Raw genomic sequence first — 57,671 nt, 5'->3', positions numbered from 1 at the left:
GGCCGGCGGCGGACTCGTCGTCAACCTGCGCGACGGCATCGGCCTGTACGACCCCGACGGCGCCTTCCGCTGGCTGGTCCACGACCCGGTGCCCGGTCGGCGCGGCAACGACGCGGCGATCGCCCCGGACGGCTCGCTGTGGGCGGGCACCATGCGGTACGACGGGGCAGAGGGCGGGGGCGGCCTCGCCCGTTTCGCGGCCGACGGCGCGGTGACGCCGGTGCCGACCCCCGTGTCCTGCGGCAACGGCATCGGCTGGAGCCCCGACGGACGGTCGATGTACTTCGTCGACACGCCCACCCGCCGTATCGACGTCTTCGACTTCGACGGCGAACACGCCGTGAACCGGCGCCCGTTCACCACCGTGGAGGAAGGCGCCGGGTTTCCCGACGGGCTGACGGTCGACGCCGAGGGGGCCGTCTGGGTCGCCCTGTGGGACGGCGCCGCGGTGCGCCGCTACACGCCCGACGGCGCCCTGGACCGGGTCGTCGAACTGCCGGTGCGGCGCCCCACGGCCTGCGCCTTCGGCGGCACGGAGCTGCGCGACCTCTACATCTCCACGGCCCGCACGGGCCTCGTCGCCCCGCACCCGCTGTCCGGTTCGCTGCTGGTGCTGCCGGACGCGGGCCGGGGCATGCCCGGCACGGCCTTCGCCGGCTGACCCGGCCGCCCCGCGTCCGATTTCCCCCGCCCGCCGCACCGCCGACGGGCGCCGTCGGGCGAACCCCCGTATAAAGGCCCTGGGGCGGGACGGCGCGACAGGGCGACGGGCGGCGGCGAAGGAGTCCCGGATGGCGCGGCAGCAGACCGGACGGGCGGGGCGCGGGCGCCGGGGCGGCGACCCCCGGACCGTACGGGAGGACCGGGGGCCCGTCCGCTACGGGCCGCCCGCCCACGACCCGGGACTCCCGGTCCTGCCCGAGCTGGCCGAGGTGCTCGCCGCGGCGGCGGGCCGCACCGGGCCCGAACCGGCCGGTGGCGGCGACGCCCTGCGCGAGGCCGCCCTCGGGTACTGGCAGCGGCGCGGGCTGCGCGGCGGCCCGGAACACGTCGCCGCGGCCCCGGGCGCCCCGGCCCTGCTGCTCGCGCTGCTCGCGGCGCACGGCGGCGACGTGCTCATGCCGCGCCCCTGCACGGCCACCTGGATCCCGCAGGCCCGGCTGCTGGGCCGACCCGCCTACCACGTGCCGACCCCGGCGGAATGCGGCGGCGTGCCCGACCCGTACGCGCTGCTGGAGACCGTGCGCAGGGTGCGCGCCGAGGGCGGCAGGCCCCGGCTGCTGCTGATCTCCGTCGTCGACGACCCCACCGCCACCGTCGCCCCGCCGGAGCTGGTCCGCGAGGCGTGCGAGGCGGCGGTCGCCGAGGGGCTGCACGTCGTCAGCGACGAGACCTGGCGCGACACCCTGCACCGGCCGCACGACACGGTCCTGCTCAGCCCGGCCGAGATGTGCCCCGACGACGTCACGGTCGTCTGCGACCTGGCCGGCGCGCTGACCCCGTCCGCCTGGCCGGTCGCGATCGCGCGGTTCCCGGACACCGAACGGGCCGCGGTGCGCCACGCCCGTACGCTCGACGTCCTCACCGCGCTCGGCGCGCTCGTCGCGGGGCCGGTCGCCGTGGCCGCCGCCCACGCGCTGCGCGAACCGGAAGCCGTCACGGACCGGATCCGCCGGGCCGCCGCCCTCCAGTCGCAGATCGCCGCGGCGGCCCACCGGGCGGTCCTCGCGTCGGGCGCGCTGGCCAGACCCCCGCAGGCGGGCCGCCACCTCTACGCGGACCTCGGGCCGCTCAGGTCCCGGCTGGCCGACCGCGGCGTCACCGACTCGCTGGAGCTGGAGGAGTACCTGACGGAACGCCTGGGCACGCCGACGCCGGGCGGGCACCGGTTCGGCGACGAACTGGGGGCGCTGCGCGTGCGGCTGGGCACCGGGACGCTGCTGGGCGCGACCCCGGAGCAGCAGACGGAGTCCCTCACCGCTGTGGCGCCCCTGGAATTGCCGCACGTGGCCCGAGCCCTGAGCATTTTCGCAGCGGCCCTCGACGAACTGCGATGAACGCACTGCGAAGACGGGAGTCCCTCGATGGCGGAACAGACCGGGCGCACCCTCCCCGTAACCGGGCACCCGCGGCCGGTGCGCGGCGAGATCGTCGGACCGCGCCCGCTCGGCGAGGTCCGGGACTGGCCCAGAAGTTTCGCCGACCGGCTCACCGCCCCCCTTCCTGGTGTCATGCATATGTCGCGATTGGCGCGTGAGCGCGCCCTGCGGCCCAACGCGGAGGGGCTGCGCGGCGTCCAGCGGCTCCCGTACGCCCCCGAGCCCCTGCCGGCCGTCCCGCCGGGAACCACGTCCGTCACCTGGGCCGGCCACGCCAGCTGGGTCGTCCGCACCGGCGGCCTCACCGTGCTCACCGACCCCGTCTGGTCCCGGCGCATCCTCGGCACCCCGGCCAGGATCACCCCGGTCGGCGTCCGCTGGGACGATCTGCCGCCCGTGGACGCCGTCGTCATCAGCCACAACCACTACGACCACCTCGACGCCCCCACCCTGCGCAGACTTCCCAAGGACACCCCGCTCCTCGTCCCCGCCGGGCTCGGCCGCTGGTGCCGCCGTCGCCACTTCACCTGCGTCACCGAACTCGACTGGTGGGAATCGACCGAGCTGAACGGCGTCCGCTTCGACTTCGTCCCCGCCCACCACTGGTCCAAGCGCACCCTCACCGACACCTGCCGCTCCCTGTGGGGCGGCTGGATCATCGACGCCCCCGGCCCCGACGGACAGCGGATCCACTTCGCCGGGGACACCGGCTACGGCCACTGGTTCGGCGAGATCGGCAGCCGCTACCCCGGCATCGACCTGACCCTGCTGCCGATCGGGGCGTACGAACCGCGCTGGTGGCTCGGCGACGTGCACACCGACCCGGAGGAGGCCGTCCAGGCGTACGAGGACCTCGGCGCCCGCGCGATGGCACCGATGCACTGGGCCACCTTCCTGCTCTCCGCGGAACCCGTGCTCGAACCGCTGACCCGGCTGCGCACCGCCTGGCAACGGGCCGGACACCCCCGGGACCGGCTCTGGGACCTGCCGATCGGCGGCTCCCGGCTGCTGGAACCGGCACCCCGCACGATCAGTGGCTGAACCGCGTCCGCACCTTGCGCCACACCGCGGGCGCCCCGCTGACCAGCAGCGTCAGCCCCACCGCCACGACCACGCCCTGCCACGGCTCGGGGAAGAGCGAACCGCCCAGAATCCCGATCAGCTGGTACGTCGCCGCCCACGCCAGGCACGCCGGCGCGTCGCCGCGCGCGAACCGGCGCAACGGCATCCGCCCCAGCAGACAGGCCAGCATCACCGGAATCCGCCCCGCGGGCACCAGCCGGGACAGCAGCAGCACCGTCCCGCCGTGCTCGTCCAGCTTCTGCCGCGCCTGCGCCAGCCGCTCCGGAGCGGCCCGGTCGCTGATCGCCCGGAGCCACTTCGAACCGTTCTGCGACCGCACCCCGCGCTGCCCGAGCCAGTACAGACAGATGTCGCCGAGGAACGCCCCGGCCGACGCCACCACGAAGACGATCAGCAACGCGAACGGCGACGACTGGTGCAGCGCCACCACCGCGGCCGAACTCACCAGCGCCCCCGTCGGTACCACCGGCACCAGCGAGCCCACTGCCACCAGCAGGAACAGGGAGGGATAGCCGACCGCCTGCTGCGTCGACTCCGGGGGCAGCTGCCCCACCACGGCGTGGATCACCCGGCGGCCTCCGGGCGCACCCGCTCGCCGTGGGCCGGCCGGTGCACGGCCACCTCCGGCGCCAGCAGCGCCGCCTTGCGGACGAACTCGTCACCCGGCGCATGGAACTCGTGCGGCCTGACCCCGTCCATGCCGATCGGCCAGTACGTGCCGTAGTGCACCGGAACGGCCGAGCGCGGCGCCAGCCGGGTCAGCGCCTGCGCCGCCCGGCCCGCGTCCAGATGGCCGTGGCCCAGGTACGGGCCCCAGCCGCCCACCGGCAGCAGCGCCACGTCCACCGGACCGACCGCCTCCGCCATCTCGTCGAAGAGCCCCGTGTCACCCGCGAAATACGTCCGGGCCGTCCCCTCGACCACATAGCCGAGCGCGGGGGAGCGGTGCGGCCCCACGGGCAGCCGCCTGCCGTCGTGCAGGGCCGGGACCGCCCGCACCCGCACCGCGCCGACACGGACCTCGTCGCCCGCGGCCACCTCGGTGAGCAGCAGCCCGCGCTCCGAGCGCAGCGCCCGCAGCCCCGGCACGGAGCGCGATGCGCCCACCGGAACCACCAGCCGGGTGCCGGGGGCGAGCCGGGCCAGGGACGGCAGGTGCAGATGGTCGGAGTGCAGGTGCGAGACGAGCACGACATCGGCGACCGCGGCCTCGGCACCGGGCAGCTCGCCGCGCCGGCGGCGCAGATGCGCCAGGCGCCGCACGAAGAGGGGGTCGGTCAGCACCCGGATCCCGGAGTCCTCGATCGTGCAGGTGGCATGACCCCACCAGGTGACTTCCACCGGCACGTGCCACCTCCTCGTTCCCAAGCTTCTCGTCCCGGCTCCGGCGTCGAGCCTAAGCGCTCTTCGTCCGGACCGGGGCGGTCCGGCGGAGCGAGGGGGGCGCACGCGCGTTCGCTCCTCTCACTCCTCCGAGCGCGGCGCGCGCCTTTTTGTACGCGGGCACGGAGGGTAAGGTCGCCGGTACGCCCGGACAGGGGCCGATGGACACCGCCCGGTGCGCGGGCGGACGGCGGCAGCTCGAGGACACGGCCCGACACGAGGGAACGGCCATGGGGGACGTGAAGGACGTACGGGTGGCGGCCATCGCCAGTCTCACACCGCTCGAGGAGCTCGACGACGACCCGTTCCTCGTGGACACCCGCAGCCAGCAGGACATGTGCGCCCGCTGGGCCGCCGACAAGGGATACGTCGTCACCCGGCAGCTGCGTCTCTACGGGCTGCGCCCCGATCACCACGCCCTGTGGACCGACGTAGAGAACGGCGACGTCGAACTGTTCGTCGCCGCCAACGACCGGGTGCTGGCCCGCGCCCTCACCTCCGTGCCCGAGTTCGCCGCCGAGTGCGAGCGCCGCGGCGTGCGCCTGGAGGTCGCGGACCTCGCCGAGCCGCCGTACACCGCCCGCACGAAGGCGAGCGTGCACCGCAGGCTCTCCATGCCGACCGCCGGTTACGACGGCTGCTGACCGTCGGCCCCCGCGCCCCGCTGTGAAAGGCTGGGGGCCGAGGCCCGGAAAGGCGGGGGCCGGACGTGAGGTGGGAACGGCGTGGGCGACGGGCGATGGCGAACGGTCGGCAGCGCCCTGATGCGCGTGGTGCTGGTGTGGGCGGTGTCGACGCTCACGATGCTGGTTCTCGCCGGAATTCTGCCGGACTTCCAGCTCCAGTCGGACGACGGCGACAGCATCACCAAGATCGCGTTCACCGCGGCCTGGGGCGCCGGCGCGTTCGGTCTGCTCTCCGCCCTGGTCTGGCCGGTCCTGGTACGGGCGCTGCTCGTCGTGCCCGCACTCGTCCTCGGGCTGCTCGTCTTCTTCCTGAACGGTTCACTGCTGCTGCTCGCCCTGCGGCTCATCCCGGACGGGCGCGGCGCCGCGGACCCGAAGACGGCGGTCGTCGTCGCGGCCGTGATGTCCGCCGTCGCCTCGGCGACCTCCACCGCGCTCGCCGTCCGCGACGACAACGCCTACCGGCGCCGGCTCTCCCGGCTCGCCGTCCGCCGCCGACGGCGCAGCGGCGCGGACGACGGGCGCAGCGGCCCCCCGGGCACCGTCTTCGTCCAGCTCGACGGCGTCGGCCACGACGCGCTCGCCCGCGCCGCCGAACAGGGCCTGATGCCGACCGTCGCGCGTTGGCTGGCGGACGAGGAGGGGCACCGGCTCACCCCGTGGCGCACCGACTGGTCCAGCCAGACCGGGGCCAGCCAGCTCGGCATCCTGCACGGCAGCAACCACGACGTCCCCGCCTTCCGCTGGTACGAGAAGGAGACCGGCGAGGTCATGGTCTCCAGCAGACCCGCGAGCGCCCTCGAACTCCAGCGCAGGGCCGTCGCGCGCACCCGCGACGGCGGGCTGCTCACGGCGGACGGGGCCAGCCGCGGCAACCTCTTCAGCGGCGGCGCCGAACAGCTGGCGCTGGTCCTGTCCATGGCGGCCCGGCGCGGCAAGGGCCGCCGTTCCAGGGCCGGGTACTTCGCCTACTTCTCCGATCCGGCCAACGCCGTCCGCACCGCGCTGTCGTTCGTCGCCGAGGTCTGCCGCGAGATCGGGCAGTCGATCGCGGCCCGGCTCCGGAAGGACACGCCCCGGATCAAGCGCGGCGGGCTCTACCCCTTCATCCGGGCCTTCGCCACCGTCGTCGAACGCGACGTGGTGGTCTCCGCCGTCATCGGCGACATGTTCGCCGGACGCACCGCCGTCTACGCCGACCTGGTCGCCTACGACGAGGTGGCGCACCACTCCGGACCCGACAGCCGCGACGCGGAGAAGGTCCTCGCCCGCCTGGACCGGTCGCTCGCCCTGATCGTCAAGGTCGCCGAACACACCCCGCGCACCTACCGGATCGTGCTCCTCTCCGACCACGGACAGAGCCCCGGGGAGACCTTCGCCGGGGCGTACGGGCTGACGCTCAAGGACCTGGTGCGGGCGGGCTGCGGACTGCCCGTCTCCCGCCGGGCGCAGCGCACCCGCAGCGGCTCGGAGGCCCGCGACGCGGTACGGATCGCCCTGCACCGGCGGCCCGTCGAGGAGGGCGACGCGGAGCACCGCACGAAACCGTCCGACCCGGTCGTCCTCGCCTCCGGCAACCTCGGGCTCGTCTCCTTCCCCGACATCGAGGGGCGCGCCTCGCGCGAACGGCTCGACCGCGACCGGCCCGCCCTGCTGGGCACCCTCGCCAACCACCCGGGCATCGGCTTCCTGCTGGTGCGCAGCGAGCGTCACGGATCGGTGGTGCTGGGCCGGGGCGGGGAGGAGGTCCCGGTGGCGGAACTGGAGGACGGCAGGGGGCCGCTGGCGCCGTTCGGCCCCGGCGCGGCGGACGCGGTGCGCCGCACCGACACCTTCCCGCACGTCGCCGACATCATGGTCAACTCGATGTACGACGGCGCCACGGGGCGGGTGCACGCCTTCGAGGAGCAGATCGGTTCGCACGGCGGCCTGGGCGGCGAGCAGTCCCGGCCCTTCCTGCTGTGGCCCGCGGAGCTGTCCGCCCCGGTCGCGGAGGGCGAGGAACTGGTGGGGGCCGAGCAGGTGCACGAGGTGCTGCGGCGCTGGCTGCGGGAGTGTCCCGGGCCGCAGGTCCCGATCGAGCGACCGGGCACGACGGGCGGCGGGCACGAGGCGCACGACACGATCGAGGAGGCCGGCTGACGGCCACGGGCCGGCCCGCGGCACCCGGAGGACGGGCCGCGGGACGGCGTTGTCAGTGGTGGACGGCAGGATGGGGGCCATGACGAACTCAGCTGTTGTGCTCGCCGATGCCGCCGCCTACGCCGCCGCGGTCGAAGAGGCCTCGCAGGCCGCCGCCGCGTACTACGCCACGGGCGAGAGCACGCTCGACGACGACGCCTACGACCGGCTGGTGCGGGGGATCGCCGGGTACGAGGAGGAGCACCCGCAGGAGGTGCTGGCGGACTCGCCGACCGGCAAGGTGGCGGGCGGCGCCGCGACCGGGGACGTGCCGCACACGGTGCCGATGCTGTCCCTGGACAACGTCTTCTCGGCCGAGCAGTTCGTCACGTGGACGGCGTCGCTGGAGCGCCGGATCGGCCGGCCCGTCGCCGCGTGGAGCGTGGAGCCGAAGCTCGACGGCCTGGCGGTCGCCGCCCGTTACCGCGCGGGCCGGCTGGAGCGGCTGATCACCCGGGGCGACGGCACCGCGGGCGAGGACGTGTCGCATGCGATCGGCACCGTGGTCGGCCTCCCCGGGGAGCTCGCCGAGCCGGTGACGATCGAGATGCGCGGCGAGATCCTCATGACGAACGACCAGTTCGAGCAGGCCAACACCGTGCGCACCGAGCACGGCGGCGCCCCCTTCGCCAACCCGAGAAACGGCGCGGCCGGCACCCTGCGCGCCAAGGACCGCGCGTACACGGTGGAGATGACGTTCTTCGCCTACGGGGCCCTGCCACTGCCCGACTCCGGCGAGCTGACCGACACCCTCGCCGAACTCCCGCACAGCGAGACCCTGGCGTACGTCGCCGGGCTCGGCGTGCACACCGCCGCGGACACGGACGTGGCGCCGCGCACCGCGACCACCGTCGAGGAGGTGCAGAGCCGGGTCGAGGAAGTCGCCGCGCTGCGCGCCTCGTTGCCGTTCGGCATCGACGGCATCGTGATCAAGGCCGACCTCGCGGCCGACCAGCGCGAGGCCGGTTCCGGGAGCCGGGCGCCGCGCTGGGCCATCGCGTACAAGCTGCCCGCCGTCGAGAAGGTCACCCGGCTCCTCGGCGTCGAGTGGAACGTGGGCCGCACCGGCATCATCGCCCCGCGCGCCGTGCTGGAGCCGGTCGAGATCGACGGCTCGACCGTCAGCTACGCCACGCTGCACAACCCCGCGGACATCACCCGCCGCGATCTGCGCCTGGGCGACCGGGTGATGGTCTACAAGGCGGGCGACATCATCCCCCGGATCGAGGCACCGGTCGCCCATCTGCGGACCGGCGACGAGAAGCCCGTCGAATTCCCCGAGGCATGCCCGCAGTGCGGTTCCGAGATCGACACCAGCGAGCAGCGCTGGCGCTGTGTGCGGGGCCGCAACTGCCGCCTGGTCGCCTCCGTCTCGTACGCGGCGGGCCGCGACCAGCTCGACATCGAGGGCCTCGGCGCGACCCGCGTCGTCCAGCTCGTCGACGCCGGTCTGGTGACCGACTTCGCCGACCTCTTCACTCTCGACCGGGAGCAGCTGCTCGGCCTGGAGCGGATGGGCGAGACCAGTACCGACAACCTCCTGGCCGCCATCGAGACGGCCCGGACCCAGCCGCTCTCCCGGGTCTTCTGCGCGCTGGGCGTGCGCGGCACCGGCCGCTCCATGTCCCGGCGGATCGCCCGGTACTTCGCGGACATGGACCGGATCAGGGCCGCGGACGCGGAGGAGCTCCAGCGGGTCGACGGCATAGGCAAGGAGAAGGCCGCCGGGGTCGTCGCCGAGCTGGTGGAACTGGCCCCGCTGATCGAGAAGCTGGTGGCCGCCGGGGTCAACATGACGGAACCCGGCGCGACGCCCCCGCCCGCGCCGGGCGAGGAGAGCGAGGAGGCGGCGGGCGCCGCCGCGGACGGGGCGGGCACCGGCCTGCCGCTGGACGGCATGACCGTGGTGGTCACCGGCGCCATGACCGGCGCACTGGAGAAGCTCTCCCGGAACGAGATGAACGAGCTGATCGAGCGGGCGGGCGGCAAGTCCTCGTCCAGCGTCTCCAAGCGCACCACGCTCCTGGTCGCCGGTGAGAAGGCCGGGTCCAAGCGCACCAAGGCCGAGGACCTCGGCGTCCGGATCGCCGCGCCGGACGAGTTCGCCGAACTGCTCACCGGGTTCCTGCCTTCGGAGGTGTGACCCGCGACGGGGCAGGGCGTGACGCACGAGGGGGCACGGTGCGACGCGCGACGGAACCGCGGTGTGACGTACGACGGACGGGAAGTGCGACGCATCGCGGGGCCTGCGATGCCCGAGCCCTTTGATTTTGCCCGGGAGTGGCTTTCTTTGCCTCCCTATTGCATAGTGAGGGCTCGGCCATGCCTCGCTATCAGCGGGTCCATGGATGGGTGAACGGCTGTGGCGACGGGCCGGGGGAGGGGCGATGCGTTCTCTGCACGACGGACGTCGGCCCGTCCGGCCCGCCCGCCCCGATTACCGGGGTGTCACCCGCGGCCTCGCCATCGATCTCGGCAGCTCCCGCACCCGGGTCTGGATGCCCGGACACGGCGTCATCACCGACGCCCGCGGCGACTTCGGGACCGGCGCCGGGGCCGGGTACGGCCACCCGGTCCGGCGCGGACGCATCGTCGATTTCGAGTCGTGCGGCCGGATGCTCGGCCGGATCGCCGACATGGCCCTGGGCGAGGACCGCACGGGCACCGTGATCGTCCTCAGCCACCCCGTCCTCGCCGGGGCCGGGCACCGGGCCGCGGCGAAGGAACTGGTCGCCGCGCTCGGGCCGACGGGCGTCATCGCGCTGGACAGTGCGAGGGCCGCCGCGGCGTGCGCCGGACCCGGGGACGGCGGCCCGCTGCTCGTCGTCGACATCGGCGCCGAGCTCACCGAGGCGACCCTCCTCGTCGACGGCCGGGTCCGTGACGCCCGCCAGGCCGAGTCGGGGCTGAACGACCTCGACCCGTCCCAGCCGGCCGCCCCCGTCGTCCGCACCGTCCTGGACATGGTCATGGAGATGTGGAAGCAGGACCGGCACGGCGCCGTCCTCGGCGCCCTGCGCAGGGGCCCGCTGCTCACCGGCGGCGGTGCGGCCCGACGCGACGTCACCGACGCGATAGCGGCCCGCCTCGGGGTACGGGTGCGCCCCGCCGACGACCCGGCGACCACGGTCGTGCGGGGTGCGGGCATGGTCCTCGGCTCCGTGCTCCGCCACGCGGGCGCGGTGCCCGCCCTGCCCGGCCGACCGAGGTGACCCCCCTCCCGGGGCCGCTCCCGGGAAACGCGCACCCGGGGCCGCGTCCGACGGACGTCGCCGCCCGCCCGCAGGACGGTGCGCGCGGTGTACGGTGCGCGCGGCCGCACGACGGAGCACCGTCCTCGTACCCGGACCACCCTGACCGCCCCGGCGGCGCGTCGGGCACCCGCGTCGGACGTCGTGCGCCGGAGGGCACGCGCCGGACCCTGCCGGGCGCCCCGGCACCCGGCGGCACCGCACGGGCCGCCCGGCAGGCGCTGGTCGCCCTGCTGCTCACCGTCCTCGCCGTGGTCGGCGGCGCCCCCGCGTCCGCGCTCCCCGCCCGGCCGTCCGCCGGAGTGCCGCCCTCCGAGGCGTACGCGCCGGGCGGCCACCGCCCCACCCCGCACACCGACCGGACCCCCCGCACGGGCACCGTCGGCGACACCCGCCGCACCCGCGCGGGCACCACCCACGACACCCGCCGGGGCCGCACCGCCACGGCGACCGACCACCACCGGCCCGCACCGGTGACCGGCCCGGAGCCCCGGCCCCGGGCCGCCGCCGACCACGCCCGGCCTCCGCATCACCTTCCGCCGCCGGGCTCCGGCTCCGTGCTGCCCGGCACCCCCGGCGTCCGCGCGCCGGACCGGGCCCGCCCGCGCGCCCCCGAAGCCCCTTCCCCCACCACCGACCGTTTCCGCACCGCGCTTCCCGGCGTGCGCGGGCCTCCGAGGACGGCCGTCCACCGGCCACCGGTCCTGCCACCGGTCCCGTTCCACACGACCGCCGTCCCGTCCTCGCCGAGGTGAGGGCGCCCGGCGTCCCCTCGGAGGAAACCCATGACTCGCGCCACCACGGTGCGAGCGGTTCTGGCTGCGGCCGTCCTGCTCGTCTCCGTGTTCATCACGCTGACCATGTCGCCCAGACTCGGCCTCGACCTTCAGGGCGGCACCAGAATGGTGCTCCAGGCCAAGGACTCGGACACCGCGAAAGCGGACCGGGAGAGTACCGAGCACACCCTCGAAGTACTGCGCCGGCGCATCGACTCGCTCGGTGTCACCGAACCCACCCTGACCCGCTCCGGCGAGGACCGGATCATCGTCGAACTCCCCGACGTCCAGGACCCGCGCAAGGCCGCCGAGGTCATCGGCAGAACCGCCCAGCTCAGCTTCCACGCCGTCCAGGGACCGGGCACCCAGGAGGAGCCGAAGCCCGACGACAAGGGCGCGCAGGGCGAGAAGAAGTCCGACGACAAGGGCACTGGGGACGAACCGAAGCCCGACGGCGGACGGACGCTCCCCGACGAGCAGGGCCGCCCTCTCGCCCTCGGCCCGTCCAGGCTCTCCGGCGCGGGCGTCAAGGACGCCACCGCCGTGTTCGACGCCCAGCAGGGCGCCGGGTGGACCGTGTCCCTCGACTTCCACAAGAAGGCGGGCCGGGACTGGACCGAGCTGACGGGCGAAGCCGCCTGCAACCCGGTCCAGGACGACCGCCGTCGCGTCGCCATCGTCCTCGACCAGCGGATCATCTCCTCGCCGCAGGTCTCCCCCTCGGTCGGCTGCGGCGTCGGCCTGCCGTCCGGATCCACCCAGATCACCGGCTCCTTCAGCGCGGACGAGGCCAAGGAACTGGCCCTGCTCATCAAGGGCGGCGCCCTGCCGCTGCCCGTCGAGATCGTCGAGCAGCGGACCGTGGGACCGACGCTCGGCGCCGCCGCCATCGACGCCAGCGCCCGAGCCGCACTCATCGGAGCCGCGGCCACCGCGCTCTTCATCACCGTCGTCTACCGGCTCTTCGGCGCGCTCGCGGCCGTCGCCCTCGCCGCCTACGGGCTGATCTCCTACGCGGCCCTGGTCGGCCTCGGCGTCACCCTCACCCTTCCCGGTCTCGCCGGATTCGTCCTGGCCATCGGGATGGCGGTCGACGCCAACGTGCTGGTCTTCGAACGAGCCAGGGAGGAACACGCCCAACATCCCGACCGCTCCCTGCGTTCCTCGCTGACCGCCGGGTTCCGCAATGCCTGGAGCGCCGTCGCGGACTCCAACGTGACCACACTGATCGCGGCCGGGCTGCTGTTCTTCCTCGGCTCGGGACCGGTGAAGGGCTTCGGGGTCACGCTCGCCATCGGAGTCATCGCCTCGATGTTCTCCGCGCTCGTCATCGCCCGCGCCCTCACCGAGATCGCCGCGCGCTCCCGGTTCGTCAGCGACTACCGGGGCATCAACGGCATCGCCGTCCCCGGCCGGGTGCGCACCTGGCTGGCCCACCGCGACCCCCGGCCGATGCGGCACCCGCGCCGCTGGCTGCTGATCTCCACCGCACTGGTCGCCGTCGCCGTCCTCGGCATCGTCGTGCGCGGCGTCAACCTGGGCGTCGAGTTCACCGGTGGCCGACTCGTCGAGTACTCGACCAGCAAGCCCGTCGACGTGGAGCGGGCCCGTACCGTCCTGGCGGACGCGGGCTTCGGTGACGCCGAGGTCACCACGGCGGGCGCGGGCGACCTCTCCGTACGGACCGGGAAGATCGACAACGACGAGGAACACGCCCTGCGCTCCGCGATCGCGGCGGAGGGCGGCAAGACCACCAAGGTCCGTGACGAACTCATCGGGCCCAGCCTCGGCGACGAGCTGCGGCGCAACGCCCTGATCGCGCTCGGCATCGCCGTCCTGGTGCAGCTGGCGTACCTGGCGGCCCGGTTCCGCTGGACGTTCGCGGTGGGCTCGGTGGCGGCACTGGTCCACGACGTGATCATCCTGGTCGGTGCCTTCGCCTGGCTCGGCCGCACCGTCGACGGCATCTTCCTGGCCGCGCTCCTCACCGTCATCGGGTACTCCGTCAACGACTCGGTGGTGGTCTTCGACCGGGTCCGGGAACTGTGGGCGAAGGCCCGGCGGGTGCCCGTCGCCACGATCGCCGACCGGGCCGTCCTCCAGACCGTCCCCAGAACGATCAACACCGGAATGGGCGCGCTCTTCATCCTCACCGCGCTCGCCGTGCTCGGCGGCGACTCCCTCGCGGACTTCGCGCTCGCCCTGCTGATCGGCATCTGCGTCGGCACGTACTCCTCGGTGCTGACCGCCGTACCGGCCGCCCTCGTCCTGGAGCGGAGCAGCAAGGCCCCGCCGCCCGCCCGGAAGCGGTCGCCCGGCCGCAAGTCCGGCACGGGCCGGGCACGCCGGGACCCGCTGGACAACGGGGCACGGGTGTAGGCCGTCCCGGCCGGTGGGCGCGGACCGATCCGTCGCCCTCCGGCCGGGGCGCCCCGCCCCGCCGCACCGGTCGTCAGGGGGTGAGGGAGCGAAGGCGGTCGGCGGTGGCCCGGTCGGCGGGAAGGAACGTCTCGATCGCCAGCTCGGCCACCGTCACGTCCATCGGAGTGTTGAACGTCGCGATGGAGGAGACGAACGAGAGCACGTGCCCGTCGTGCTCGATCAGCATGGGCAGCGCGAAGGGGAGGGCGGAGCCGGGACCGTCCCCGGTGTCCTCGGCGTCCCCGGGGCTCTCGCCGCCCGCCGGTGCGGGATAGGCGGCGACCTCCTCGTACAGCTCGCGCAGCTCCGCCGACCGGGCGAGGGCGATCTGACGCCTCATCTGCGCCAGCAGATCGGCCCGCCACTCCCGCAGGTTCCGGATGCGCGGGGCCAGGCCCTCCGGGTGCAGGGTGAGCCGCATGACGTTCAGCGGCGGCACGAGCAGATGCTCGGCCATGCCGTCCAGCAGCATCGTGACGCCCCGATTGGCCGCCACCACGTCGTACTTTCCGTCGACGACGAGCGCCGGATACGGCTCGTACCCCTCCAGCAGCCGCTCCACCCCCTCGCGCAGCGCGCCCAGCGCCGGGTCGTCGAGCGGGGTCTGGGCGTAGCGCGGGGCGTAACCGGCCACCACCAGAAGGGCGTTGCGTTCCCGGACGGGGATCTCCAGATGCTCCGCGAGACGCAGGACCATCTCCTCGCTGGGGCGGGAGCGGCCCGTTTCGATGAAGGAGATGTGCCGGGCGGAGGAGTCCGCGCGCAGGGCCAGCTCCAGCTGGCTGATCCTGCGTTGTTCCCGCCAGCTGCGCAGCAGCGGCCCTACTCCCGTGTCGAGCGCGACAGTCGTCATACCCAGACCGTAACGTCACCGGCACCGATCGCTGACGAGGGAGTCGCCGTATGCCCGCCGCACCGCTGCCGCAGAAGGAGATCGAGGAGCGTCTGGGCGATCTGCCCGGCTGGTCGCTGGAGGGGGACCGGATCACCCGCACCTACCGGCTCCCCTCCCACTTCGCTGCCGCCGGGCTGACCGCGCACGTCGCCGCGATCCAGGACGAGCTGAACCACCACTCCGACCTGACCCTCGGATACAACACCGTCACCCTCTCCGTGAACACGCACGACGCGGGTGGTGCGGTCACGGAGAAGGACCTGAACCTGGCCGCGCGGGTGACGGCGATCGCCGCCGGACACGGCGCGCGGTAGCCGCGGGGCGGTACGGGACGGCGCGGCGTGTCACAACGCCGCGCCGAACCGCGGATGCGCGGCGAGCCAGCGCGTGTAGGTCCCACTGCGTTCCACCGCTTCCGCGTACGCCGCCCGGGTGTGCCCGCTCACGGCTCCGGCAGCCGTCCCGGCCGCCGCCGAACGCGGATGCCAGCCCAGCAGATGGCGCCAGCTCAGCGGCGAGCCGGTGATCGGCCGGGTCACCACCCCCGGCGTCGGCGGGAAGGTCGCCCGGCACAGCCCCACCGCCCGCCCCACCTGGACCAGATGGACGACGGATGCCGTGTCCGTCTCGTACACCGAGACCGGACTGAAACCGGCACGGGCACAGGCCCCGACGAAACAGTCGGCGAAACAGCCGTCGCCCGGCACGTCCGCCCAGCACTCGTCGGCCAGCGCGGAGAGGTCGAGCTCCTGCTCACCGGCGAGCGGATGGGAGTCCGGCAGCATCACGAAGACCGGATCGACGCCGATCACCTGCCACGTCAGCCGGTCGTTCGCCGGCGGCGGGCTCTCCCCGCAGGTGCCGATCAGGGCGAAGTCGAGCCGCCCCTCCACCAGCTGGGAGGCGATCTCGGCCACCGACCAGGAGGTGTACGTCGAGACCGGCGCGGTCGGATGCGCGGCGACCAGCCGGTCCACGAGACCGCCCAGCAGCGGCCCGTGCGTACCGCCCAGCCGGAAGCGCTCCATCGCGCCCCAGGCATTGGCGAACCGCACCGCCTCCTCCTGGAGCTCGCTCACCGCGGGCAGCACCACCCGGGCCCGTTCGAGCACCAGCTCACCGAGGAGCGTGGGCCGGGCACCGGTGTGGTCCCGGTCGAAGAGCGGGCCGCCGAGCGCTTTCTCGATCCGGCGCAGCTGCGCGCTCAGCGCGGGCTGGGCGAGCCCGAGGGTCGCGGCCGCCTTGGTCAGGCTTCCGGTGTCGGCAATGGCACGTACGGTTCGCAGATGGCGCAACTCCAGCTCCATAAACGCAAGTTATGGGCCCAGGGGCCCACCGGCAATATCCCGGTGACGATTCGGTGGGATGTGTCCTGGAGGCGTCCCCTCGATTGCGGTGATACGACCCCTCGCCGTCGTCCGGTGGGTCGGGGCGCGGGGGAGCCCCCGCGCCGACCGGCGCCGTGCGGGAGGCGGCTTTGCCGGACCGGCAACAAATCTCGCCCGGGAGCCGGGCGGGGGGTGAGGCTGTTCCCATGAACCAGCACACCGGACACGGCCGTCACGAGAGCGCCGCCCCCGCCCCCCGCCACCACCAGAACCCCGCCCACGGCCGGCACGGCCACCCGGGCCACGGGACTCCCGACGGCATCGACTGGGACGTCATGGGGCCGCTGCTGGAGCAGAACGCCGAGATCAGCCGCCCGCAGTACGAGGAGGCGGCCCGCTGGATCGCCGGGCTTCCCACGGCCCCGCAGGTGCGCCGGGTGCTCGACATCGGCAGCGGCCCCGGCGTGATCACCTGCCTGCTCGCCGAGATGTTCCCCGGGGCGGAGGTCGTCGCCGTCGACGGCACCCCGGCACTCCTGGAACGCACCGGGGAGCGCGCCGAACGGCTCGGCCTGGCCGACCGGGTCCGCGTACGGCAGGCCGACCTCCCCGACGACCTCGACGGACTGGGCGAGGCGGACCTGATCTGGGCGGGCAACACCCTGCACCACATGGGCGACCAGCGTGCCGCGCTCGCCACGCTCGCCGGACTGCTGCGCCCCGGCGGGACCGTCGCCCTGGTCGAGGGCGGGCTGCAGCCCCGTCAGCTGCCGCGCGACATCGGCATGGGGCGGCCGGGACTGGAGACCAGGCTCGAAGCGATCAACACGGACCGGTTCGAGGACATGCGGGCGGCGCTGCCCGGCACCAAGCGGGAGTCCGAGGACTGGAGCGCCCTGTTCGCCGCGGTGGGGCTGGAACCGCAGGGCACCCGCAGTTTCCTGCTCGACCTCCCGGCACCGGTCTCCGAACAGGTCCGCGAGCACGCCGTCATCGAGTTCACCCGGCGGCGCGAGGCCTTCGTGGAGTACCTCACGGCCGAGGACGCCGCCGTGCTCGACCGGCTGCTCGACCCCGACGATCCGGCCGGGCTGCGCCGCCGCCCCGACCTCTTCCTGCTCTCGGTGCGCACCGTGCACCTGGGCCGGCGCGGCTGACGGGAGCCCCGGCGCGGATCCGGTCCACCCCTGCTGACCTGCCGAGTTTCCGGGCGGTGGGCGGTGGACCGGCCGCCGGCCGGACCGTGTCAAGGCAAGACACGCTTCCGCCGGGGTGAGCAGGCATCAGAAAGTCCCCTGAGCAGGCTAATGCCGGATCAATTCGCCAATGAAAAGCGGAAGTTGATGCATCATAGAATGATATGAAAATAGCATATGGCGTACTTCATGTAGCTCGACCAGGGTGCCGACGCCTACCTGCCCCGTGTCCGATATGACAGGTTTGCGGATCGTCAGTACGTTCGTTCTCAGATCGACTGCTCGGTCGATCGATCTGAGACAGGAGAAGCAACATGATCACCCGTTCCACCATCGTCACGGCCGCCGTCGCGGCCGCTGCGGCCCTGGCCGCCACTGGCATCACCTACGCCTCGGCCGCCAGCTCCGCGCCGGTCGAGGTGGCTCAGCCCGTCGTCCAGCAGGCTGTCCCCGGTTCGGCTCTCGGTGGCGGCGACGTCGGCAAGGGCAACGAGGGCAAGGGCAACGAGGGCAAGGAGTTCGAGGGCAAGGGCTTCGAGCGGCGTGGCCACGAGGAGGGTCGTGACCGTGACTACTTCGGCCGCATCCACATCAACGAGCGGACGTACTCCGACGAGCTGGGCGGCTGCGTGACCGTGGTCAGCGGTCTCGGTTCCAAGAGCCTCAACATCCGCAACGACAGCCGCCGGACCGTCGAGGTCTTCCGCGGGGCCACCTGCGACAACGGCGCCCCCATCGCCACCGTCGGACCGCACAGCTCCAGCGACGGAGTGCACCCGGGTCACGTCAAGGGTGGCGTGTGGGTCGACAACGGAGTGGTGGGCAGCTTCCGGGTGATCAAGCATCACTTCGACGAGGACCGTGACAAGGGCGGCCGTGACTGGTGACCGATTCGCTCGGTTGACGTAGAACCCCGGCCCGCCGGAATCGGGCCGGGGCTCCAGTCAGGGTATCCGGGCGGGGCGACCCGCTCGGATACCCGCACCTGAACGAAGACTGAACAAGCCCGAACGCCTGCTAAATCATAGTAAAGCCGGACGGTGAGGCACTGCCAGCCGACCGGAACAGCCGCACCGTACGCAGTTGCCGGGTTCCGGTTCCTTTTCGGCTCCGGGACTCCGCTTCCGGATTCGTTCTCGGATCGTGGCCCTCGACGGAGCCCGGCGACCGGGCGGCAGAACGTGGCGTCGGCGTGGCAGACGCCGTCCATGTCCCGGCCGCCGGAAGGTCGGCGGGCCCTCTTGGCCCGGATGGGTGACGGGCCGGGCGGCGCGGCCCCGAAGGGCCACCCGAATCCCGGTCCGCACGCATCCGCACATCCGCGCGTACCCCGCGCATCCGCACATGTCCCGCGCACCCGTACACGTCCCCCACCCGTCCCCGGCGCGTCCCCGTTCCTGCCGCCCGTACCCGGCCTATGGCCCGGGGGTGTCCCGTACCGGTTCCAGTCGCCACCACTGGGCGGGGGAGTCGGTGTCCTCCCACTGCTGGACACGGGCGCCGTCCGCCGTGCTGCCGTCGGCCACTTCGAGGACGAGGCCACTGACGAAGCTGATCAGCGTCACCACCCCCGGCGCCTCCAGGTGCCGCTCGATCAGCCACTCCTGGGCGCCGTAGTTGTTGGCCCGCCACTGCTGGATCACGGCGCCGTTCTCGGTGGAGGCGCCGGCCACGTCCAGCCGTTTCCCGCTGTGGACATTGACCAGGTGGTACAGCGCCGAGCCCTCGTGCACCGGCGAGAGCTGCCAGAGCTGGTCCGGCGAGCCGCTCTCCTCGGCCTGCCGGACCGGCGCACCGCCGCCCTTGGCGGCGCCGTGCACCCCCAGCAGCAGTCCGCTGCCCACGTTGCGCAGCCGGTAGCGGCCCGCTGCGACGACGGGCGCGCCGTCCCCGTTCATGTTCCGGTCCTTCCGCGTAGCAGACCGCCGCCCGGCGCGGAGGCCGGGCGGCGGTCTGTGCCGTCTTCCGCCGGGGCGGGCGCGAAGGCGCACCCCGGCGCTGCTGTGCCGTGTGCTTCGCCGCCGCGTCGTACGGTGCGCTTCGGCGGTACGGAGGAGGGGGGTCAGGCCCCGACGTTGAACTCGGCGGGGTCCGGGCCGAGGCGCTTGCCCTCGTCGAGTGCGGCGAGCGCGGCCAGGTCGTCCGCGTCCAGCTCGAAGCCGAACACGTCGATGTTCTCCGCGATCCGGGACGGCGTCACGGACTTCGGGATCACCACGTTGCCGATCTGGAGGTGCCAGCGGAGCACCACCTGGGCGGGCGTGCGGTCGTGCTTCCGGGCGATCGCGACGATCGTCGGGACCTCCAGGAGGCCCTTGCCCTGGCCCAGCGGCGACCACGCCTCGGTCCTGATGCCGTGTTCGGCGTGGAAGGCGCGCGACTCGGCCTGCTGGAGCTGCGGGTGGAGCTCGATCTGGTTGAGCACCGGGACCACGGAGGTCTCGCCGAGCAGGCGCTCCAGGTGCTCGGGCAGGAAGTTCGAGACGCCGATGGCCTTCGCGCGGCCCTCGGAGCAGATCTTCTCGAAGGCCTTGTACGTGTCGATGTACGCGTCCTTGGCGGGCACCGGCCAGTGGATCAGGTACAGGTCGACGTAGTCGAGCCCCAGCCTGTCGAGCGAGGCGTCGAAGGCGCGCAGGGTCGCGTCGTGACCCTGGTCGTCGTTCCACAGCTTGGTGGTGACGAAGAGTTCCTCGCGGGGGAGGCCGCAGGCCGCAACGGCCTTGCCCGTGCCCCGCTCGTTCTCGTAGATCGCGGCGGTGTCGATGCTCCGGTACCCGGACTCGATGGCCGTCGCGACCGCCTTCTCGGCCTCGTCGTCCGGCACCTGCCAGACGCCGTACCCGAGCTGCGGCATCTCGACGCCGTTGTTGAGGGTGATGGAGGGGACCTGGCTCACGAGCGGTCGATCCTTACGTCGTCGGGTGGTACGTGCATGGGGAACGATCGAGGCGCGCCATGCATTCCCCGCCGCCCGATGTTCCGAACCGGCCTCCTGGTCCCCGCCGGTCCCGGCGCCCGGCCGCGTGCCGCTCCGCCGGGCCCGCCGGCCCTCCCGTACGCACTCCTCGGGTCCTCCTGTGCGTATTCCTCCGGCTCCGTCCGTACGGATCTCCCGGGCCGCATCCGTCCAAGTCATTGACCGGACCCCGTCATCACGCGACGCTTGAGCACATTGCTGAACATCGGACATCCTTATGAACAAATGGTCGAGGGGAGCCGTGCGGCCGACCGCGGCTTCCGCGGCTGTGGCGCCAGGGGGTGGCGCGCTCCCGTCCGGCCGGGGCGGCGGGGTGGCTCGTCGCTCTCCGAGGGCTGCCCGCGCACCGCTCAACTCGCCTGCAACTTCCGGGATTTGGGCCCGCGAGGGGCATTGACAGATCGCCCCGCAGGGAATCCCATGCAGTATCGGTTAGGAACCTTTCCTAACATCGAGAACCGGAAGGGAACACCCGTGCACCCTGCCGCACCCCCACGCCGCTCGGCGGCAGTCCTCACCGGCGTCGGCTGTCTGCTCCTGCCCCTGCTCGCCGTGCCGTCCGCCGCGGCGGTGGCCACCCCGTCGTCCGCGACCGCGGCGGCCACCCGGTACGAGGCCGAGGACGCCCGGCTGACCCGGGCCGCCGTGGCGACGAACCACACCGGCTACTCCGGCACCGGTTTCGTCGACTACACCAACGCCGTCGGATCGTCAGTGGAGTTCACGGTGGACACCCCGGCCGGCGGCGACTCGCTCGCCATCCGCTACGCCAACGGAACCACCACCGGCCGCCCGATGGACATCAGCGTCAACGGCACCGTCGTCGCGTCCGACGTCCCGTTCGGCTCCACCGGCTCCTGGGACACCTGGGCGACGAAGACCGTCGGCGTCCGCCTCGCCGCCGGGACCAACACCGTCCGGGCCACCGCGACCACGGCGAACGGCGGCCCCAACCTCGACCGCATCGACGTCGGGCTCCCCGCCACCGGCGGCCCCGCGGTGCCCTTCGGCAGCCACGCATTCCCCTACGCGGCGGGGACGCTGAAGCCGTCCGGCTCGCAGTCCACGCTCGACCAGGCCGTGATCCAGGCGTACAACGCCTGGAAGTCCGCGTTCGTCCGGCAGAACTGCGGCAACGGCTGGTACGAGGTCGTCTCGCCGGACGCCGACCACCTCTACGTCGCCGAGGCCCAGGGCTACGGCATGGTCGTCACCGCCACGATGGCGGGCGCCGACCCGCAGGCGAAGACCGTCTTCGACGGCATGGTCAAGTACATGCTGGCCCACCCCTCGGTGAACAACCCCGACCTCCTCGCCGCCGAACAGGACGCCTCCTGCAGGAGCGTCGACGGCTCCGACTCCGCGACCGACGGGGACCTCGACGTCGCCTACGGCCTGCTCCTCGCCGACAAGCAGTGGGGCTCCACCGGCACGTACGACTACAAGGACCTCGCGATCAAGCACATCAACGCCATCAAGGAGAGCGAGGTCAACCCGACCACGCACCTGATGCTGTTCGGCGACTGGTCGGACTCCGGCGAGTCCCACTACTGGATGACCCGCTCCTCGGACTGGATGATCGACCACTTCCGCGCCTTCAGGACCGCCACCGGCGACAACACCTGGGACACCGTGCGCACGGCCCATCAGAAGCTGATCACCTCCCAGCAGTCCAAGTACGCGCCCGACACCGGGCTGTTGGCGGACTTCGTCGTCAACACCAACGGCACGCCCAAGCCCGCGCCGGGCGAGGTGCTCGAATCGCCCAACGACGGCGACTACTCCTGGAACGCCTGCCGCGACCCGTGGCGCATCGGCACCGACGCCGTCACCAGCGGGGACGCCGCCTCGCTCGCCGCGGCCCGCAGGCTCAACTCCTGGATCAAGACCGCCACCGGCGGTGACCCGGACCGGATCGGCAGCGGCTACCACCTGAACGGCTCGGCGTTCGACGACGGCAACGACATGGCGTTCACCGCCCCGTTCGTCGTGACCGCCCTGACCGACCCCGGCTCCCAGGCATGGCTCGACGCGCTGTGGGACAAGCTCACCACCACCCCGATCGACCCCGGTCTCTACTACGGCGCGAGCGTCCAGCTGCAGACGATGATCGTCGCATCCGGCAACTACTGGGTTCCCTGAGGGAGGTTCGCAGATGCACGCCAGAACGCTCACCGCGTTACGGGGCAAAGCGGCGGCCCTCGCGGCCGTGCTGCTCTGCACCACCCCGGTGCAGGCGGTTCCGCGGTCCGCGTCCGCAGCCGCCACCCGGTACGAGGCGGAGGCCGCGACGATCGTCAAGGGCGCGGCCGAGTCCAACCACTCCGGCTACTCGGGCACGGGCTTCGTCAACGGCGACAACGTCGTGGGCAGTTACGTGGAGTTCACCGTCACCGCGGCCGCCGCGGGAACCGGGAGGATCGCCGTCCGGTACTCCAACGGCACGGCGGCCGACCGGTCCGCCGACATCGCCGTCGACGGCACGGTCGTCTCGGCGGCCCGCACCTTCGGCGCCACCACCGACTGGAACACCTGGGCCACCTCGACCCTCACCACCCCGCTGAAGGCGGGCGGCAACAAGATCCGGCTGACGTCCACGACGGCCGACGGGCTGCCCAACCTCGACTACCTCGACGTCACGGTCACCCCCTCGGACACCGGGGCGCCCACCGCCCCCGGGCAGCCCACCTGCACGGGAATCACCGAGAACAGCATCACGCTGAACTGGACCGCGTCCACGGACGACGTGGGCGTCGCCGCGTACGACATCTACGAACACGGCAACAAGTTCGGCGAGGCCCCCGGCACCGCCACCACGAAGAACCTGACGGGCCTCGCCCCCGGCACCACGTACAACCTCACCCTGTTCGCCCGTGACGCGGCCGGCAACGTGTCGTCGGTCAGCCCGATCGTGGACTGCACCACCCTGCGCAGCGACGACACCACCGCGCCCTCGGCCCCCGGCACCCTGTCGGCCTCGGACCTCACCGCGAACAGCGTCGTCCTGAACTGGGGCGCGTCCACGGACGACAAGGCCGTCACCGCCTACGAGGTGCGCAGCGGCAGCACCGTCTACAAGACCGTGACCGGCACCCCGCCGGCCACCACGACCACCCTCACCGGGCTCGCCTGCGCCAGTCCGTACACCCTGGACGTCGTCGCCAAGGACGCGGCGGGCAACACCTCCCCGCCGGGCAACGCGGTCACCTTCACCACCCCGGACTGCGCCACCGACGGCGGCGTCCCGTCCGGCATCACCACCGTCTCCACCGGCTGGTCCATTCCCTGGGGCACCCACTGGATGCCCGACGGAAAGACCGCCCTGGTCACCGAACGGGACGGCTTCAAGGTCTTCAGGGCCACGACCGACGGCGCCCGGACCCAGGTCGGGTCGGTGCCCGAGGCGGTCACGACCGACGGCGAGGGCGGCCTGCTCGGCGTCGCCGTCGACCCGAAGTGGTCCACCAACCACCACGTGTACTTCATGCACACCGCGTCGGAGGGCAACCGGATCGCCCGGATGACCTACGACGGCAGCTCGCTCGGCGGGTACCAGGTCCTGCTCCGGGGCATCAAGAAGAGCCGCTACCACAACGGCGGACGGCTCGCCTTCGGCCCCGACGGCTACCTGTACGCCTCGACCGGCGAAGCGCAGACCCCCGACCTCGCCCAGGACAAGAACTCTCTGAACGGCAAGATCCTGCGGATGACCACGGACGGGAAGCCCGCCCCCGGCAACCCGTTCGGCAACCACGTCTACAGCTACGGCCACCGCAACCCGCAGGGACTCGCCTTCGACCGCAACGGCCGCCTGTGGGAAGCGGAGTTCGGCGACAGCAAGAAGGACGAACTCAACCTCATCAAGCCGGGCAAGAACTACGGCTGGCCCATCTGCGAGGGCACCTGCACCACGTCCGGCATGACCAATCCGAAGAAGACCTGGAACATCTCCGAGGCGTCGCCCAGCGGAATCGCCATCGTCCGCAACGTCATCTACATGGCCGCCCTGAAGGGCGAACGGCTGTGGCGGGTGCCGATCACCGGTGACACCGAGAACCTCGGCACGCCGAGCGCCTACTACGTCGGCACGTACGGCAGGCTGCGCACCGTCACCGCGGTGCCCGGCCGGGACCAACTGTGGCTGTCCACCACCAACTGCGACAACAAGGGCAACGAACCGGACGGCTCGGACAAGCTGTTCCGCGTCTCGATCACCTAGGGCCTCTCGTGCGGATCATGCCGGGCTCGCGTGCCTCGGCCTGATCCGAACGAAAGACCCCGGCCCGGTACCGCACGGCACGTCGTACGCGCTGTACCGCCGGGGCACCTCGGTGCCTCAGTGGTACAGCGCGTCGACCTCCGCCGCGTACGCCGTCTCGATCGCCCTGCGCTTCAGCTTCAGCGACGGGGTGAGCAGACCGTGCTCCTCGCTGAACGGATGGGCCAGGATCCGGAACGTACGGATCGACTCGGCCTGCGAGACCGCCGTGTTGGCGGCCACCACCGCCCGCCGGATCTCCATCTCCAGGCCCGGGTCGCGCACCAGCTCCCGCGGCTCCAGCGGCGTCCGCCCCTGCATCGACAGCCAGTGGTCCACCGCCTCCTGGTCGACCGTGACCAGCGCCGCGATGTACGGCCGGTCGTTGCCGACCACGATGCACTGCGCGACCAGCGGATGCGCCCGCACCCGCTCCTCCAGACCGCTCGGCGACACGCTCTTGCCGCCCGAGGTCACCAGGATCTCCTTCTTCCGCCCGGTGATCGTCAGGAAGCCGTCCCCGTCGAGCGACCCCAGGTCGCCGGTGGACAGCCAGCCGTCGCGCAGCACCGCGTCGGTGGAGGCGGGATCGCCGAGGTAACCGGAGAACACATGGTCGCCGTGCACCCACACCTCGCCGTCCTCGGCGATGTGCACGGTCGTGCCGGGGATCGGCTGCCCCACCGTCCCGTACCGGGGGCGCTCCGGCGGATTGGCGGTGGCCGCGGCGGACGTCTCGGTCAGCCCGTACCCCTCGTAGATCCGGACGCCCGCCCCCTCGAAGAACAGCCCTAGCCGCCGCTCCATGCCCGAACCGCCGGACATGGCGTGCCGGATCCGGCCGCCCATCGCCTCGCGCACCTTCCGGTACACGACCCTGTCGAAGAACTGGTGCTGCATCCGCAGCCCGGCGGACGGCCCGGGGCCGGTCCTGAAGGCCCGTTCCTCCATCGCCTCGGCGTACTTCACGGCGACGTCCACCGCCTTGTCGAACGGCCCCGCCCGGCCCTCCGCCTCGGCCCTGCGCCGGGCGGCGTCGAAGACCTTCTCGAAGACGTACGGCACCGCCAGGACGAACGTCGGCCGGAACGACACCAGATCCGGCATCAGCGCCCTGGCCGACATCTCCGGCTGATGGCCCAGCCGCACCCGGCCGCGGAGCGCCGCGACCTCGACCATCCGGCCGAAGATGTGGGACAGCGGCAGGAAAAGCAGGGTGGACGCCTCGTCGCCCGGAGTGGAGCGGAACACCTCCGTCCAGCGGGAGATGATGGTGTCCGTCTCGAACATGAAGTTGGCATGGGTGATCACACAGCCCTTGGGACGGCCCGTCGTCCCCGACGTGTAGATGACGGTCGCCACCGAATCGGGCGTCACCGCGCGCCGGTGGCGGTGCACCACCTCGTCCTCGAGCTGCGCGCCCGCGGCGATCAGGTCGGCCACCGCGTCGGCGTCCAGCTGCCACAGCCGTTCGAGCCGGGGCAGCCGGTCGATCACCGACGCGACGGTCATCGCGTGGTCCTCGTGCTCGACCACGACGGCGGACACATCGGCGTCGTGCAGCATCCACAGCACCTGCTCGGCCGAGGACGTCGGATAGACCGGCACGGACTGCGCGCCGACCGACCACAGGGCGAGGTCGAAGAGCGTCCACTCGTAGCACGTGCGCGACATCAGAGCCACCCGGTCGCCGAATCTGACGCCGTGGGCGATCAGCCCCTTGGCGAGCGCCAGCACCTCGTCGCGGAACGCGGCAGCGGTGACATCCCGCCAGTTTCCGTGCGCGTCCTTGCGGCCGAGCGCAACCCGGTGCGGGTCCTCCTCGGCCTGGTCGAACACCGAGTCGGCCAGCCCGCCCACGAGGGGCGCGGCCGCCATGGGTGGGACAGTGAACTCGCGCAATGACCTGCTCCTCGTGGCGCTCCGCACAGCGCCGTGACGCTACCCCACAGAGCGGCGGGACGGGAGGGCCCCGGTCCGGCGGACCGCATGGCATATGCACAGGTCAGCCGCCGAAATCCGGCCAGATGGGCAAGGCTCGGGCGCGGCCGGGACCGCGGAGCGGCGGCCCGGCGCCGGAATCTCCACCGAATCTGTACGCCGCTGCCACTCCCGCCACCGGCCGGTACGGGGTAGTTCGCCCGTGGTCGTCCGGCCGGGACGGAGCGGGCCTCCGCCATCGCCCGGCCCCCTGCGGGCCGGTGGTCAGACGCCGTCCCGCCCGCCTCCCGGACCGGCCGCCCCGGCCTCCCGGACCAGCCGGTCGCCGCCCGCGAGGATCGCCGCCGCCAGGGCGTCGGCGGCCTCGCGCGCCCCTTCGCGCCGGTGGCCGTGCGACAGGACGAAGTCCACCCCGCCCAACTCCGGCAGCCCCGCCCTGGCCGGGACCGGCACCAGCCCCGGCGGGATCAGCCCCCGGCTGTGGGCCATCACGCCCAGCCCCGCGCGGGCCGCCGCGACCAGTCCGCTCAGGCTGGCGCTGGTGCAGGCGATCCGCCAGGGCCGGCCGTGCTCCTCCAGGACCTCCAGGGCGCGGGCCCGGGTGATGCCCGGCGGCGGGAACAGCACCAGTGGAACCGGCCGGTCCGGGTCGATCCGCAGCCGCGGCGCGCCGATCCAGGCCAGCGTGTCCCGCCGGACCAGCTCGCCGTGCGTGTCCCCGGTGCGCCGCTTGGCCAGGACGAGGTCGAGCCGGCCGGCCGCGAGGCGCTGGTGCAGCGTCCCGGACAGCTCCACCGTCAGCTCCAGATCGACCTCCGGGTGGTCGTGGCGGAACGCCTCCAGGATCTCCGGCAGCCGGGTCAGCACGAAGTCCTCGGAGGCCCCGAACCGCAGCCGCCCGCGCAGCCGGGTCCCGGTGAAGAAGGCCGCGGCCCGCTCATGGGCGTCGAGTATCGTCCGCGCGAAACCGAGCATCGCCTCACCGTCCACGGTGAGGTCCACCCGGTGCGTGTCCCGGGCGAACAGCTGCCGCCCCGCCGCCTCCTCCAGCCGCCGTACGTGCTGGCTCACCGTGGACTGCCGCACCCCCAGCCGCCGGGCCGCCTGGGTGAAGCTCAGCGTCTGGGCGACGGCGAGGAAGGTACGCAACTGCGCCGGGTCGTACATGTCCCCAGGCTATCGCCGAACGTGATGGCAGTCAGAGCGGTGTACGGGATTCCCGATCGCGCGGACCGGGAGCAGCATGGTGCTGGCCGGACCCGAACCAAGAGGACACGTGGAGCACATGAGCCGTCGCACCCCGAAGCTGCCGTCCCGGCCGCCGATCGACCCGTACGTCCTGGCCCTGATCGGCACGGTGGCGCTCGCGGCGGCACTGCCCGTCTCGGGGACCGCCGCGGAGGTGGCGAAGGGCGCCTCGACCGGAGCCGTCGCCCTGCTCTTCTTCCTGTACGGGGCCCGGCTCTCCACCGACGAGGCCCTGGCGGGTCTCAAGCACTGGCGGCTCCACCTCACCGTGCTGATCTGCACCTTCGTCGCATTCCCGCTGCTCGGACTGGCGGCCCGGGGACTGGTCCCGTACGTCCTGACGCCGCAGCTGCACAGCGGTCTCCTCTTCCTCTGCCTCGTCCCGTCGACCATCCAGTCGTCGATCGCCTTCACCTCGATCGCCCGCGGCAACGTGTCCGCCGCGATCTGTGCGGGCTCCTTCTCCTCGATCGCCGGGATCTTCCTCACCCCGCTGCTCGCGGCCGTCCTGCTCGGCAACGACGGCGGCGGGTTCTCGGCGGACGCGCTGCTGAGGATCGGGGGCCAACTGCTGCTGCCGTTCGTCGCCGGTCAGTTGTTGCGCCGCTGGATCGGCGGTTTCGTCACCCGTCACAAGAAGGTCCTCGGACGGGTCGACCGGGGCTCGATCCTGCTCGTCGTCTACACGGCCTTCAGCGCGGGCATGGCCGCGGGCATCTGGCACCGGGTCACCCCGGCCAGGCTCGGCGCGCTGCTCGCTGTCGAGGCGCTGCTGCTCGCGCTGATGCTCACGATCAGCTGGTACGGGGCCAAGCGGCTCGGCTTCGGGCGGGAGGACCGGATCGCCGTCCAGTTCGCCGGGTCGAAGAAGAGCCTGGCCGCCGGGCTGCCGATGGCGAGCGTCCTGTTCGGGGCGCAGGCCTCCCTCGCCGTGCTGCCGCTCATGCTCTTCCACCAGATGCAGCTGATGGTGTGCGCGGTGCTCGCCAAGCGCCGCTCGCGCGACCCGCAGGAGGCGGACGCCACGGTCGGGGCGGTGGCGCGGGAGCCCGCCGTCGCGAGCTGACCGGGCCTCCCGGCAGCCCTGCACGGCAGCCCCGCCCGGCGGGCGGGCGATCCCGGTCCCCGGTGGTCCGGGTCCCCCGGAGCCCTCGGCCCCGGGCGGTCCCGGCCCCCGAGCGCGCTCAGTCCCGGGCGGCCTTTGTCGGCAGGGCGATGCGGTGTTCGCCCGCGTACACGTTCATGGAGGGGCCCCGCAGGAAGCCCACCAGGGTCAGCCCGGTCTCGTCCGCCAGGTCGACGGCGAGGGAGGACGGCGCCGAGACCGCGGCGAGCACCGGGATCCCGGCCATCACCGCCTTCTGGGCCAGCTCGAACGAGGCCCGCCCCGACACCAGCAGGATCGCCCGGGACAGTGGCAGCCGGTGGTCGGTCAGGGCCCGGCCGACCAGCTTGTCCACCGCGTTGTGCCGGCCGACGTCCTCCCGGACGTCGAGCAGCTCGCCCGTCTCGGAGAACAGCGCCGCCGCGTGCAGCCCGCCGGTCCGGTCGAAGACCCGCTGGGCGGCGCGCAGCCGGTCGGGGAGGGCGGAGAGCAGGGCGGGCTCGACCCGGACCGGGGGAGCGTCGGCGATCGGGTGCCGGGTCGAGGTGCGTACCGCGTCCAGGCTCGCCTTGCCGCACAGCCCGCAGGACGAGGTGGTGTACACATTGCGTTCGAGGGTGATGTCGGGGACCGCCACACCGGGGGCGAGCTGCACGTCCACCACGTTGTACGTGTTGACGCCGTCCGCCGTCGCACCGGCACAGTAGACGATCGACCGCACCTCGGAGCCGTCGCCGACGACGCCCTCGCTCACCAGGAAGCCCGCCGCGAGCGCGAAGTCGTCCCCCGGCGTGCGCATCGTGATGGCGAGCGGCCTGCCGTTCAGCCGGATCTCCAGCGGCTCCTCGGCGACGAGCGTGTCGGGGCGGGCGGAGACCGCCCCGTCCCGGATGCGGATGGTGCGGCGGCGCTCGGTGACCCGTCCCATGGCGGCTGACCCGACTCCTTGCGTGATGGAGGCCGGAACGCCGCGGAAGCCGGACCGGCCCTCGATGTGGAGGTCGCCGCAGGTCACCGGAGTGTCGTGCGGAGCGGTGACCCCGGCGGTCCCATTGTCCTGCACGCGAGGACGCGGCTGTGAGCCGTGTGCCGCAAGGGTCGGATGGGACTGTTGTCAAGCCTCCAACGGCCGGGCGCTATTCCTGTGGGAACACGTGCCCCCGTACCCGGCGGTAGCGACCAAGACTGGATGGTTCCTGCCATACGTAGCGAGGGGATCCCGTACATGACCGGCTCACGTGTCGTGGCGCTCGGCCACTACCAGCCCGCCAAGGTGCTCACCAACGACGACCTGGCGGCCATGGTCGACACCAGCGACGAGTGGATCACCAGCCGCGTCGGCATCAGGACCCGTCACATCGGGGGCCCCGACGAGCCGGTGGACGAGCTGGCCGCGCACGCGGGGGCCAAGGCGCTCGCCGCGGCCGGGCTCCAGCCGGCCGAGGTCGATCTGGTCCTCGTCGCCACCTCCACCGCGATCGACCGCTCGCCGAGCATGTCGGCGCGGGTCGCCGCCCGGCTCGGGATGGGCTCGCCCGCGGTGATGGACATCAACGTGGTCTGCTCCGGCTTCACCCACGCCCTCGCCACCGCCGACCACGCGATCCGGGCCGGGGCGGCCGAACGGGTCCTCGTCATCGGGGCCGACAAGATGGCGGACATCGCCGACTGGACCGACCGCAGCACCTGCGTCCTGCTCGGCGACGGGGCCGGTGCGGCGGTCGTCGTCGCGGAACCGGACGGTACCGACCGGCCCGGGATCGGCCCCGTCCTGTGGGGATCGGTGCCGGAGATGGGCAACGCGGTACGGATCGAGGGGACGCCGCCCCGTTTCGCGCAGGAGGGGCAGTCCGTCTACCGCTGGGCCACCACCCAGCTGCCGCCCATCGCCCGCAAGGTGTGCGAGAAGGCCGGAGTCGCCCCGGAGGAGCTGGGCGCCGTGGTGCTGCACCAGGCCAATCTGAGGATCGTCGAGCCGGTCGCCAGGAAGATCGGTGCGGTCAACGCGGTCGTCGCCCGGGACGTCGTGGACTCCGGCAACACGTCCGCGGCCTCGATCCCGATGGCCCTGTCCAAACTGGTGGAGCGCGGCGAGGTCCACAGCGGCGCCCCCGCCCTGCTCTTCGGTTTCGGCGGCAACCTCTCGTACGCGGGCCAGGTGATCCGCTGCCCCTGAGCGCCGACGCCCCGTCGAGGCCCGTCGGCTCCCGGCGGGCCCCTCACCGGGACCGTCCGCGCGGACGCGCCGGGCGGCAGGCACACTGGCCGGTGTGACGATACTGAGCAAGGGCGCCAACATGCCGGTCGAGGCCGCCGCGGTCAGGGCGGTGCTCGGCTGGTCGACAGGGCCCGGCGTGCCGGATGTGGACGCTTCCGCGCTGCTGCTGACCAGCGGCGGACGGGTGCGGTCCGACGACGACTTCGTCTTCTACAACCAGCCACGGCACGCCTCGGGCGCCGTGACCCACCTCGGCAAGCAGCCCGGCACCGACACGCTGGAGGTCCGTCCGGGGGCGCTGGGGCCCGACGTCGAACGCGTCGCGCTCTGCGCGTCCGCCGAGGGCGGCACGTTCGGCCAGGTCCCGGGACTGCACCTGCGGCTGCTCGACGCGGCGTCCGGCGCCGAGCTGGCCCGGTTCGAGATGTCCGCGGGGCCGGAGACCGCCCTGGTCGGCGGCGAGCTCTACCGGCGCGACGGCGGCTGGAAGTTCCGGGCGGTCGGACAGGGTTATGCGAGCGGTCTGGCGGGACTGGCGACCGACTTCGGCATCACCGTCGACGACGAGCCGCCCGCGTCCGGGCCGGCGCCCGCGCCGATGGCCGGAGCACTGCTCCCGCCGGGGACGCCGCCCCCGCCTCCGCCCGGGGCGGTCGCGATGCCCGCCCCGCCCCCGGTCCCGGCCGGTGTTCCGGCGCCGCCCCCGCCGGGGCACGCCGACGCCGGGCCCGCCCTCCGGCTCACCAAGGGCGAGGAACGCCTCCCCGTGGACATGCGCAAGCGCCTGTCGCTGCGCAAGCAGCAGGTCCTGGTCAGCCTGAGCAAGCACGGCGCCGCGGACCTGAGGGCCCGGGTCGTCGTCGTCCTGGACGCCTCGGGCTCGATGAGCGGGCTCTACCGGCGGGGCACGGTGGCCGGTGTCGTCGAGCGGATGGTGGCCGTCGCGGCGCAGCTCGACGACGACGGCGAGATGCAGGCGTGGACCTTCGCCACGAATCCGGCCCGGCTGCCCGATCTGGCCGTGGGCGACCTGCCGGAGTGGCTCGGGCTGCACGTGCGCGGGGGACAGAGCGGCGGCTTCATCCGCAGGAAGCCGCCGAAGGGGCTGCTGCCCGGCCAGATCGACATGCGCACCGTCGGCATCCAGAACGAGGAGCAGAAGGTCATCGCCGAGGTGCGGGCCCATGTGCGGGCGCATCCGGTGTCCGACCCGACCCTGGTCCTGTTCTTCTCGGACGGTGGGGTCTACCGCAACAAGGAGATCGAGCAGGAGCTGCGGGCCGCCGCCGAGGAGCCGGTGTTCTGGCAGTTCGTCGGCCTCGGCAGTTCGCAGTACGGCGTCCTGGAACGCTTCGACACCATGCCGGGCCGCCGGGTGGACAACGTCGGCTTCTTCGCCGTCGACGACATCGAGAAGATCTCCGACCAGGAGCTGTACGACAGGGTCCTGTCGGAGTTCCCCTCCTGGCTGCGGGCTGCCCGGCAGGCCGGAATCCTCAGGTGACGGGGCGCCCGCCGGGCCGGTTCCCGGCGGGTTGTCCAACCGTTGCAGCAGGACGCAAGGGCTGGTGGCGGGCCGGGGAACACAGCCGTCATCACTGCGTGCACCGGTCCGGCGGCGGCCCCCAGGGGACGCCGCCGGCAGGCGTTCCGTGAGCTCCGCGTCCGGCGGAGGCCCACGGCCTGCCGGAAACAGGGGGCGGGCCGGCGCACCTCCACGTGGGACCCCGCGAAGGGTTCCTGGAAGGTCTTCGTCCCGGAGAAGTGCGCCAAGTACGAGCCGTCCGACCGGGAGGGCGACGGCGCCTGCCGCAACAACCGGCCCGGTGGTGCCGCCCCCGTTCCGCCGTCCCGCGCCTTTGTCCTCGGTGTGGAGAAAGTTGCTACGGATTCCTGCGCAACTTCTTCCCACTCCCGGCAACCACTGCTACGTTCCCCTCGAAAGCCCGACGGACAGGCCGATGTGGCGGGGAGGGGCGCGTGAGACGCATGACGGCACGACCCGCGAACGCGCATCAGGCGCGACTGCTCAGGCTGTTGCGCGACGGCGGGCCCAACTCGCGGGCACAGCTGGGGGATCAGGTCGATCTCTCCCGTTCCAAGCTCGCCGTCGAGGTCGACAGGCTGCTGGAGACCGGACTGGTCGTGGCCGACGGGCTCGCCGCCTCGCGCGGCGGGCGCCGCTCGCACAACATCCGGCTCGCCCCGCAACTGCGCTTCCTCGGTGTCGACATCGGTGCCACATCCGTCGATGTGGCGGTCACCAACGCAGAGTTGGAGGTGCTGGGCCACCTCAACCACCCCATGGACGTACGCGAGGGGCCCGTCGCCGTCTTCGAGCAGGTGCTGTCCATGGCGGCCAAGCTCCGGGCCTCGGGGCTCGCCGAGGGCTTCGACGGCGCGGGCATCGGCGTACCCGGACCGGTCCGCTTCCCCGAGGGCGTGCCGGTGGCACCGCCGATCATGCCCGGCTGGGACGGCTTCCCGGTCCGCGAGGCGCTCAGCCAGGAACTGGGCTGCCCGGTCATGGTCGACAACGACGTGAACCTGATGGCGATGGGGGAGCAGCACGCGGGCGTCGCCCGTTCCGTGGGCGACTTCCTCTGCGTCAAGATCGGTACGGGCATCGGCTGCGGCATCGTCGTCGGCGGAGAGGTCCACCGGGGTACGACGGGAAGCGCCGGGGACATCGGCCACATCCAGGTCGAACCCGAGGGGCGCGCCTGCGCCTGCGGCAACCGGGGATGCCTGGAAGCCCACTTCAGCGGTGCCGCGCTCGCCCGCGACGCCGAGGAGGCGGCCCGCACCGGCCGGTCGGCGGAGCTGGCCACCCGGCTGGAGACGGCCGCTCGCCTCACCGCCGCCGACGTGGCCGCCGCCGCGGCCGCCGGCGACGCCACCTCGCTCGACCTGATCCGGGAGGGCGGCAACCGGGTCGGCCAGGTCATCGCGGGACTCGTCAGTTTCTTCAACCCCGGCCTGGTGGTGATCGGCGGCGGTGTGACCGGGCTCGGCCACACCCTCCTCGCCAGCGTCCGGACCCAGGTCTACCGGAAGTCCCTGCCGTTGGCCACCGGCAACCTCCCCATCGTGCTGGGGGAGTTGGGACCGGCCGCCGGAGTGATCGGCGCCGCCCGGCTCATCAGCGACCACCTCTTCTCGCCGGCCTGACCCGGGACCGGCCACGCACGGACGCACCCCGGAAACCCCGGGGGCGCCGGAACACCCGCACCACCGCACCTGGTACCGCCCTGCCCGCTCACCGGCCGCGTCGCACCCGCCGAGGGGATTCGTCATGGCACCAGAACCACCACTGCTCACCATGTCCGGCATCACCAAGTCGTTTCCCGGAGTGCGCGCCCTGGGCGGCGTGGACCTGGAGGTCCGGGCCGGTGAGGTCCACTGTCTCCTCGGGCAGAACGGCGCCGGGAAGTCCACCCTCATCAAGGTGCTCGCCGGGGCCCACCAGCCCGACGGCGGCGAGATCACCTGGCACGGCGCACCGGTGACGCTCAAGTCGCCCATCGCCGCGATGCGGCTGGGCATCGCCACCATCTACCAGGAACTCGACCTGGTGGAGGGCCTGTCGGTCGCCGAGAACGTCTTCCTCGGCCACGAGCCCACCACCGCCCGCTTCGTCGTGCGCACCCGCGCGGCCCGCGACTTTGCCGCCGCACTGCTGAAACGGCTCGGCCACCCGGAGATCGACCCGGCCCGCCCGGTCGGCGAACTGTCCGCGGCCCAGCGGCAGATCGTCTCCATGGCACGGGCGCTCTCCCACGACGTACGGCTCATCGTGATGGACGAGCCGTCCGCCGCGCTCGACCCCGACGAGGTCGACAACCTCTTCCGCGTCGTCGCCTCCCTCACCGCCGACGGCGTCGCCGTCGTGTACATCTCCCACCGCCTGGAGGAGATCCGCCGCATCGGCGACCGGGTGACCGTGCTCAAGGACGGGCGTGCCGTCGCCGTGGGACTGCCCGCCCGGTCCACACCGACACGCGACATCGTTGCCATGATGACCGGCCGCACCGTCGAGTACGTCTTCCCGCCGCGCCCGGCGCAGCGCGCGGACCCGGCGACGGAGCCCGTACTGCGGGTCGAGGGGCTGGCGAGGAAGGGCGAATTCGCCTCGGTGGACCTGGAGTTGAGACCGGGCGAGATCGTCGGTCTGGCCGGGCTCGTCGGTTCGGGGCGCTCGGAGATCCTGGAGACCGTCTACGGTGCCCGCAGACCGAGCTCCGGCCGGGTCCTGGTGGCCGGCCTGCCGCTGAGGCCCGGCAGCGTCCGCGCGGCCGTCGCCGCCGGAATCGGCCTCGCCCCCGAGGAACGCAAGGCGCAGGCCCTGCTGATGCTCGAATCCGTCACCCGCAACGTCTCCGTCTCCTCGATGCCCCGGTTCTCCCGGGCCGGCTGGATCGACCGGGGAGCCGAGCGCCGGGCGGCCCGCGCCGCCACCCGCGAACTCTCCCTGCGCCCCGACAACCCGGACACCCCCGTCCGCACGCTCTCCGGCGGCAACCAGCAGAAGGCGGTCCTGGCCCGCTGGCTGCTGCGCGGCTGCCGGGTCCTGCTGCTGGACGAACCGACGCGCGGCGTCGACGTCGGCGCCCGCGCCGAGCTCTACGCCGTGATCCGCCGACTGGCCGACGAGGGCCTCGCCGTTCTGCTCGTCTCCAGCGAGGTGCCCGAGGTACTGGGCCTCGCCGACCGGGTGCTGGTGCTCCGCGAGGGCCGCGTCGTGCACACGGCGGACGCCCGGGAGCTCGACGAGCACCGCGTACTGGACCTGGTGATGGAAGGGAGCCCGACGTCATGACACAGCCCGTCTCCCCGGCGCAGCAGGGCGGGCCGGACAAGGGGGCCGCCCCCGCCCCGGTCTCCGCGGCCGGGAAGGAGGACGCACCCGCGCGCACCTTCCGGCCGCGCGCCGACGTCCGCAACCTCTCGCTCCTCGGCGTCCTCGCCGTACTGATCGCCGTCGGCGGCATCACCGAGCCCGACGCCTTCCTGGACACCGGGAACCTCCAGCTGATCCTGACCCAGGCGTCCGTCATCGGTGTCGTCACCGTCGGGATGACGTTCGTCATCACCAGCGGCGGCATCGATCTGTCGGTCGGCGCGATGGTCGCGCTGGCCTCCGTCTGGGCGACCACGGTCGCCACCCAGGAGTACGGCTTCGCCGGCATCGCCTTCACCGCCGTGGTCGTCGGGCTCTGCACGGGGCTGGTGAACGGCCTGCTCGTCGCGTACGGGCGGATGGTGCCGTTCATCGCGACGCTGGCCATGCTCGCCTCGGCCCGCGGGCTCGCCCTCCAGATCACCGACGGCAAGACCCAGATCGTCACCGTCCAGTCGGTCCTCGACCTGGGCCTGCCCGACTCGTACGTCCTCGGCGTCCCGCCGCTGGTCATGATGTTCGCCGCGGTCACCGTCATCGGCTGGCTGGTCCTGAACCGCACCACCTTCGGCCGTCGCACGGTCGCGGTCGGCGGCAACGCCGAGGCGGCCAGGCTGGCCGGCATCGACGTGCGCAGACAGCGGCTCCTGCTCTATCTGCTCTCCGGGCTGTGCTGCGGCATCGCCGCCTTCATGCTGATCGTCCTGTCCGGCTCGGGGCAGAACACCAACGGCAATCTGTACGAGCTCGACGCCATCGCCGCCGCGATCATCGGCGGCACCCTGCTCAGCGGCGGACGCGGCACCATCGTCGGCTCCGTGCTCGGCGTCCTGGTCTTCACCACCATCACCAACATCTTCGCGCTCAACAACCTCCAGAGCGACGTCCAGCAGATCGCCAAGGGCGCGATCATCGTCGCCGCCGTCCTGGTCCAGCGCCGCACATCGGCACACGGCGAGACCTGACCCGGCGGTCCGCACCGCCTCCGCCCCGCACCTCGCCACCTCACCCCACCCGCTCTCCCCCGAGACATGCCACGCACCGGACGAAGGGTTCGACAGCCATGCCGGAAACCAGCCGCAGACGACTGCTCCTCGGTACCGCCGCCGTCTCCGCGGGCGCCCTCCTCACCGCCTGCACCAGCAACGACCCCAAGAGCGAGGGCACCGCGAAGAGCAACGCCCCCGCCGCCGACGACAAGCCCGGCAAGCCCGTCACCATCGGCTTCGCGGGCCCGCAGGCCGACCACGGCTGGCTCAACGCCATCAACGAGAACGCCAGGTCCCGGGCGGCCGAGTACTCCGAGGTGACGCTGGAGACCACCGAGGGCTCCAACGACACCGCCGCCCAGATCGGCCAGGTCAAGACCCTCATCAACAAGAAGGTCGACGTCCTCGTCGTCCTCCCGGCCGACGGCAAGGCGCTCACCCAGGTCGGGCTGGAGGCCATGCGGGCGGGCATCCCCGTGATCAACCTGGACCGGATCTTCGCCTCCCCGCAGGCGTACCGCTGCTGGGTCGGCGGCGACAACTACGGCATGGGCCTCAACGCCGGTACGTACATCGGCGAACAGCTCAAGGACAAGAAGGGGGCCAAGGTCGTCGAGCTGGCCGGCATCGACAACCTGGAGCTCACCAAACAGCGCAGCCAGGGTTTCGCCGACGCGCTGAAGAACTACCCGGGCATCGAGCTGGTGGCCCGTCAGGCCGCCGAGTTCACCGTCGAGTCGGGCCAGGCGAAGATGGCCCAGCTCCTCCAGGCGCAGAAGCGGATCGACGCGCTGTGGAACCACGACGACGACCAGGGCGTGGGTGCGCTGCGCGCCATCCAGCAGGCGGGCCGGGACGAGTTCCTGATGGTCGGCGGCGCCGGTGCCAGGTCCGCGATGGACGCCATCAAGGCCGACAACAGCGTCCTGAAGGCCACCGTCCTCTACCCGCCGACGATGGCCGCGTCCGCCATCGACCTGGCCCGCGCCCTCGCCCAGGGCAAGGGCGTCGGCGGACTGGCCGAGCAGGAGATCCCGACCAGCCTCACCCTCTACTCGGCCGTGGTCACCAAGGAGAACATCGACCAGTACCTGCCGACGGGCTTCAGCTGATCCGCCCCGGGGGAGGGCCGTGACCTCCCGCCGCACCCACCGAACGACCGACGAGGAGGAAGCCCGGATGGCCCGCAGGGAAGAGACGGACCAGGAGGCCGCAGCGCCGCCGCCGCACCGGCCGACGACGAGCGCGCCGGTGCTCGGTATCGGCATGGTCGGATACGCGTTCATGGGTGCCGCCCACTCGCAGGGGTGGCGCACCGCGGGACACGTCTTCGAGCTGCCGATGAGGCCGGTGCTCGCCGCGATCTGCGGACGCGACCGGGCCGCGGTCGACGCGGCGGCCGCCCGGCACGGCTGGGCCGCGGCGGAGACCGACTGGCGGGCCCTGGTCGCGCGGGACGACGTGCAGCTCGTCGACATCTGCACCCCCGGCGACAGCCATGCCGAGATCGCCATCGCCGCACTGGAGGCGGGCAAGCACGTGCTGTGCGAGAAGCCGCTCGCCAACGCGGTCGCCGAGGCCGAGGCGATGGCCGAGGCCGCGGAACGCGCGGCGGGGCGCGGCCAGGTCGCGATGGTGGGCTTCAACTACCGCCGGGTGCCCGCGATCGCCCACGCCCGGCAGCTGATCGCCGGGGGACGGCTCGGGGCCCTGCGGCACGTCCGCGCCGCCTACCTCCAGGACTGGCTCGTCGACCCGGAGACGCCGCTCACCTGGCGGCTCGAACGGGAACGCGCCGGCTCGGGAGCCCTCGGCGACCTGGGCGCGCACATCGTGGACCTGGCCCAGTACCTGGCGGGGGAGCCGCTGGTCGGGGTGTCGGCGGTCAGCGAGACGTTCGTACGCGAACGGCCGCTGCCCGCGGGCCCGTCGGCCGAAGGCCCCGGCGCCGCCGGACCGGCCGCGCGCGGGGCGGTGACCGTCGACGACGCGGCCCTGTTCACCGGCCGGCTCGCCTCCGGGGCGCTGGCCTCGTTCGAGACGACCCGGATGGCGGCCGGCCGGAAGAACGCGCTGCGGCTGGAGATCAACGGGGAGCGCGGCTCGCTCGCCTTCGACCTGGAACGGCTCAACGAACTGGCCTTCCACGACCACACCGAACCCGCCGCCACGGCAGGGTTCCGGCGCGTCCTGGTCACCGAACCCCAACACCCCTATCTGGAGGCGTGGTGGCCGCCCGGCCACGCCCTCGGCTACGAGCACACCTTCGTCCACCAGGCCCGCGACCTGGTGCGGGCGATCGCCGAAGGCACTGCCCCCGCCCCGTCGTTCGCCGACGGACTCCAGGTGCAGCGAGTGCTCGCGGCGGTGGCGGAGAGCGCCGCGAACAACTCCGTACACACCCCCGTGGTTCCCTAGGAGGCCCGCTCATGCCCCGTCCCTTCACGCTCTTCACCGGCCAGTGGGCGGACCTGCCGCTGGAGGAGGTCTGCCGGCTCGCCCGGGACTTCGGCTACGACGGACTCGAACTCGCCTGCTGGGGCGACCACTTCGAGGTCGACAAGGCGCTCGCCGACCCCGGCTACCTGGACGGCCGACGGCAACTGCTCGACAAGTACGGGCTGAAGTGCTGGGCGATCTCCAACCACCTCGTCGGCCAGGCCGTCTGCGACGATCCCATCGACGAGCGGCACCGGGGAATCCTGCCCGCGCGGATCTGGGGGGACGGCGAGCCCGAGGGGGTGCGTCGCAGGGCCGCCGAGGAGATCAAGGACACCGCGCGTGCGGCTGCCGCCTTCGGGGTCCGCACCGTGATCGGCTTCACCGGGTCGTCGATCTGGCACCTGGTCGCGATGTTCCCGCCGGTCCCGCCGCACATGATCGAGCGGGGCTACGAGGACTTCGCCGAGCGCTGGAACCCGATCCTGGACGTCTTCGACGCGCAGGGCGTGCGGTTCGCCCACGAGGTGCACCCCAGTGAGATCGCGTACGACTACTGGACCACGCACCGCGCCCTGGAGGCCGTCGGCCACCGGGCGGCGTTCGGGCTGAACTTCGACCCGAGCCACTTCGTCTGGCAGGACCTGGACCCGGTCGGCTTCCTGTACGACTTCCGGGACCGGATCTACCACGTGGACTGCAAGGAGGCGCGCAGACGGCTGGACGGCCGCAACGGGCGGCTCGGCTCGCACCTGCCGTGGGGCGATCCGCGGCGCGGCTGGGACTTCGTCTCGGCCGGGCACGGCGACGTGCCGTGGGAGGACGTCTTCCGGATGCTGCGGTCCATCGGCTACGAGGGGCCGGTCTCCGTGGAGTGGGAGGACGCCGGGATGGACCGGCTGGTGGGGGCGCCGGAGGCGCTGGCCACGCTGAAACGGTACGACTTCGAGCCGCCCGCCGCCTCGTTCGACGCGGCGTTCGGGGGCGGCGACTGACGATCCGTTCCCCGGCCCCGTACGGCACGGGAGGGCACGGAACGGGGCGGTACGGAACAGGAAGGCGCGGTACGGCACGGCTCGGGCGGCGCGAGCGCCCGCGGCCGTTCCGCGCCGACCCCTGCCCTCGCACCGCTTTGTCCTGACCCGGGTAAAAGCTCGACGAACCGCCGCACAAGGGCTTTCCGTTCCGGACGAACGGGACTACCGTCCACAGCGTGTACATGACATGACTCGGTCGTCGGCGCCCCATGGGCCCCCGACCCCCGCGCGGCAGTCCCCGCGCAGAACGGCACGGCAGCACCTGCCCGTACAACCGGCACTCTCCGGAGGACACTCGTGCACGGAACCACCATCCCCAGCAGAAGCAGAACAAGACTCCGCGTCCGCAAATCCCTCGCACTGCTCACCGGCGGGCTGCTCGCCGCGGCCACCCTCGCACTCGGCACCCCGCCCGCAGCCACCGCGCAGGAACCGTCACCGGCCGCCACCGACGCGGCGGCCGAGGAATTCCAGCAGGTCACCCTCGCCAAGGGAGTGGCCGAGACCGGCGAGCCCATGACACTGGCGGTGCTCCCCGACCGCAGCGTCCTGCACACCGCGCGCGGCGGCGAACTGTGGCTCACCGACAGCGGCGGCGACACCACCCTCGCCGGTGTCCTCCCCGTCTACTCGCACGACGAGGAGGGTCTCCAGGGCGTCGGCGTCGACCCGGACTTCAGCCGGAACCGGGCGATCTACCTCTACTACGCGCCCCCGCTGGACACCCCGCCCGGGGACGCCCCGGAGAACGGCACCGCCGCCGACTTCGCCAAGTTCGACGGAGTGAACCGGCTCTCGCGCTTCGTCCTCAAGGAGGACGGCACGCTCGACACGGCCAGCGAGAAGAAGGTCCTCGACATCCCGGCCTCGCGCGGCATCTGCTGCCACGTCGGCGGCGACATCGACTTCGACGCGCAGGGCAACCTGTACCTGTCGACCGGCGACGACTCCAACCCGTTCGCCTCCGACGGCTACACCCCGATCGACGACCGGCCGGACCGCAATCCCGTGTTCGACGCCCGCCGCACCTCGGGGAACACCAACGACCTGCGCGGCAAGATCCTCCGCATCAAGGTCGCCGACGACGGCACGTACACCGTTCCCGAAGGCAACCTCTTCGCACCGGGCACGGACAAGACCCGCCCCGAGATCTACGCGATGGGCTTCCGCAACCCCTTCCGCTTCACCGTCGACAAGCCCACCGGCATCGTGTACGTCGGCGACTACGGGCCCGACGCCGGTGCGGCCAACCCCGGGCGCGGACCGGGCGGCCAGGTCGAATTCGCCCGCGTCACCGAGGCCGGCAACTTCGGCTGGCCGTTCTGCACGGGCAAGAACGACCCGTTCGTCGACTACGACTTCGCGACCAGGACCTCCGGCGCGGCCTTCGACTGCGCCGCGCCCAAGAACACCTCCCGGCACAACACCGGCCTGGTCGACCTGCCGCCGGCCCAGCCCGCCTGGATCCCGTACGACGGCGGCTCGGTGCCCGAGTTCGGCACCGGCTCCGAGTCCCCGATGGGCGGACCCGTCTACCACTACGACGCCGCCCTCGACTCGCCCGTGAAGTTCCCCGAGGCGTACGACGGCAACTTCTTCGCCGGCGAGTTCGGCCGACGCTGGATCAAGCGCATCGACCAGGACACCGACGGCACGGTCAAGTCCATCAACGCCTTCCCCTGGGCGGGCACCCAGGTGATGGACATGACGTTCGGCCCCGACGGCGCGCTGTACGTCCTGGACTACGGCACCGGCTACTTCGGCGGCGACCAGAACTCGGCGCTCTACCGCATCGAGAACGCCACCGGTGGCCGGTCACCGATCGCCGAGGCCACCGCCGACAAGACCTCGGGCACCGCACCCCTCAAGGTCGCCTTCTCCTCGGCCGGAACCACCGACGGCGACGGCGACCCGCTCACCTACAGCTGGGACTTCGGCGACGGCGGCACGTCGACCGCCGCCGACCCCACGTACACGTACCGGAAGAACGGCACCTACACCGCCACCGTCACCGCCAAGGACCCCACCGGCCGCACCGGATCGGCGAACGTCCACGTGACGGTCGGCAACACCGCCCCCGTCGTGAAGCTGGAACTCCCCGGTGACGGGCAGCTGTTCTCCTTCGGCGACGACATCCCGTTCAAGGTGACCGTCACCGACCCCGAGGACGGCACCATCGACTGCTCCAAGGTCGAGGTCCGCTTCATCCTCGGCCACGACAGCCACGGCCACCCCATCACGACGGCCCACGGCTGCACCGGCACCATCAGGACGGAGATGGACGGCGGGCACGACCCCAACGCCAACATCTTCGGAGTCGTCGACGCCTCCTACACGGACGGCGGGGGCGGCGGCCAGGGAGCACTGTCCGGCCACGACCAGTCCGCACTCCAGCCGCGCCACCGGCAGGCCGAGCACTACGGCGACTCCCACGGCGTCGCACCGCAGAACAAGCCGACCGCCCACGGCGGCAAGACGGTCGGCGACATCCACAACGACGACTGGATCTCCTTCAAGCCGTACCTCCTCAGCGGCTCCACCAAGCTGACCGCGCGGATCTCCTCCAACGGTGCGGGCGGCTACCTCGAAGTACGGGCGGGTTCGGCCACCGGCACCGTCCTCGGCTCGGCAGCCGTGCCCGTGACCGGTGCCTGGGACAAGTTCCAGGACATCGACGTGCCGCTGCGCGGAGTCCCGAAGAAGTCCACCGAACTCTTCCTGGTCTTCAAGGGAGGCGCCGGGGCGCTCTACGACATCGACGACTTCGAGCTCTCCGCCACCGCACCCGACAAGGCCGCCAAACGCGTCCTGGTCTTCTCGAAGACGGCCGGCTACCGCCACGACGCCATCCCCGACGGCATCGCGGCACTGAAGGAACTCGGCAGGGACAGCGCCATCACCGTCGACGCGACCGAGGAGCCCCGCCAGTTCACCACCGGCAACCTGGCCCGCTACGACGCGGTGGTCTTCCTCTCGACGACCGGTGACGTGCTCAACGCCGACCAGCAGAAGGCGTTCGAGAACTACGTGGCCACCGGAGGCGGCTACATGGGCGTCCACGCGGCGGCCGACACCGAGTACGACTGGGAGTTCTACGGCGGACTCGTCGGGGCGTACTTCTCCTCGCACCCCGCCGTCCAGCCCGCCACCGTCCGCGTCGAGGACCACCGGCACCCGGCCACCGCGGAGCTCGACGACGAGTGGAACCGCACCGACGAGTGGTACAACTACCGCACCAACCCGCGCGGTCGGGCCAAGGTCCTCGCCACCCTCGACGAGACCACCTACACCGGCGGCACCATGAAGGGCGACCACCCGATCACCTGGTGCCAGACCTACCAGGGCGGCCGCTCCTTCTACACCGGCCTCGGCCACACCAAGGAGTCCTACGCCGAACCGGCCTTCCGCGGACTCCTCCTCGGCGGCATGCGGTACGCGACCGGTCAGGTGAAGGCCGACTGCGAGCCCGACACCGGCTACCGACCGATCTTCAACGGCAGGACGCTCGAAGGCTGGAAGCAGGCCGGGCCCGGAAAGTTCGACGTCGTGGACGGCGAACTCCGCTCCGAGGGCGGCATGGGGCTGCTCACCCACCGGGCCAAGGAGCTCGGGTCGTACTCGCTCAAGCTCGACTGGAAGATGCAGGGCGACGACAACTCCGGCGTCTTCGTCGGCTTCCCGGAGTCCGACGACCCCTGGTCCGCGGTGAACAACGGTTACGAGGTCCAGATCGACGCCACCGACGCGGCCGACCGCACCACGGGCGCGATCTACACCTTCAAGGCGGCGGACATCAAGGCCCGTGACCGGGTCCTGAGGCCGCCCGGCCAGTGGAACAGCTACGAGATCCGGGTCCGGGGCGAACGCCTCCAGGTCTTCCTCAACGGAGTCGAGATCAACGACTTCACCAACACCGATCCGGTGCGGAGCCTGAAGAGCGGCTACATCGGCCTCCAGAACCACGGGGCCGACGACCACGTGTCGTTCCGCAACATCCGGCTGAAGGAAATGCCCCCGGAGTAGGGGCAACCACCCCCGGTGCAAAGGGCGTTCGCTCCGTCGGCCGGAGCCTTCCCCTTCCGGCACCGGGTGGCCGTCCCGGCCGACGGCGGGCGGGGAGGCACCCCCTCCCCGCCCGCCCGGCCCCACTCCATTCCATTCCACTCCACCCCCCCGCGTTCCCCGTCGCCCGGCGTCGCCCGGTCGTCCGCGTTCCCCGCCGCACAGCGCCGTCGCAGCGCCGCCGCGATGCCACCGCAGCATCACCACGGCGGCACCCGCTCTGCCCAGCCAGCACCACCAGCCAGGGAGGCAGCCCGTGTCAGCACCCGCCCCACGCACCGGAGTCTGGTTCATCGGAGCACGCGGCTCCGTCGCCACCACCGCCATCGCGGGGTGCGCGGCGGTCGCGGCGGGGCTCCGGCCGGCGGCAGGCATGGTCACCGAGACACCGCCGTTCGCCGACAGCGGGCTGCCCGCCCTCGCCTCGTTCGTCTTCGGCGGACACGACACGGCCGACTGCCCGCTCCCCAAACGTGCCGAGGCCCTGGTCGCCGGGGGAGTGCTGCCGCACGGCCTGCCCTCGGCGACCGGCCGCGAACTCACCGCCGCCGACGCGGAGATACGGCCCGGCGGACCGCTCCCGGGCGACACCCGCGGCGACGAGGAACTCATCGCCGCGTTCGCCGCCGATCTCACCGACTTCGGCCACCGCAACGACCTGACCAGGACCGTCGTGGTCAACGTCGCCTCCACGGAACCCGTCCCCGCCCCCGGCGGCCGGCGCCTGCCCGCCAGCTCGCTCTACGCCGCGGCCGCGCTCCGGGCCGGCTGCCCCTACGTCAACTTCACCCCCTCCACCGGACTGGGCGCCCCCGCCCTCCGGGATGCCGTCGCGGCCTGCGGACTTCCGCACGCGGGTCGCGACGGCAAGACCGGCCAGACCCTGCTCCGCTCCGTACTCGCCCCGATGTTCACGCAGCGGGCCCTGCCCGTCCGGGCCTGGTCGGGCACCAACCTGCTGGGCGGCGGGGACGGGGCGGCGCTGGCCGACCCCGGTGCGGCGGCGGCCAAGAACGCGGGCAAGGAACGCGTACTCGCCGACACCCTCGGCACCACCCCCGAGGGCCGGGTCCACATCGACGACGTACCGGCCCTCGGCGACTGGAAGACCGCCTGGGACCACATCGCGTTCGACGGGTTCCTCGGCGCGCGCATGGTGCTCCAGACGACCTGGCAGGGCTGCGACTCCGCACTGGCCGCACCCCTCGTCCTGGACCTGGCCAGACTGGTGGCCCGCGCCCACGAGCGGGGGCTGACCGGGCCGCTGCCCCGGCTCGGCTTCTACTTCAAGGACCCGGACGGCGGCCCGGCCGCCCTCTTCGAGCAGTACGAGGCCCTGCTCGCCTTCGCCGGGATGCTGCGGGACGAGCGGTGACGGCCCGCGCCTGGGCGGAACTCCTGCGGGTGTCCGCGCTGTTCACCGTCCCCGGCGACGCGCTCGCCGGAGCCGCCGCGACCGGCCGCCGCCCCGACCGCGGCACCGCGCTCGCCACCGGCGCCTCGCTCTGCCTGTACGAGGCGGGCATGGCGCTCAACGACTGGGCCGACCGGGACGAGGACGCCGTGGACCGCCCGCACCGGCCGATCCCGTCGGGCCGGATCGCACCCGGTGCGGCCCTCGCGGCGGCGGGGGCGCTGACGGCGGCCGGACTGGGCCTCGCCGCCCGCGCGGGCCGCGGACCGTTCACGGTCGCCACCGCGCTGGCGGCGACCGTCTGGGCGTACGACCTCCGGCTGAAGCACACCCCGGCGGGCCCGGCGGCGATGGCGGCGGCCCGGAGCCTGGACCTGCTGCTCGGGGCCACCGCGACAGGACCGCCACGACAGAGCCCCGGGCCCCACCGACACCCCGGTCCGGATGCCGGTCCGGCCATGCGCGGTTCCGTACGCGATTTTGTACGCCGCCCCGTACGAGGCCCCGTACACGGTGTGCTCGGGGCCGCCGCTGTGCTGGGGGCGCACACCTACGCCGTGACCGCCGTCTCCCGGCACGAGGCGCGGGGCGGATCCACCGCCGTGCCCCTGGCCGCGCTCGCGGCCGTCGCCGCACTGGGCGCCGTGGCCGTACGCGAGCAGTGCCCCCTCGGCCCCGCCCCCCGCGCCCTTCTCCGCACATCCCGCCCGGCCCCCGCCGCACCCGCCCCGTCCCGCGCCCTCCCCGTGGCCTCCCGTGTCCTTCCCGCCGTGCTCGGTGCCGTCTACTTCCGTACCGCCGCCCGGCCCCTCGCCCATGCCGCCCTCAACCCCTCGCCACCGCTCACCCAGCGCGCCGTGGGCGGCGGCATCCGGGCGATGATCCCGCTCCAGGCCGCACTCGCCGCCCGTTCCGGAGCCACCGGGGCAGCGGTCGCCGTCATGGGGCTCGTCCCGCTCGCCCACACCCTCGCCCGGAAGGTGAGCCCGACATGACGATCCGCCTCGGCTACGGCACCAACGGGCTCACCGATCTCCGCCTGGACGACGCCCTCGGCCTGCTCGCCGACCTCGGCTACGACGGAGTCGGCCTGACCCTCGACCACATGCACCTCGACCCCCTCGCCCCGGACCTCGCCGCCCGCACCCGCCACGTGGCGGCCGGGCTCCAGCGGCTGGGACTCGGCGTGACCGTCGAGACCGGCGCCCGCTACGTCCTCGACCCGCGCCGCAAACACGGCCCCTCCCTCCTCGACCCGGACCCGGAGGCCCGCGCCGCCCGCACCCGGCTGCTGGTCCGGGCCGTGGACATCGCCGCCGACCTCGGCGCCCACGCCGTGCACTGCTTCAGCGGCGTCACCTCGCCGGACACCACCCCCGACACCGCCTGGCAGCGGCTCCAGGCATCCCTCGCCCCGGTCCTGGAAGCCGCCGACCGGGCCGGCATCCCCCTGGCCGTCGAACCCGAGCCCGGACACCTCCTCGCGGACCTCGCCGACTTCCACCACCTGCGCGTCCTCAGCGGCGACCCCCCATCGCTCGGCCTCACCCTCGACATCGGCCACTGCCAATGCCTGGAACCCACTCCGCCCGCCGACTGCGTCCGCGCAGCCGCCCCGTGGCTGCGGCACGTCCAGATCGAGGACATGCGCCGGGGGGTCCACGAACACCTCCCGTTCGGCGAGGGAGAGATCGACTTCCCGCCCGTACTCGAAGCGCTCGACAGCCTCTCGGACACCGGATACCGCGGCCTCACCGTCGTCGAACTGCCCCGGCACTCCCACGCCGGGCCCGAACTCGCCACCGCCTCCATCGAATTCCTCCGCAAGCACGGTCCGTCGAGCCGCTGAACCAGCCGAAGGGAAAACGCCATGCCGACGAACCGGCCGACCGCCCCGCTGCCGACCCGCGAGGAACTCGACGCACGACTGGGCGGAGCCGCCCGTGCCTGGCTCGACGAAGCGCTCGCCGAGGCCGAACACTCCGCCTCCCACGAAGAGGCCCGACAGCCGGACCGCCCGTACGCCGTACCGTCGTGGGAGCTGCGGTACGCCGCGGCCGGCCGCCAGTGCGGACCCGAACACGCCGACTCCGTACGCGCGCTGCTGCTCGTCGAGGCCCGTGCCGCACTGCCCACCGTCACCAGGCTCTACGAGCAGGGGACCGCCGCCGAACGGCGCGCCGTCCTGCTCACCCTGCACCGACTGGACCTCGGCCCCACCGCCCTTCCACTCGTCGAGGACGCCCTGCGCACCCATGACACCCGGCTGATCGCCGCGGCCGTCGGACCGTACGCCGCCACCCACCTCGATGCGCACAACTGGCGTCACGCCGTTCTCAAATGCCTCTTCACCGGAGTGCCGGTCGACGCCGTGGACGGACTGGCGCGACGCTCGCGCGGCGACACCGAACTGGCCCGCATGCTGGGCGACTTCGCGGCGGAACGCATCGCCGCCGGCCGTGACGTTCCCGACGGTCTCAGCCGCGTCCTCGACCTCACCGTCCCCGGCGCCGCCGCCCCCACGGAGGAGTAGTCCTGATGCGCATCTTCGACCCCCACATCCACATGACCTCCCGCACCACGGACGACTACCGGGCGATGTACGAAGCGGGCGTCCGCGCACTCGTGGAACCCTCCTTCTGGCTCGGCCAGCCCCGCACCTCGCCCGCCAGCTTCTACGACTACTTCGACGCCCTGCTCGGCTGGGAACCCTTCCGGGCCGCCCAGTACGGCATCGCCCACCACTGCACACTCGCCCTCAACCCCAAGGAGGCCAACGACCCCCGCTGCACCCCCGTCCTGGACGCCCTGCCCCGCTATCTCGTCAAGGACTCCGTCGTCGCCGTCGGCGAGATCGGCTACGACTCCATGACCCCGGCCGAGGACACCGCCCTCGCCGCCCAGCTCCAGCTCGCCGCCGACCACGAGCTGCCCGCCCTCGTGCACACCCCGCACCGCGACAAACTCGCCGGACTGCACCGCACCCTCGACGTCATCCGCGAATCCCGCCTCTCCCCGGAACTGGTCCTGCTCGACCACCTCAACGAAACGACCGTGAAGGACGCCCTGGACAGCGGCTGCTGGGCCGGTTTCTCCATCTACCCCGACACCAAGATGGACGAGGACCGCATGATCGCGATCCTCAGGACCCACGGCACCGAGAAGATCCTCGTCAACTCGGCCGCCGACTGGGGCAGGAGCGACCCCCTCAAGACCCGCAAGGTGGGCGACGCGATGCTCGCCGCGGGGTTCGGGGCGGACGACGTCGACCGGGTGCTCTGGCACAACCCCGTCGCCTTCTACGGACAGAGCGGCCGACTCCAGCTCGACATCGCCGCACCGCAACCGCTCCACGAGGGCAACTCCATCCTGCGCGGCGGGGAGTGAGGCGATGCGCTTCCGCCACCCCGACGGCTCCACCGTCCACCTCGCGTACTGCACCAACGTCCACCCCGCCGAGACGCTCGACGGCGTCCGCGCCCAACTGCGCGACCACTGCGAACCGGTCCGCAGACGCCTCGGCCGCGACCGGCTCGGCATCGGCCTCTGGCTCGCCCGGGACGCGGCCCGCGCCCTGGTCGACGACCCGGGCGAACTGCGGGCCCTGCGCGCCGAACTGGACCACCGCGGCCTGGAGGTCGTCACCCTCAACGGCTTCCCGTACGAGGGATTCGGCTCCGACGAGGTCAAGTACCGGGTGTACAAGCCGGACTGGACGGACCCGGAACGGCTCGCCCACACCACCGACCTCGCCCGGCTCCTGGCCGGCCTGCTCCCCGACGACACCACCGAAGGAACCATCTCCACCCTCCCGATCGCCTGGCGCACCCCCTTCGACACGGCCCCCGGAGCAGCCGGTCCCGCACACGCCGCACGCACCGCGCTCACCGCACACACCGCGCTCACCGCACTGGGCGAACGCCTCGACGCCCTCGCCGAACTCACCGGCAAGTCCATCCGCATCGGCCTCGAACCCGAACCGGGCTGCACCGTCGAGACCACCACCGACGCCATCACCCCCCTCACCGCCGTCGGACACCACCGCATCGGCGTCTGCCTCGACACCTGCCACCTGGCCACCTCCTTCGAGGACCCCGACACCGCCGTCGACGCGCTCGGCGCGGCGGGCATCCCGATCGTCAAGGCCCAGCTCTCCGCCGCCCTGCACGCCGAACACCCCCACCTCCCCGAGGTGCGCACCGCGCTCGCCGCCTTCGCCGAACCCCGCTTCCTGCACCAGACCCGCACCGTCACCGCCCAGGGCCTGCGCGGCACCGACGACCTCGACGAGGCCGTCACCGGCCGGGCCCTGCCGGACACAGCGCCCTGGCGCGCCCACTTCCACATCCCCCTGCACACCCCTCCCGCACCACCGCTCACCGCCACCCTTCCCGTCCTCCGATCCGCACTGACCCGCCTCGTGGGCGGAGCCCGGCCGCTCACCGGACACCTGGAGGTCGAGACGTACACCTGGCAGGCGCTCCCGGCCGCACAGCGCCCCCGCACCCGCGCCCAGCTCGCCGACGGCATCGTCGCCGAACTCACCCTCGCCCGCGACCTCCTGGTCGGCCTCGGCCTCAAGGAGCTCCCATGACCGCGGCCGAACCGGCCCCCACGCCCCCGACGACCACCTTCCCGTCACCCACTCCTCTCCTCGTCATCGACGTCGTCGGCCTGACCCCACGGCTCCTCGACCACATGCCCCGCCTCAAGGCCCTGGGACAGTCCGGCACCCGCGCCCCGCTCGGCACCGTCCTGCCCGCCGTCACCTGCGCGGCCCAGTCCACCTTCCTCACCGGTACCACCCCCGCGGAACACGGCATCGTCGGCAACGGCTGGTACTTCCGCGAACTCGGCGACGTACTGCTCTGGCGCCAGCACAACGGGCTGGTCACCGGGGACAAACTCTGGGACGCGGCCCGCCGAGCCCGTCCCGGCTACACCGTCGCCAACATCTGCTGGTGGTACGCCATGGGCGCCGACACCGACATCACCGTCACCCCGCGCCCCGTCTACTACGCCGACGGCCGCAAGGAACCCGACTGCTACACCCGGCCGCCCGCCCTGCACGACGAACTCACCGAGAAATTCGGCACGTTCCCCCTCTTCCACTTCTGGGGACCCGGCGCCGACCTCGTCTCCTCGCAGTGGATCATCGACGCCACCCGGCACATCCTCGACACCCGCCGACCCGACCTCGCCCTGTGCTACCTCCCGCACCTCGACTACGACCTCCAGCGCCACGGCCCCGACGACCCCCGCTCACACCGGGCCGCGGCCGAACTCGACCGCGCCATGGCCCCTCTCCTCGACGACGCGCGGAACGAGGGCCGCACCGTCGTCGCCCTCTCCGAATACGGCATCACCCGGGTCGACCGGCCCGTGGACATCAACCGGGCCCTGCGCCGCGCCGGCCTCCTGGAGGTCCACACCCAGGACGGCATGGAGTACCTCGACCCGATGGCCTCCCGCGCCTTCGCCGTCGCCGACCACCAGATCGCCCACGTCTACGTACGCCGCCCCGAGGACCTCGAAGCCGCCCGCGAAGCCCTCCGGGACCTGCCGGGCATCGAGCAGCTCCTCGACGACGAGGGCAAGAAGGCGTACGGCCTGGACCACCCGCGCTCGGGCGAACTGGTCGCCGTCGCGGCCCCGGACGCCTGGTTCACGTACTACTACTGGCTCGACGACGACCGCGCCCCCGACTTCGCGCAGCTCGTCGAGATCCACCGCAAACCCGGCTACGACCCCGCCGAACTCTTCCTGGACCCCCAGGACCCCTACGTACGGGTCAGGGCGGCCACGGCCGTCGCCCGCAAGAAGTTCGGCATGCGCTACCGCATGGCGGTCGTGCCCCTGGACCCGTCACCTGTTCGCGGCAGCCACGGCCGCCTGCCCATGAGCGACGAAGAAGGTCCGCTCATCCTGTGCTCCACCCCCCATGCATTCACCGGCCCCGTCGGGGCCACCGAAGTGAAGTCCCTGCTCCTCGGGCTCGCCGGACTGCACTGAGCGCGATGCCCCGAGCCGACCCGACTGCACTGACAACGTCGCACGCCCAGAAGGAGTTCCACCATGAGCCGCCGAACCCCCGTCGATGCCGAACTCGCCCACAGACTGAGCAGACGCTCCATGCTCGGCGTCGCCGCCGGTGCGACCGCCGCCGCCCTCCTCGGCGCCGCGGCCCCGGCCGCCTCCGCCCAGGACAGTCCCCAGGACAGCCCCCAGGGCGACCCGCTGCTGCCGCCCGGCCGCCTCGGCATCCAGCTCTACACCCTGCGCGACAAGGTCTCGACCCTCGGCTTCGACAAGGTCTTCGCCGAACTGGAGGCGTACGGCTACGACGAGGTCGAGTACGCCGGTTACACCCAGGGATCGGCCGGTGCCATCACGCTCTCCCGGCTCCGGCAGCTCACCCGCGACCACGGCCTGCGCGGCATAGGCAGCCACGTCGGCTACTACGACGACAACAACGCGAACGCCTACACCTTTGCGCAGAACCTCACCAAGGTTCTCGACGACGCCCAGGCCCTCGGCCTCAAGCACATCGGCACCGCGTCCGGGCCGTTCCGCTACGGCTCGACGGTCGACGCGTGGAAGCGTGCCGCCGCCGACTTCAACGCCTACGGCGCCGCGGCCAAGGAACGCGGCATGAAGTTCTACCAGCACAACCACGCCGAGGAATTCTCCTTCGCCACCGACCGCCCGGACGTCCGCCTCTACGACGTCCTGCTCGCCGAGACCGACCCCGACCTGGTCTTCCTGGAGATGGACATCTACTGGGCCCACGTCGGCCAGTTCCGTTTCGGCAAGCGGGCCGACGGCACGCCCGACACCTTCGACCCGCTGCACTACGTGCTCGAGCAGCCCGACCGGTACCCGCTCTTCCACGTCAAGGACGGCGAGCACGACGCCGCGGCCCGTGACGGGTACCGCATGGTGGACGTCGGGGACGGCGACATCGACTACAAGGGGTTCCTGAGCGCCGTCACCAGGACCCATGGCGGCCGACGCGACCACCACTGGCAGGTGGAGCACGACCGGCCGATCGTCGACTCCTTCACCACGGCCCGCCGCTCCGCCGCCCACCTGCACTCGCTGCGCCGGAAGGGACGCTGACCCCCTTGCACCCGACGGCTCCTCCCCGCCGCTCCCGTACGTGCGGGGAGGAGCCGCGGCCGGTATGCGCCGCGGCACGGACCGCAGCCGGGCGACCACGACGACCTGCACCGTCCGTGGCGGACCGGCCACGTCTGGTGCGCGATGCCGAGGGGTGCCGCGAAATCGTGCCGCCTGCATCCACCGCACCGCACTGACCACCGGAAACGTGGGTGAGAGCCACCCTGAACCCCTGGTATTGTTTTCCATGTCGCCACGGGAAACCGGGGCCGACCACCTGGTCCGGGTGGCGGAATGGCAGACGCGCTAGCTTGAGGTGCTAGTGCCCTTTATCGGGCGTGGGGGTTCAAGTCCCCCCTCGGACACCAGTGGAAACCCCAGTTGATCTGGGGTTTTTCTGTTTCTCGGACCGTGGCGTGACCAACGGTCGGGCGAATCCCCGGGCCGGCCCGGCGATGACAGACCGATGCGCCTGGCGCGGAAGCCGTGTCCGGCCGCAGCTCGGGCCCGGAGCTCCTGTGCAAAAACGTCGCAGCCGGCACCGAGCCCTCGACTCCTTGCGGGCCGCCCCGCCCCGGGTGGGACGCTGCGAACGCCGACTGTCAGTCGCGGCGCCTACTGTGCGCTCATGAATGACAACCCACAGAAGCCGACGGTGACTCAGCACCCAACCTGTTCCGGGACCGTCCGGGGGACAGCCCCACCTGAAGGACCGGGAGCCGACGCAGGACCGAAGGGCGTCGCGCTGTATCACGACATGCGGGTCGAAGAGGACTTCACCAAGTGCGCCACCCGTCTCTTCTCGATTCTCAAGCAGGCTGCGGCTGCACACCCCGGTGCCCCGCGCTACCTCTACCTCGACGTCCAAGGGCATCGCAACGCCGTCGGCGACTACGACGCCGATGCCCAAGAAATCATCCACGAGTTCCTGCTGGACTTCCTCGGCCCGTACCTCGCGGAGATCAGCACACCGCTCTACCGGGTAAGGAACCCGGAGCCGCAACGTGAGGACGTTCCTGACGTCCTGAACATACGGGACCCGGACCGTGAGCACGCCTACGACCACCGCGAGCTGCGTGTGCGCAACCGGGACAGCCATCCGGACCAACGCCGGTCCAGACCTCCGGTCCGGGCCATCGCCGACTACCTCGGTCTCGATGAGCCGATCTGTCTGATCTGCTGGCAGACGCCGGTGGAGAGGGCCCATGTGGTCCCGGAGTCGCTCGGTGGTTCCAACGATGTGCGCAACTTCGCCCTCCTCTGCCCGCGTCACCACCGCGAGGCCCCCGATGTCGCGGACGCCGAGGCTTTCTGGTCCTGGGTCGACTACGCCTGTGAACGCGACGGCCATATGAAGTGGGAAGGTGTGGAGCCGGAGATGCTGGCCAGGGCGGAACGCGTCGGCTTCCGCATCGACACGTCCGGACCGGTGCGGAAGAGCCTTCACCATTTCGGTCAAGTCCGTGACGAACTCGTGCGTCACTACGGCTGGTGCCCGGAGGACTTCGCAGGCGGCGACCACTGGGGCGCGCTGATGGAGGAGTTCCACACGGTGATGGACGCGGCGACCGGTACCCACTTCAATGTCGCCAAGAAGGCATCCACCGAGGCATGGGCCTTCGAAGTGGCTCGCAGACGCCTGCGAGACGGGGTGACGGAGCCCGAGGCCGACGAGGGCCGGTCGTCGGTGTCGAGCCGTCCGTCGGTCGAATTGGCCGAGCGGACGGTGCGCAAATCACCCAGCGCTCCCGCACGGAGCCTTGTCGATGCCGCACGCCGGGCCGACATCGCCACCGAGGCGGCGGTACTTGTGCGCGACCTCATCGCCTCGGCGGGGGTTTCCAGCGCCGAGGAGGTGCTGCGGGCCATCAAGGAAGAGGCCACGGACCGCACCGCGCAGTTCGAGCGACTGGCCGATGAGTTGATGGGACACACGGTCTGTCGGCACTGCGGTCACGCAATAGCCCGAATCGGGGACGCTCCCTGGCGCCACAGTGCCGCGGCGCCCATGTCCCGTGGCTGCCGGGCCGCCAGCTTCGACCGGGACGGCACTTGGGACGATTCCCTCGACCGGGCGTGGAAGGCGAGCCCACCGCAGACGTACCGGTGAGCCGGTCGCGGATGTCGGGAGGGCTGCGACGGGCTGCTGTCGAAATCGCCGGGCGACTCAATTCCTCCCGCAACGGACACGCTTGACCAGGTACCCGGTCGGTCCTGAGGTGAGGAAGGGGGGCAAGTCCCCCTCGGGCACCAGCAGGAACCCGGTTCATCCGGGGAGGAGCCGTGCAGGATGTGCCGGGTCGGGGTCGTGGAGGTGGGCCGTGAAGCGTGTTTCGGAGGCAACGTGCTGTCAGTGGGCCCCAGACGTCGCTGCTTTGGCGTGAACGTGACGTAGCGTTGCCCTTTTGGCGGTGCTCGGCAGGGCGCCGCGGAACATCGTTGCGCCCTCATCATCCGTGAGGGCTCCGAGGGGTGTTGGGATGAAGCTTTGCTTCCTCGTCGAAGAGCTGTACCGGCATGACGGCATGCCGCTCGATGTGGCCCGACGATTGTCGTCGTGGGGTCACCAGGTGGACGTGTTGCGGCCGGGCGGCTCGCTGCTGCGGGTCTCGGAGGAGGTCCGGGCGGGCACCCACGACGCCTGGGTGCTCAAGACCGTGTCCGGCGGCCCCGGGCTCACCCTGCTGGAGGCCGCGGCGGCCGTGGGCCTGACCACGGTGAACGATGCGCGGTCGATCCGCGCGGTGCGCGACAAGGTCCTCACCTCGGTGGTGGCGCGGCAGCACGGACTGCCGGTTCCGGTGACCTATTCGGCGCCGCGGGCCACCATGTTCGCGGACATTCCCGACGAGCTGTTCCCCCTGGTGGTCAAGCCCGCCGACGGCAGTGCCGGGCGCGGGGTGCGGCTGGTGCCGGACCCCGGGCGGCTGGCGGAGGCGGAGCAGGAGGGCGAGGGCCAGCTGATCGCACAGCCCTATGTGCCCAATTCGGGCTCGGACCTGAAGGTCTACTGCCTCGCGGGCGAATTCCACGCGACCGTGCGGCGTTCCCCGATCCACCCGGACGGACCGGCCGACGAAGGGGCGGTTCCGCTGTCCGCCGAGGTGGCCGCGGTGGCGGCGAAGGTGGGAAAGGTCTTCGGACTCGACCTGTACGGCATCGACGTGGTGCTCGGCCCCGACGGTCCCGTGGTCGTCGACATCAATGACTTCCCGAGCTTCCGGCAGGTGCCCGACGCGGTGACCCGGGTGGCCGGAGCCGTCCTCGAACTGGCCAGGACCGGCGGTGCCGCCAGGAGGGGCGCCCTCGTCCCGGCTCCGCACGTTCCCCTCCAGCCGCAGATTTCCCTCGGCCGGTCCCGCCCGCAGCCCGCCCCGACCCCCGGAGCGGGCGCGGCGGTGGCCGTACCGGGAGCCGTCCAGATATGAAGGTGTGCCTGCTGACCGACAAGCCGGACCACCCGCTGCTCGCCGCCACCGCTTCCCTGCTGGGCCGGGAAGGACACCGGGTGACGTTCCTGGACCCGGACTCCGGGGCCGGACCCTCGCCGGAGCGGATCGCTCCGGAAAGTCTCGCCGACGTCTACCTCCTCAAGGCCCATACTCCCGGGGCGCTTGCCCTGGCCCGTTCTCTCGAGGCGGACGGTGCCCGGGTGGTGAACTCCGCCGCCGCGACGGAGCTGTGCCAGGACCGGAGCAGGCTTGCCGCCGTGGCCGAGGGGGCGGGGCTGCCGATGCCCCGTACCAAGACCCTGGACGCGCTGTCCGAAGTCCTCCCCGGAGCGGAGCGGCCCGGGAGCGGCTACCCACTGATGGTCAAGAGCCGGCACAGCCGCCGCGCCGACCTCGTGGCTCGTGCGGACGGCCCGGCCGAACTCCGGGAGCTCGCCGCGCGATGGCCCGACGAGCCGGTCGTCCTGCAGGAGTTCGTCGCGAACAGCGGCTGGGACCACAAGCTGTGGGTGATCGCGGGAAAGGTGTTCACGGCGGTGCGACCCGCACCGGTGGGGGCCCCGCCGGAGGGCGCGCACTGCGCGCCGCTGGTCCGCGAGCCGCCCCGGACCTGGACCGAAACGGCTCTCCGGGCGGGCGAGGTGTTCGGCCTGGACGTCTACGGTGTCGACCTGCTGGACCGCGAGGGCGAGCCCGTCGTCGTCGACATCAACGCCTTCCCGGGCATCCGCGGCCCGAAGGGTGCCCCCGCCGCCCTGGCGGCCCTGGCGCTGCGACGGCCCCGGACCGGTCCTCCCGGCTGAGTGTCCGAGGTCTTCCGGTCGGACCGCTCCGGATCCGGTCGGCCCGGCTTCGCGGACCGGGCGCCGCCTCCGGTGAAAGCTCGCCGCAGGCGGCGCCCGGCCGGTGTCGTGGGGGCGCGGGAATCAGTGGAAGTTGAGGGAGGCGGAGCCGGGCTCGGCGGAGATCGACCCCGGGCAGAGGAAGCTGCCGGAGCTCTTCGACGCGGTGAACGCCTGGTTCCGGTAGGTGCGGGTGGAGCCCTCGCGGGTCCATCCGACGTTCGTGGCCCGGTAGCTGCAGGAGACGATGCTCTGCTTCACCGTGATGTCGATGAGGTTGGACGTCGCGAGGCCCGCCGCGTCGTCGAAGGTGAGCGTCGGGTTGTTGTTGAGGGTGGCGCTCGCACCGCCGCCGCAGCTCACGCTGC

The 57,671-nt window shown here is 72.5% G+C and carries 45 protein-coding genes and 1 tRNA gene (2 of these 46 cut by a window edge); 36 read left to right on the top strand and 10 right to left on the bottom strand.

From position 1 onward, the window contains the following. The 3 genes from ACWCXX_RS09670 to ACWCXX_RS09660 form a co-directional block, all read left to right on the top strand. Positions 1-661, top strand: partial view of an SMP-30/gluconolactonase/LRE family protein gene (locus ACWCXX_RS09670; RefSeq protein WP_451125790.1) — the 3' portion only. The gene continues 191 nt to the left of window position 1, outside the view; 661 of the gene's 852 nt are visible here — the last part of the coding sequence; its start codon lies off the left edge, out of view; it ends in the stop codon at positions 659-661. Positions 662-791: 130 nt separating this feature from the next. Continuing rightward, a complete protein-coding gene (locus tag ACWCXX_RS09665) occupies positions 792-2,057 on the top strand; it encodes an aminotransferase class I/II-fold pyridoxal phosphate-dependent enzyme (RefSeq protein ID WP_451125789.1) in 1,266 nt (421 codons plus the stop codon). A 27-nt stretch (positions 2,058-2,084) separates the two neighbouring features. Next, the gene (locus ACWCXX_RS09660; RefSeq protein WP_451125788.1) at positions 2,085-3,140 is read left to right on the top strand and encodes an MBL fold metallo-hydrolase; all 1,056 of its coding nucleotides are present in this window, start codon (positions 2,085-2,087) and stop codon (positions 3,138-3,140) included. Here ACWCXX_RS09660 and ACWCXX_RS09655 read toward each other — a convergent pair. Together ACWCXX_RS09655 and ACWCXX_RS09650 are read right to left on the bottom strand one after the other, a co-directional pair. Next, positions 3,130-3,750, bottom strand: coding sequence for a DedA family protein (locus ACWCXX_RS09655; RefSeq protein WP_451125787.1), 621 nt, complete (start codon positions 3,748-3,750; stop codon positions 3,130-3,132). The two genes, ACWCXX_RS09660 and ACWCXX_RS09655, sit on opposite strands and share 11 nt — an antisense overlap. Beyond that, a complete protein-coding gene (locus ACWCXX_RS09650; protein WP_451125786.1) occupies positions 3,747-4,529 on the bottom strand; it encodes an MBL fold metallo-hydrolase in 783 nt (260 codons plus the stop codon). Before ACWCXX_RS09650 ends, ACWCXX_RS09655 begins: the two co-directional genes overlap by 4 nt. 266 nt (positions 4,530-4,795) lie before the next feature. Here ACWCXX_RS09650 and ACWCXX_RS09645 point away from each other — a divergent pair, with 266 nt between their 5' ends. The 6 genes from ACWCXX_RS09645 to secD all read left to right on the top strand — a co-directional run bounded on the left by ACWCXX_RS09645 (position 4,796) and on the right by secD (position 13,838). Then, complete coding sequence (locus ACWCXX_RS09645) at positions 4,796-5,209, top strand: hypothetical protein (protein WP_451125785.1); 414 nt, start codon at positions 4,796-4,798, stop codon at positions 5,207-5,209. A gap of 81 nt (positions 5,210-5,290) precedes the next feature. Beyond that, positions 5,291-7,393: an alkaline phosphatase family protein gene (locus ACWCXX_RS09640; protein ID WP_451125784.1), complete on the top strand. Its 2,103-nt coding sequence runs from the start codon at positions 5,291-5,293 to the stop codon at positions 7,391-7,393. 70 nt (positions 7,394-7,463) lie between these two features. Beyond that, the gene (ligA, locus tag ACWCXX_RS09635; RefSeq protein WP_451125783.1) at positions 7,464-9,575 is read left to right on the top strand and encodes an NAD-dependent DNA ligase LigA; all 2,112 of its coding nucleotides are present in this window, start codon (positions 7,464-7,466) and stop codon (positions 9,573-9,575) included. A gap of 244 nt (positions 9,576-9,819) precedes the next feature. Continuing rightward, positions 9,820-10,644: a rod shape-determining protein gene (locus ACWCXX_RS09630; protein WP_451125782.1), complete on the top strand. Its 825-nt coding sequence runs from the start codon at positions 9,820-9,822 to the stop codon at positions 10,642-10,644. Continuing rightward, complete coding sequence (locus ACWCXX_RS09625) at positions 10,641-11,438, top strand: hypothetical protein (RefSeq protein WP_451125781.1); 798 nt, start codon at positions 10,641-10,643, stop codon at positions 11,436-11,438. The genes ACWCXX_RS09630 and ACWCXX_RS09625 overlap by 4 nt, the downstream gene beginning before the upstream one ends. A 30-nt stretch (positions 11,439-11,468) precedes the next feature. Then, positions 11,469-13,838 (top strand): protein translocase subunit SecD, encoded by a 2,370-nt coding sequence (gene secD, locus ACWCXX_RS09620; RefSeq protein WP_451125780.1) that lies wholly within the window; start codon positions 11,469-11,471, stop codon positions 13,836-13,838. A gap of 73 nt (positions 13,839-13,911) precedes the next feature. Here the strand turns inward: secD and ACWCXX_RS09615 are convergent, their stop codons facing one another. Next, a complete protein-coding gene (locus tag ACWCXX_RS09615) occupies positions 13,912-14,733 on the bottom strand; it encodes a helix-turn-helix domain-containing protein (protein ID WP_451125779.1) in 822 nt (273 codons plus the stop codon). 50 nt (positions 14,734-14,783) lie between these two features. On the opposite strand from ACWCXX_RS09615, the gene ACWCXX_RS09610 reads away from it, so the two are divergent. After that, positions 14,784-15,089 carry a 4a-hydroxytetrahydrobiopterin dehydratase gene (locus ACWCXX_RS09610; protein ID WP_451125778.1) on the top strand — a complete coding sequence of 102 codons (306 nt, stop codon included), beginning with the start codon at positions 14,784-14,786 and terminating at the stop codon, positions 15,087-15,089. Between the two features lie 30 nt (positions 15,090-15,119). Here the strand turns inward: ACWCXX_RS09610 and ACWCXX_RS09605 are convergent, their stop codons facing one another. Continuing rightward, positions 15,120-16,082, bottom strand: a complete 963-nt coding sequence (locus tag ACWCXX_RS09605) for a LysR family transcriptional regulator (protein WP_451125777.1) — start codon at positions 16,080-16,082, stop codon at positions 15,120-15,122. Between the two features lie 227 nt (positions 16,083-16,309). Here ACWCXX_RS09605 and ACWCXX_RS09600 point away from each other — a divergent pair, with 227 nt between their 5' ends. After that, positions 16,310-17,260, top strand: coding sequence for a class I SAM-dependent methyltransferase (locus ACWCXX_RS09600; RefSeq protein WP_451125776.1), 951 nt, complete (start codon positions 16,310-16,312; stop codon positions 17,258-17,260). Positions 17,261-17,613: 353 nt separating this feature from the next. After that, positions 17,614-18,186, top strand: coding sequence for a hypothetical protein (locus ACWCXX_RS09595; protein WP_451125775.1), 573 nt, complete (start codon positions 17,614-17,616; stop codon positions 18,184-18,186). A 528-nt stretch (positions 18,187-18,714) separates the two neighbouring features. On the opposite strand, the gene ACWCXX_RS09590 is transcribed toward ACWCXX_RS09595, so the two are convergent. Beyond that, positions 18,715-19,197 (bottom strand): RICIN domain-containing protein, encoded by a 483-nt coding sequence (locus tag ACWCXX_RS09590; protein ID WP_451125774.1) that lies wholly within the window; start codon positions 19,195-19,197, stop codon positions 18,715-18,717. A 164-nt stretch (positions 19,198-19,361) separates the two neighbouring features. Further along, on the bottom strand, positions 19,362-20,198 hold the full coding sequence (locus ACWCXX_RS09585) for an aldo/keto reductase (RefSeq protein WP_451125773.1): 837 nt from the start codon (positions 20,196-20,198) through the stop codon (positions 19,362-19,364). Between the two features lie 555 nt (positions 20,199-20,753). Between ACWCXX_RS09585 and ACWCXX_RS09580 the strand changes: the two genes are divergently transcribed. Continuing rightward, positions 20,754-22,421, top strand: a complete 1,668-nt coding sequence (locus tag ACWCXX_RS09580; RefSeq protein WP_451125772.1) for a glycosyl hydrolase family 8 — start codon at positions 20,754-20,756, stop codon at positions 22,419-22,421. Positions 22,422-22,434: 13 nt separating this feature from the next. Then, a complete protein-coding gene (locus ACWCXX_RS09575; RefSeq protein WP_451125771.1) occupies positions 22,435-24,498 on the top strand; it encodes a PQQ-dependent sugar dehydrogenase in 2,064 nt (687 codons plus the stop codon). A gap of 117 nt (positions 24,499-24,615) precedes the next feature. On the opposite strand, the gene ACWCXX_RS09570 is transcribed toward ACWCXX_RS09575, so the two are convergent. Both ACWCXX_RS09570 and ACWCXX_RS09565 read right to left on the bottom strand, forming a co-directional pair. Continuing rightward, on the bottom strand, positions 24,616-26,415 hold the full coding sequence (locus ACWCXX_RS09570) for an AMP-dependent synthetase/ligase (RefSeq protein ID WP_451125770.1): 1,800 nt from the start codon (positions 26,413-26,415) through the stop codon (positions 24,616-24,618). A gap of 327 nt (positions 26,416-26,742) precedes the next feature. Next, positions 26,743-27,645 (bottom strand): LysR substrate-binding domain-containing protein, encoded by a 903-nt coding sequence (locus ACWCXX_RS09565; RefSeq protein ID WP_451125769.1) that lies wholly within the window; start codon positions 27,643-27,645, stop codon positions 26,743-26,745. Positions 27,646-27,763: 118 nt separating this feature from the next. Between ACWCXX_RS09565 and ACWCXX_RS09560 the strand changes: the two genes are divergently transcribed. Next, positions 27,764-28,792, top strand: coding sequence for a bile acid:sodium symporter family protein (locus ACWCXX_RS09560; RefSeq protein WP_451125768.1), 1,029 nt, complete (start codon positions 27,764-27,766; stop codon positions 28,790-28,792). 118 nt (positions 28,793-28,910) lie between these two features. Here ACWCXX_RS09560 and fdhD read toward each other — a convergent pair whose 3' ends face one another. Continuing rightward, positions 28,911-29,759, bottom strand: a complete 849-nt coding sequence (gene fdhD / locus ACWCXX_RS09555; RefSeq protein ID WP_451125767.1) for a formate dehydrogenase accessory sulfurtransferase FdhD — start codon at positions 29,757-29,759, stop codon at positions 28,911-28,913. 297 nt (positions 29,760-30,056) lie between these two features. Between fdhD and ACWCXX_RS09550 the strand changes: the two genes are divergently transcribed. The 21 genes from ACWCXX_RS09550 (at position 30,057) to ACWCXX_RS09450 (ending at position 57,264) form a co-directional block, all read left to right on the top strand. Next, positions 30,057-31,007, top strand: coding sequence for a beta-ketoacyl-ACP synthase III (locus ACWCXX_RS09550; RefSeq protein ID WP_451125766.1), 951 nt, complete (start codon positions 30,057-30,059; stop codon positions 31,005-31,007). A 94-nt stretch (positions 31,008-31,101) separates the two neighbouring features. Next, positions 31,102-32,553, top strand: coding sequence for a VWA domain-containing protein (locus ACWCXX_RS09545; RefSeq protein WP_451125765.1), 1,452 nt, complete (start codon positions 31,102-31,104; stop codon positions 32,551-32,553). Positions 32,554-33,038: 485 nt separating this feature from the next. Then, entirely contained in the window at positions 33,039-34,220 is a 1,182-nt protein-coding gene (locus tag ACWCXX_RS09540; protein WP_451125764.1) for an ROK family protein, read from the top strand. A gap of 124 nt (positions 34,221-34,344) precedes the next feature. Continuing rightward, a complete protein-coding gene (locus tag ACWCXX_RS09535) occupies positions 34,345-35,868 on the top strand; it encodes a sugar ABC transporter ATP-binding protein (protein WP_451125763.1) in 1,524 nt (507 codons plus the stop codon). Beyond that, entirely contained in the window at positions 35,865-36,914 is a 1,050-nt protein-coding gene (locus tag ACWCXX_RS09530) for an ABC transporter permease (RefSeq protein ID WP_451125762.1), read from the top strand. Before ACWCXX_RS09535 ends, ACWCXX_RS09530 begins: the two co-directional genes overlap by 4 nt. 98 nt (positions 36,915-37,012) lie before the next feature. Continuing rightward, positions 37,013-38,050: a substrate-binding domain-containing protein gene (locus ACWCXX_RS09525; RefSeq protein ID WP_451125761.1), complete on the top strand. Its 1,038-nt coding sequence runs from the start codon at positions 37,013-37,015 to the stop codon at positions 38,048-38,050. Between the two features lie 67 nt (positions 38,051-38,117). Next, positions 38,118-39,356 carry a Gfo/Idh/MocA family protein gene (locus ACWCXX_RS09520; RefSeq protein WP_451125760.1) on the top strand — a complete coding sequence of 413 codons (1,239 nt, stop codon included), beginning with the start codon at positions 38,118-38,120 and terminating at the stop codon, positions 39,354-39,356. Between the two features lie 11 nt (positions 39,357-39,367). Further along, on the top strand, positions 39,368-40,372 hold the full coding sequence (locus ACWCXX_RS09515; protein ID WP_451125759.1) for a sugar phosphate isomerase/epimerase family protein: 1,005 nt from the start codon (positions 39,368-39,370) through the stop codon (positions 40,370-40,372). Positions 40,373-40,711: 339 nt separating this feature from the next. Continuing rightward, on the top strand, positions 40,712-44,437 hold the full coding sequence (locus ACWCXX_RS09510) for a ThuA domain-containing protein (protein WP_451125758.1): 3,726 nt from the start codon (positions 40,712-40,714) through the stop codon (positions 44,435-44,437). 295 nt (positions 44,438-44,732) lie between these two features. Continuing rightward, the gene (locus ACWCXX_RS09505; protein WP_451125757.1) at positions 44,733-45,851 is read left to right on the top strand and encodes an inositol-3-phosphate synthase; all 1,119 of its coding nucleotides are present in this window, start codon (positions 44,733-44,735) and stop codon (positions 45,849-45,851) included. Next, complete coding sequence (locus ACWCXX_RS09500; RefSeq protein ID WP_451125756.1) at positions 45,848-46,885, top strand: SCO3242 family prenyltransferase; 1,038 nt, start codon at positions 45,848-45,850, stop codon at positions 46,883-46,885. The genes ACWCXX_RS09505 and ACWCXX_RS09500 overlap by 4 nt, the downstream gene beginning before the upstream one ends. Continuing rightward, positions 46,882-47,739 carry a sugar phosphate isomerase/epimerase family protein gene (locus tag ACWCXX_RS09495; RefSeq protein WP_451125755.1) on the top strand — a complete coding sequence of 286 codons (858 nt, stop codon included), beginning with the start codon at positions 46,882-46,884 and terminating at the stop codon, positions 47,737-47,739. Before ACWCXX_RS09500 ends, ACWCXX_RS09495 begins: the two co-directional genes overlap by 4 nt. A 21-nt stretch (positions 47,740-47,760) precedes the next feature. After that, complete coding sequence (locus ACWCXX_RS09490) at positions 47,761-48,423, top strand: EboA domain-containing protein (RefSeq protein WP_451125754.1); 663 nt, start codon at positions 47,761-47,763, stop codon at positions 48,421-48,423. Positions 48,424-48,428: 5 nt separating this feature from the next. Further along, complete coding sequence (locus ACWCXX_RS09485) at positions 48,429-49,277, top strand: TatD family hydrolase (protein WP_451125753.1); 849 nt, start codon at positions 48,429-48,431, stop codon at positions 49,275-49,277. A 4-nt stretch (positions 49,278-49,281) separates the two neighbouring features. Further along, positions 49,282-50,484 carry a metabolite traffic protein EboE gene (gene eboE, locus ACWCXX_RS09480; protein WP_451125752.1) on the top strand — a complete coding sequence of 401 codons (1,203 nt, stop codon included), beginning with the start codon at positions 49,282-49,284 and terminating at the stop codon, positions 50,482-50,484. Next, positions 50,481-51,902 carry an alkaline phosphatase family protein gene (locus ACWCXX_RS09475; protein WP_451125751.1) on the top strand — a complete coding sequence of 474 codons (1,422 nt, stop codon included), beginning with the start codon at positions 50,481-50,483 and terminating at the stop codon, positions 51,900-51,902. Before eboE ends, ACWCXX_RS09475 begins: the two co-directional genes overlap by 4 nt. Before the next feature lie 63 nt (positions 51,903-51,965). Beyond that, the gene (locus ACWCXX_RS09470; RefSeq protein ID WP_451125750.1) at positions 51,966-53,009 is read left to right on the top strand and encodes a sugar phosphate isomerase/epimerase family protein; all 1,044 of its coding nucleotides are present in this window, start codon (positions 51,966-51,968) and stop codon (positions 53,007-53,009) included. 280 nt (positions 53,010-53,289) lie between these two features. Beyond that, positions 53,290-53,377: transfer RNA gene (locus tag ACWCXX_RS09465), tRNA-Leu, on the top strand. Between the two features lie 389 nt (positions 53,378-53,766). Further along, complete coding sequence (locus ACWCXX_RS09460; RefSeq protein WP_451125749.1) at positions 53,767-55,119, top strand: HNH endonuclease; 1,353 nt, start codon at positions 53,767-53,769, stop codon at positions 55,117-55,119. Between the two features lie 370 nt (positions 55,120-55,489). Further along, positions 55,490-56,437 carry an ATP-grasp domain-containing protein gene (locus ACWCXX_RS09455; RefSeq protein ID WP_451125748.1) on the top strand — a complete coding sequence of 316 codons (948 nt, stop codon included), beginning with the start codon at positions 55,490-55,492 and terminating at the stop codon, positions 56,435-56,437. Next, positions 56,434-57,264, top strand: coding sequence for an ATP-grasp domain-containing protein (locus tag ACWCXX_RS09450; protein ID WP_451125747.1), 831 nt, complete (start codon positions 56,434-56,436; stop codon positions 57,262-57,264). The genes ACWCXX_RS09455 and ACWCXX_RS09450 overlap by 4 nt, the downstream gene beginning before the upstream one ends. A 123-nt stretch (positions 57,265-57,387) precedes the next feature. Here the strand turns inward: ACWCXX_RS09450 and ACWCXX_RS09445 are convergent, their stop codons facing one another. Continuing rightward, positions 57,388-57,671: the 3' portion of a hypothetical protein gene (locus ACWCXX_RS09445; RefSeq protein WP_451125746.1), read on the bottom strand. It continues 211 nt past the right edge of the window; the window shows 284 of its 495 coding nt (coding positions 212-495); its start codon lies off the right edge, out of view; the stop codon is at positions 57,388-57,390.

It is taken from the genome of Streptomyces sp. NPDC001732 (assembly GCF_053596315.1).
This window is presented reverse-complemented; position numbering and strand designations above follow the sequence as displayed.

Bases quoted from the DNA above. Each gene is read 5' to 3' on its own strand.
- ACWCXX_RS09665 (WP_451125789.1), top strand. From the start codon at position 792: ATGGCGCGGCAGCAGACCGGACGGGCGGGGCGCGGGCGCCGGGGCGGC.
- ACWCXX_RS09660 (WP_451125788.1), top strand. From the start codon at position 2,085: ATGGCGGAACAGACCGGGCGCACCCTCCCCGTAACCGGGCACCCGCGG.
- ACWCXX_RS09645 (WP_451125785.1), top strand. From the start codon at position 4,796: ATGGGGGACGTGAAGGACGTACGGGTGGCGGCCATCGCCAGTCTCACA.
- ligA (WP_451125783.1), top strand. From the start codon at position 7,464: ATGGGGGCCATGACGAACTCAGCTGTTGTGCTCGCCGATGCCGCCGCC.
- ACWCXX_RS09630 (WP_451125782.1), top strand. From the start codon at position 9,820: ATGCGTTCTCTGCACGACGGACGTCGGCCCGTCCGGCCCGCCCGCCCC.
- secD (WP_451125780.1), top strand. From the start codon at position 11,469: ATGACTCGCGCCACCACGGTGCGAGCGGTTCTGGCTGCGGCCGTCCTG.
- ACWCXX_RS09615 (WP_451125779.1), bottom strand. From the start codon at position 14,733: ATGACGACTGTCGCGCTCGACACGGGAGTAGGGCCGCTGCTGCGCAGC.
- ACWCXX_RS09610 (WP_451125778.1), top strand. From the start codon at position 14,784: ATGCCCGCCGCACCGCTGCCGCAGAAGGAGATCGAGGAGCGTCTGGGC.
- ACWCXX_RS09605 (WP_451125777.1), bottom strand. From the start codon at position 16,082: ATGGAGCTGGAGTTGCGCCATCTGCGAACCGTACGTGCCATTGCCGAC.
- ACWCXX_RS09600 (WP_451125776.1), top strand. From the start codon at position 16,310: ATGAACCAGCACACCGGACACGGCCGTCACGAGAGCGCCGCCCCCGCC.
- ACWCXX_RS09595 (WP_451125775.1), top strand. From the start codon at position 17,614: ATGATCACCCGTTCCACCATCGTCACGGCCGCCGTCGCGGCCGCTGCG.
- ACWCXX_RS09590 (WP_451125774.1), bottom strand. From the start codon at position 19,197: ATGAACGGGGACGGCGCGCCCGTCGTCGCAGCGGGCCGCTACCGGCTG.
- ACWCXX_RS09575 (WP_451125771.1), top strand. From the start codon at position 22,435: ATGCACGCCAGAACGCTCACCGCGTTACGGGGCAAAGCGGCGGCCCTC.
- ACWCXX_RS09570 (WP_451125770.1), bottom strand. From the start codon at position 26,415: ATGGCGGCCGCGCCCCTCGTGGGCGGGCTGGCCGACTCGGTGTTCGAC.
- ACWCXX_RS09565 (WP_451125769.1), bottom strand. From the start codon at position 27,645: ATGTACGACCCGGCGCAGTTGCGTACCTTCCTCGCCGTCGCCCAGACG.
- ACWCXX_RS09560 (WP_451125768.1), top strand. From the start codon at position 27,764: ATGAGCCGTCGCACCCCGAAGCTGCCGTCCCGGCCGCCGATCGACCCG.
- fdhD (WP_451125767.1), bottom strand. From the start codon at position 29,759: ATGGGACGGGTCACCGAGCGCCGCCGCACCATCCGCATCCGGGACGGG.
- ACWCXX_RS09550 (WP_451125766.1), top strand. From the start codon at position 30,057: ATGACCGGCTCACGTGTCGTGGCGCTCGGCCACTACCAGCCCGCCAAG.
- ACWCXX_RS09540 (WP_451125764.1), top strand. From the start codon at position 33,039: ATGACGGCACGACCCGCGAACGCGCATCAGGCGCGACTGCTCAGGCTG.
- ACWCXX_RS09535 (WP_451125763.1), top strand. From the start codon at position 34,345: ATGGCACCAGAACCACCACTGCTCACCATGTCCGGCATCACCAAGTCG.
- ACWCXX_RS09530 (WP_451125762.1), top strand. From the start codon at position 35,865: ATGACACAGCCCGTCTCCCCGGCGCAGCAGGGCGGGCCGGACAAGGGG.
- ACWCXX_RS09525 (WP_451125761.1), top strand. From the start codon at position 37,013: ATGCCGGAAACCAGCCGCAGACGACTGCTCCTCGGTACCGCCGCCGTC.
- ACWCXX_RS09520 (WP_451125760.1), top strand. From the start codon at position 38,118: ATGGCCCGCAGGGAAGAGACGGACCAGGAGGCCGCAGCGCCGCCGCCG.
- ACWCXX_RS09515 (WP_451125759.1), top strand. From the start codon at position 39,368: ATGCCCCGTCCCTTCACGCTCTTCACCGGCCAGTGGGCGGACCTGCCG.
- ACWCXX_RS09495 (WP_451125755.1), top strand. From the start codon at position 46,882: ATGACGATCCGCCTCGGCTACGGCACCAACGGGCTCACCGATCTCCGC.
- ACWCXX_RS09490 (WP_451125754.1), top strand. From the start codon at position 47,761: ATGCCGACGAACCGGCCGACCGCCCCGCTGCCGACCCGCGAGGAACTC.
- ACWCXX_RS09485 (WP_451125753.1), top strand. From the start codon at position 48,429: ATGCGCATCTTCGACCCCCACATCCACATGACCTCCCGCACCACGGAC.
- eboE (WP_451125752.1), top strand. From the start codon at position 49,282: ATGCGCTTCCGCCACCCCGACGGCTCCACCGTCCACCTCGCGTACTGC.
- ACWCXX_RS09475 (WP_451125751.1), top strand. From the start codon at position 50,481: ATGACCGCGGCCGAACCGGCCCCCACGCCCCCGACGACCACCTTCCCG.
- ACWCXX_RS09470 (WP_451125750.1), top strand. From the start codon at position 51,966: ATGAGCCGCCGAACCCCCGTCGATGCCGAACTCGCCCACAGACTGAGC.
- ACWCXX_RS09460 (WP_451125749.1), top strand. From the start codon at position 53,767: ATGCGGGTCGAAGAGGACTTCACCAAGTGCGCCACCCGTCTCTTCTCG.
- ACWCXX_RS09455 (WP_451125748.1), top strand. From the start codon at position 55,490: ATGAAGCTTTGCTTCCTCGTCGAAGAGCTGTACCGGCATGACGGCATG.
- ACWCXX_RS09450 (WP_451125747.1), top strand. From the start codon at position 56,434: ATGAAGGTGTGCCTGCTGACCGACAAGCCGGACCACCCGCTGCTCGCC.